Annotated in this window: 36 protein-coding genes (1 of these 36 cut by a window edge); 9 read left to right on the top strand and 27 right to left on the bottom strand. The window is 54.9% G+C overall.

The window, feature by feature from the left end; genetic code table 11:
• Positions 1-193: 193 nt before the first annotated feature.
• The 8 genes from IM700_RS17560 to hemE all read right to left on the bottom strand — a co-directional run bounded on the left by IM700_RS17560 (position 194) and on the right by hemE (position 9,601).
• Positions 194-2,164 (bottom strand): ABC-F family ATP-binding cassette domain-containing protein, encoded by a 1,971-nt coding sequence (locus tag IM700_RS17560; protein WP_193418382.1) that lies wholly within the window; start codon positions 2,162-2,164, stop codon positions 194-196.
• 15 nt (positions 2,165-2,179) lie between these two features.
• Positions 2,180-3,013, bottom strand: coding sequence for a DUF92 domain-containing protein (locus IM700_RS17555; protein ID WP_193418384.1), 834 nt, complete (start codon positions 3,011-3,013; stop codon positions 2,180-2,182).
• Positions 3,010-3,651, bottom strand: a complete 642-nt coding sequence (locus tag IM700_RS17550; protein ID WP_155605013.1) for a fumarylacetoacetate hydrolase family protein — start codon at positions 3,649-3,651, stop codon at positions 3,010-3,012. Before IM700_RS17550 ends, IM700_RS17555 begins: the two co-directional genes overlap by 4 nt.
• Positions 3,632-4,432, bottom strand: a complete 801-nt coding sequence (locus tag IM700_RS17545; protein ID WP_239484005.1) for a glycerophosphodiester phosphodiesterase — start codon at positions 4,430-4,432, stop codon at positions 3,632-3,634. The genes IM700_RS17550 and IM700_RS17545 overlap by 20 nt, the downstream gene beginning before the upstream one ends.
• 36 nt (positions 4,433-4,468) lie before the next feature.
• On the bottom strand, positions 4,469-5,890 hold the full coding sequence (locus IM700_RS17540) for a CapA family protein (protein WP_193418386.1): 1,422 nt from the start codon (positions 5,888-5,890) through the stop codon (positions 4,469-4,471).
• A 220-nt stretch (positions 5,891-6,110) separates the two neighbouring features.
• A complete protein-coding gene (hemG, locus tag IM700_RS17535) occupies positions 6,111-7,535 on the bottom strand; it encodes a protoporphyrinogen oxidase (protein WP_193418388.1) in 1,425 nt (474 codons plus the stop codon).
• Between the two features lie 6 nt (positions 7,536-7,541).
• On the bottom strand, positions 7,542-8,483 hold the full coding sequence (gene hemH / locus IM700_RS17530; protein ID WP_193418390.1) for a ferrochelatase: 942 nt from the start codon (positions 8,481-8,483) through the stop codon (positions 7,542-7,544).
• Between the two features lie 56 nt (positions 8,484-8,539).
• Positions 8,540-9,601: a uroporphyrinogen decarboxylase gene (gene hemE / locus IM700_RS17525; protein WP_193418392.1), complete on the bottom strand. Its 1,062-nt coding sequence runs from the start codon at positions 9,599-9,601 to the stop codon at positions 8,540-8,542.
• Between the two features lie 258 nt (positions 9,602-9,859).
• Here hemE and IM700_RS17520 point away from each other — a divergent pair, with 258 nt between their 5' ends.
• Positions 9,860-11,077, top strand: a complete 1,218-nt coding sequence (locus IM700_RS17520; RefSeq protein WP_193418394.1) for an MFS transporter — start codon at positions 9,860-9,862, stop codon at positions 11,075-11,077.
• Positions 11,078-11,197: 120 nt separating this feature from the next.
• On the opposite strand, the gene IM700_RS17515 is transcribed toward IM700_RS17520, so the two are convergent.
• Complete coding sequence (locus IM700_RS17515; protein WP_193418396.1) at positions 11,198-12,364, bottom strand: alanyl-tRNA editing protein; 1,167 nt, start codon at positions 12,362-12,364, stop codon at positions 11,198-11,200.
• A 168-nt stretch (positions 12,365-12,532) separates the two neighbouring features.
• On the opposite strand from IM700_RS17515, the gene shc reads away from it, so the two are divergent.
• From shc to IM700_RS17500, 3 genes are all read left to right on the top strand, one after another.
• The gene (shc, locus tag IM700_RS17510; RefSeq protein ID WP_193418398.1) at positions 12,533-14,476 is read left to right on the top strand and encodes a squalene--hopene cyclase; all 1,944 of its coding nucleotides are present in this window, start codon (positions 12,533-12,535) and stop codon (positions 14,474-14,476) included.
• Positions 14,477-14,756: 280 nt separating this feature from the next.
• Positions 14,757-15,425: a DUF559 domain-containing protein gene (locus tag IM700_RS17505; RefSeq protein WP_193418474.1), complete on the top strand. Its 669-nt coding sequence runs from the start codon at positions 14,757-14,759 to the stop codon at positions 15,423-15,425.
• A gap of 330 nt (positions 15,426-15,755) precedes the next feature.
• Positions 15,756-16,256 (top strand): GNAT family N-acetyltransferase, encoded by a 501-nt coding sequence (locus IM700_RS17500; protein WP_193418400.1) that lies wholly within the window; start codon positions 15,756-15,758, stop codon positions 16,254-16,256.
• Positions 16,257-16,298: 42 nt separating this feature from the next.
• On the opposite strand, the gene IM700_RS17495 is transcribed toward IM700_RS17500, so the two are convergent.
• A complete protein-coding gene (locus IM700_RS17495) occupies positions 16,299-17,621 on the bottom strand; it encodes an APC family permease (protein WP_193418402.1) in 1,323 nt (440 codons plus the stop codon).
• 248 nt (positions 17,622-17,869) lie between these two features.
• Here IM700_RS17495 and IM700_RS17490 point away from each other — a divergent pair, with 248 nt between their 5' ends.
• Entirely contained in the window at positions 17,870-18,583 is a 714-nt protein-coding gene (locus IM700_RS17490) for a cupin domain-containing protein (protein WP_193418404.1), read from the top strand.
• Between the two features lie 66 nt (positions 18,584-18,649).
• Here the strand turns inward: IM700_RS17490 and pfkB are convergent, their stop codons facing one another.
• The 3 genes from pfkB to IM700_RS17475 form a co-directional block, all read right to left on the bottom strand.
• Positions 18,650-19,570 carry a 1-phosphofructokinase gene (pfkB, locus tag IM700_RS17485; protein ID WP_193418406.1) on the bottom strand — a complete coding sequence of 307 codons (921 nt, stop codon included), beginning with the start codon at positions 19,568-19,570 and terminating at the stop codon, positions 18,650-18,652.
• Between the two features lie 4 nt (positions 19,571-19,574).
• Entirely contained in the window at positions 19,575-20,324 is a 750-nt protein-coding gene (locus IM700_RS17480; RefSeq protein ID WP_193418477.1) for a DeoR/GlpR family DNA-binding transcription regulator, read from the bottom strand.
• Between the two features lie 150 nt (positions 20,325-20,474).
• Positions 20,475-21,071: a TetR/AcrR family transcriptional regulator gene (locus IM700_RS17475; RefSeq protein ID WP_193418408.1), complete on the bottom strand. Its 597-nt coding sequence runs from the start codon at positions 21,069-21,071 to the stop codon at positions 20,475-20,477.
• Positions 21,072-21,392: 321 nt separating this feature from the next.
• Here IM700_RS17475 and IM700_RS17470 point away from each other — a divergent pair, with 321 nt between their 5' ends.
• Together IM700_RS17470 and IM700_RS17465 are read left to right on the top strand one after the other, a co-directional pair.
• Positions 21,393-22,274: an ABC transporter ATP-binding protein gene (locus IM700_RS17470; RefSeq protein WP_193418410.1), complete on the top strand. Its 882-nt coding sequence runs from the start codon at positions 21,393-21,395 to the stop codon at positions 22,272-22,274.
• A 23-nt stretch (positions 22,275-22,297) separates the two neighbouring features.
• Positions 22,298-23,911 (top strand): ABC transporter permease, encoded by a 1,614-nt coding sequence (locus IM700_RS17465; RefSeq protein WP_193418412.1) that lies wholly within the window; start codon positions 22,298-22,300, stop codon positions 23,909-23,911.
• A 53-nt stretch (positions 23,912-23,964) separates the two neighbouring features.
• Here IM700_RS17465 and IM700_RS17460 read toward each other — a convergent pair whose 3' ends face one another.
• On the bottom strand, positions 23,965-24,594 hold the full coding sequence (locus IM700_RS17460; protein WP_193418414.1) for an O-methyltransferase: 630 nt from the start codon (positions 24,592-24,594) through the stop codon (positions 23,965-23,967).
• Positions 24,595-24,728: 134 nt separating this feature from the next.
• On the opposite strand from IM700_RS17460, the gene IM700_RS17455 reads away from it, so the two are divergent.
• A complete protein-coding gene (locus IM700_RS17455; protein WP_155604999.1) occupies positions 24,729-25,874 on the top strand; it encodes a THUMP domain-containing class I SAM-dependent RNA methyltransferase in 1,146 nt (381 codons plus the stop codon).
• A gap of 71 nt (positions 25,875-25,945) precedes the next feature.
• Complete coding sequence (locus IM700_RS17450) at positions 25,946-27,994, top strand: LTA synthase family protein (protein WP_193418416.1); 2,049 nt, start codon at positions 25,946-25,948, stop codon at positions 27,992-27,994.
• On the opposite strand, the gene IM700_RS17445 is transcribed toward IM700_RS17450, so the two are convergent.
• The 13 genes from IM700_RS17445 to IM700_RS17385 all read right to left on the bottom strand — a co-directional run.
• Positions 27,976-28,998: a LacI family DNA-binding transcriptional regulator gene (locus tag IM700_RS17445; protein ID WP_193418417.1), complete on the bottom strand. Its 1,023-nt coding sequence runs from the start codon at positions 28,996-28,998 to the stop codon at positions 27,976-27,978. The genes IM700_RS17450 and IM700_RS17445 overlap by 19 nt on opposite strands.
• Positions 28,999-29,120: 122 nt before the next feature.
• The gene (locus IM700_RS17440) at positions 29,121-30,230 is read right to left on the bottom strand and encodes a glycoside hydrolase family 172 protein (RefSeq protein WP_193418419.1); all 1,110 of its coding nucleotides are present in this window, start codon (positions 30,228-30,230) and stop codon (positions 29,121-29,123) included.
• 54 nt (positions 30,231-30,284) lie between these two features.
• Positions 30,285-31,202 (bottom strand): ribokinase, encoded by a 918-nt coding sequence (rbsK, locus tag IM700_RS17435; RefSeq protein ID WP_193418421.1) that lies wholly within the window; start codon positions 31,200-31,202, stop codon positions 30,285-30,287.
• Between the two features lie 14 nt (positions 31,203-31,216).
• Complete coding sequence (locus tag IM700_RS17430; RefSeq protein ID WP_193418423.1) at positions 31,217-31,828, bottom strand: KpsF/GutQ family sugar-phosphate isomerase; 612 nt, start codon at positions 31,826-31,828, stop codon at positions 31,217-31,219.
• A gap of 289 nt (positions 31,829-32,117) precedes the next feature.
• Complete coding sequence (locus IM700_RS23280; RefSeq protein ID WP_204801178.1) at positions 32,118-32,930, bottom strand: ABC transporter permease subunit; 813 nt, start codon at positions 32,928-32,930, stop codon at positions 32,118-32,120.
• A gap of 13 nt (positions 32,931-32,943) precedes the next feature.
• On the bottom strand, positions 32,944-33,831 hold the full coding sequence (locus IM700_RS17420) for an ABC transporter permease subunit (RefSeq protein ID WP_204801177.1): 888 nt from the start codon (positions 33,829-33,831) through the stop codon (positions 32,944-32,946).
• A 91-nt stretch (positions 33,832-33,922) separates the two neighbouring features.
• A complete protein-coding gene (locus IM700_RS17415) occupies positions 33,923-35,239 on the bottom strand; it encodes an ABC transporter substrate-binding protein (RefSeq protein ID WP_193418426.1) in 1,317 nt (438 codons plus the stop codon).
• Between the two features lie 89 nt (positions 35,240-35,328).
• Positions 35,329-36,657 carry an ABC transporter substrate-binding protein gene (locus IM700_RS17410; protein ID WP_193418427.1) on the bottom strand — a complete coding sequence of 443 codons (1,329 nt, stop codon included), beginning with the start codon at positions 36,655-36,657 and terminating at the stop codon, positions 35,329-35,331.
• Positions 36,647-38,233, bottom strand: a complete 1,587-nt coding sequence (locus IM700_RS17405) for a response regulator (protein WP_193418428.1) — start codon at positions 38,231-38,233, stop codon at positions 36,647-36,649. The genes IM700_RS17410 and IM700_RS17405 overlap by 11 nt, the downstream gene beginning before the upstream one ends.
• Before the next feature lie 39 nt (positions 38,234-38,272).
• Positions 38,273-40,045 (bottom strand): cache domain-containing sensor histidine kinase, encoded by a 1,773-nt coding sequence (locus IM700_RS17400; RefSeq protein WP_193418429.1) that lies wholly within the window; start codon positions 40,043-40,045, stop codon positions 38,273-38,275.
• Between the two features lie 163 nt (positions 40,046-40,208).
• Positions 40,209-42,215 carry a glycoside hydrolase family protein gene (locus IM700_RS17395; RefSeq protein ID WP_193418430.1) on the bottom strand — a complete coding sequence of 669 codons (2,007 nt, stop codon included), beginning with the start codon at positions 42,213-42,215 and terminating at the stop codon, positions 40,209-40,211.
• A 22-nt stretch (positions 42,216-42,237) separates the two neighbouring features.
• On the bottom strand, positions 42,238-43,320 hold the full coding sequence (locus IM700_RS17390; protein WP_193418431.1) for a glycoside hydrolase family 172 protein: 1,083 nt from the start codon (positions 43,318-43,320) through the stop codon (positions 42,238-42,240).
• 446 nt (positions 43,321-43,766) lie between these two features.
• Positions 43,767-44,716, bottom strand: partial view of a DUF6259 domain-containing protein gene (locus IM700_RS17385; RefSeq protein ID WP_193418433.1) — the end only. Its footprint extends 1,300 nt past the window's final position; only the last 950 of its 2,250 coding nucleotides appear in the window; its start codon lies beyond the right edge, outside the window; the stop codon is at positions 43,767-43,769.

Below are 44,716 nucleotides of genomic sequence, written 5' to 3'. Positions count from 1 at the left end.
AAAGAAAGACTCTTCGCCAGGCGAAGAGTTTGCAGGTCTCGATTATATCATAGATTCATAGATTGGAGCGCTAAACCCCAAAAGGTTGCATTTTGAGATTACAACATTTCATCCGACCAGCGGTTGTATTTGGTTCATTCAGGCTGCGGCTGAAAAAAACAGGCCTCGGACTCATCCTCACCTCAGCCGTGCTTCACAAGTTCCGCTGGGCTTCGATCTTCTCCGCCAGCTCGTTCAGATACGTCCAGCGCTCCATCAGGCGTTCCAGCTCGGCTTCCGCTTCCTGCTGCTGCTGCATTAGCTCCTGCAGACGGACGGCGTCGCTCGCGGCGGACTCCATTCCCTCGGAAATCGTCGCAAGACGCAGCTCGGCCGCTTCGATGGTCGCATCGATCGTCTCGTACTCGCGCTGTTCGTTATAGCTAAACTTCAGCTTCTCTCCGCGACCCGGACCCCGGCTGCCGGATGGAGTTTGGGCTCCGCCGTCGCTCTGGTCAGTCCGGTCGTTGCCTTGTTTCCGGGAATCCGAGGCGGTTTGTCCACTTACATTCCCTTTCCCGACGCCACCCGCCTGCAACCGCTCCTCATATTCGCTGTAGTCGCCCACGTGCACGGCGACCACCCCGCCTCCCTCAAACGCCATGATCTTGTCTACGGTCCGGTCGAGGAAATAGCGGTCATGGGAGACGACAAACACCGCGCCGGGGAATTCATCCAAATACGCTTCCAGTACCGTCAGCGTCTGGATGTCGAGGTCGTTCGTCGGTTCGTCCAGCAGCAACACGTTTGGAGAGCCCATCAGCACGCGCAGCAGATATAACCGCCGCTTCTCTCCCCCCGACAGTTTACCGATCGGCGTCCACTGCATGTCCGGCGAGAACAGGAACCGCTCCAGCATTTGCGCCGCGGTAATCCGTGAGCCGTCCGCCGTCGTGACAACCTCCGCCTCATCCTTGATATATTCGATTACTCGCTGCTGGCTGTCCATTTCCTGATGTTCCTGGGTAAAATAACCCAGCTTCACCGTCTGCCCAAGCACGATTTCGCCGCGATCCGGCTCAATCCGTCCGGCAATCATGTTCAGCAGCGTCGATTTCCCGCTGCCGTTAGGTCCCACGATGCCGACGCGGTCCCCCGGCACCGCCGTATACGTCAGCTCCCCGATCAGCACCCGGCCTTCGATCGACTTGCGCAGCCCGTCGATTTCCAGGATTTTGCGGCCCAGCCGCGTGGAGGCAACCGAGATTTCGAGATTGTCGTTCTTATATTCCGTCTTCGCCGACTGCAGTTGCTCGAACCTTTCGATCCGCGCTTTTTGCTTCGTCGAGCGGGCTTTGGCTCCGCGGCGGATCCAGGCGAGCTCAGTCCGCAGCAGATTTTGCCGCTTCTGTTCGGACGCGGCTTCACGCTCCTCGCGTTCGCTCTTCAGCTCCAGGAAACGGCTGTAATTCGCCTCATAACGGAACAGCCGGCCGTGATCCAGCTCCAGCATGACGTTGCAGACGCGATCCAGAAAATAACGGTCATGCGTAATAAGCAGCAGCGCCCCGCGCCGTTTCTGCAAATACGTCTCCAACCAGGCGACGGAATCATTGTCGATATGGTTGGTGGGCTCGTCCATGATCAGCAGCTCAGAGGGAAGGATTAACGCTGAAGCCAACGCCACGCGCTTGCGTTGGCCCCCGGACAAGCTGCCCATATTCTGGGCGAAGTCGGTGATGCCTAGCTTGGACAGAACGCTCTTGGCCTCGCTGACCAGGGTCCACGTTTGCAGTCGGTCCATCTCCTGGGACAGACGCGCCAACTCCGCTTGACGTCCGGCATCTCCCGGCTCTCGTTCCAATGCTTCCTCGGCCTCCATATAAGCCGACACGACCTGCAGCTCGGACCCGCCGCCCTGGAAGACGCCGCGCAGCACGGAAATGTCCGGGGCAAACTCCGGATTTTGCGTCAGAAACGTCACCCGTACGTCCCGATTGATCGCAACCTTGCCGGAATCGGCTTGTTCCATGCCGGCAATCACCTTCAGAAACGTAGATTTCCCTGTTCCGTTGACGCCGATCACGCCGATTTTATCGTTTTCATCCATGCCGAAGGAAGCGTCCTGAAACAGCACTTTCTCCCCATAGGTTTTCGTCAGATGTTCCACCGTCAGTATGTTCATTCGCTAACCCCTACTTTATCCTATCATCCCGATTCCCCACGCCACGAACCCGGCTGCCAGAGAACTGAGTAAATTCACCATATCATTATCCATCCAACGGTAACCCCGCAAATGGACGGTAGCTTGGTCACAATGTACCGCCACCTCGACCTCTTTGCCGCACACGGTACAGCGCTGCATGTCCTGGATGGTCGCGCCTAGCCAGGAATCGGCGAAAGCCCCAACCAATCCGGAAACCCCGCCGATCAACCCCCATTTCACCAGCGCGAACAGCGCGGGAACAACTTCGTTATACGCATCGTCTCCGGTCCACAGTCGGAGCAGCCAAGCGGCGCCGCCGATGCACGCCGCACCGGCCAGCGCTGCGGTACTCCCCAGCAGCGTCACCCCGCCCGACGTTCCCGGAGGAACCCGGCGGCCGTTTAAGATGGAACGCGGCTCGCGTTTGCTGAGCCCGCCCCATTCCGTCGCCCATGTATCCGCGGTCACCGCGGCCATCGTCCCGACGAAAAAATACGCCCACGCCGGATCTGGCCAGAACAGGTTGCCGAGACAGGCCAACATGCCCAGACCGCCGTTCGCCAACACCTGGCCGGCGTCCCGACGTCCGCTTTTGGCATAGGATTTCTCCAGCTCGGCCTTACGGTCCCCGCGAAAATGCGAGAAAGCCGAAGAGCTGACGAAAAACAACAGCAAAATACCAAACCAGAACAAATTGCCGGCCCCGTAATATACGGTCCCCATGACGAATGCGGCCAGCATGCCGGAGAGGGATAACGATTTCTTCTTGTAAGCCGCTCCAGACACGATTAGGGCGCCAAGCGCCCCAATGATCCAATCGAAATTCATTTTGCCGCCGGGCCGGAAGCTACCGTGCAGCTTCCCAGCACCTGGGAGCCATAGGACAACTCCAGCTTATCTCCTTGAACAACCGGGCCCACCCCTTCAGGCGTTCCGGTAAAAATCAAATCCCCTTCGCCCAGACCGTAATGCTCGGCGATATAATCGACGATTTGCTGCAGCGGGAAGATCATCCGACTGATGTTGCCGCGTTGCACAACCTCTCCGTTCTTGCGCAGCACAAAATCTTCGTTTGCCGTTTCCGCCGCGCCAGGGAAGGCAAGATAAGGCGTGATTGGCGCCGACTGGAGGAAACCTTTGGCCGGTGTCCACGGATTGCCCTTGTCTTTGACGATGTTCTGCACGTCGCGAAGCGTGAAGTCGATTCCAAACGCGATCACGTCCACCAATTCGTCGACCGTTATCCCCGGCTTATAATCACGGGCGATACGCAGCACTAACTCGGCTTCATAATGCACCGAACCGCGGTCCGCCGGAAGCTCAAGGCCCCGGCCGTCCATCGTCGTCACCGCATGCGACGGTTTCAGGAAGATCATCGGCTCAGTTGGCACCTCGTTGCCGAGCTCCTCGGCATGTGCCCGATAATTCCGCCCAACACAATACACATTAGCGATCAATTTGTTCATCGTCATCTTCTCCTCCTGGGGATTGTGGTTTCACAATCACATGATTCGTTTTCCCGCTGCCGATCGCCTCACGCCATACATCCGGCCGGTTTGTGCAAAGCAGAATGTCGGGGTGCAGCGCCGCCGTTTTCCGCAGAGACCTCACATCGTCCATCGTCCATGCCATCACGTCGATGCCGTGCTTGAATGCTTTCTCGGCTAGCTCTGCGGTTAATGCGCGATAATGTATCGATAAAAAAGAACAATGCAACAGCTTCAGCCGCAGCAGCAAATCCTTCGGCTGCCGGTCAATAATCAGACCCGTGCGGATGCCGCGGCCAATCTCCTTGATTTTCGCCAGGATCCGCGGCTCAAACGAAGTCAGCACGACCTCGTGTTCCATATGCCGACGCTTGACGGCGGAGATCACCTTTTCCTCCAAGCCGGGGTACCTATTCCCTTCCGTCTTGATTTCCAGATTGGCGCGCAGCCGTCCGGCGATCGTGTCCAGAAACTCATCCAGGCTAGGCAAACGTTCCCCACGGTAAGCCTTAGCTTTCCAACTGCCGGCATCCAGCGCCTGCAGCTCCGCCAACGTCTTGTCCTTGACCGGCCCCCGACCGTTTGTCGTACGGTTTAAGGTAAAATCATGAATCAACAAAGGCACGCCGTCCTTTGAACATTGTACATCAACTTCGATCCAACGGACATCCTTCTGCTCCATAGCCAGTTGGACCGCGGCCATCGTGTTCTCCGGGGCGATCCCGGAGAAACCGCGATGGGCGACACATGGGTTACGCAATCCCTCGCCTCCCTCCTAACGGAAACGATCCTTTCCTTACGCGCGATGATCCGCCAGCAGCGTTAATCCGGGCTCTTTCGTCCTGCCGATCCGGGAAGTGCTCACTTCGCCATCCTCAGAAATCCGCACTCCCGGCGAGAAGCTCTGGATCTCCTTCAGCAACTGGCTTCCGTCTTGAGGGCTCATCGGCACGGGCTGGCCCAACTCGGTAAGATAAGGGATCAGCTTGAGCTTACAATCCCCGCTGCGTGTACAGGAAGCCGCAAATACCGCGGTCTCCCACGTCTTCGGGTCCTTCGATTTCGTAAAAATAAAGTTGCCCGTGCTATAGGCAATCCACTTGCCTTTGTATTGCTCCAGCCCCTGCATTACATGAGGATGGCCGCCAATGACCAGGTCAGCACCGGCATCGATAAACGCGTGGGCCAAACCCTGCTGATGTTCTTCCAGCTTGGTGGTCCGCTCTTTGCCCCAATGGGTCATGACAAGCACCAGATCGGCATTCTTGCGCGCCGCCTTAATGGCGTTCACTGCAGCTTCCGGCGCGTACGCCGAGGCGACTCCCGGTTTGTTCTTTCCGGCAACCCATCCCGGCTCCGGCACTACCCGGCTGAATCCGAACAAGGCGATCTTGATGCCTTTGCGTTCGAGATAGACCGGGGCGTAAGCTTCTTTGCTGTTCTTGCCCGCGCCGACATACAACACGTTGTGTTGCCGCAGGGCTTTCATCGTATCCTGAAGACCGGACACGCCTTGGTCCAATACATGGTTGTTCGCCAAATTGACCGCGTCCACGCCGGCCTGGGCCATCGGTCCAATCGCCTTCGGCGGCGACTTGAAGACAAAGGTCTTATCAACCGCAGGGTTTCCGCCGGAAGTCACCGGCGTCTCCAGATTCAATACGCTTAAATCGTCGTTCTGGAACAACCCCCGCACGTATTTGTACGGAGAATCGTATCCTGCTTTCTCCAGCCGCTCCTCAACCTTCCCGGAAAAAATCGTGTCCCCCGCAAAATGAATCAGCAGCTGCTCCGCATCGCCGCCATTCTCCTTGCCCGAACCAGTGCCGGATGGCGGATTGGCTATGCCAACCTCGCCTCCGTCGGGTGCATCTCCATCCCCTTCTCCGGGCGTGGTGTCCCCCGCTTCGGAGTGATCCGTACCGTTCCCTTTCTCCGTCCCCGTTGGTGCAGCACTGTCGTCCTCCGACTGTGGAATTGGCGTTTCCTCGGCTCTTGAATCGCCGTCGTCCGGTACAGTTTCACCCGAAACGCCGGGCAACTGCCCCGTTCCCGCCTCCGGAACGGCCTGCCCGGTTCGTTCTTCCAAATAAAAGTAAGCTCCCAGCACGAAAATTAAAGTGATGAGAGTCATGTTAAGCAGGAGCCAGAGCCGGTTTTGACGCCGTCTTTTTTCCTGCTGCTTCTTTTTGTTTTTTTCCGACCTCGGTGGATACATGACGGACTCCTTTTTACTTCGATCTATCTTTTCAGTGAACCTTCGATGTCAGGTTTTGAGCACCGCCGAATCCACCTCTCTGAATACGCTTCGTGATCAAAAGCTGACCGTTTGATTTTATTATATCAGGTATCCGAAAATAAATAGAACCCCTCACCTATTTTGCGGGCAAGGGGTCAAGAAGTCCTAAGTTGGGTTGGGTCACACAGTCGGCTCCACTTTAAGCCTGGGCGACCTTCAAGTGATCGGCCATCTGCTCCGCCAGCTCCTTCGCCTGCTTGATGCAGTCAGGCAGGCCAACGCCGTAAAACGCCGCTCCGGTTGCATATACGCCAGGGAGCGATCCCTTCAGTTGGCGGGTTAACTCCGCAACCTGCTGCAGATGTCCAACCGGATACTGCGGCATCGATTTCGGCAACCGAGTAATTTCCGTGAACAACGGCCGGGCCGTGATATTCATTAACCGTTTCAGATCCTCTAACACGAGCTCCGTCAGCTCCTCCTCGGGCAGAAACGCCTTCTCCTCATCGCCGGAACGGCCAACGTAGCAGCGCAACAGCATTTTGTCGTCCGGGCTCGTATGCAGCCACTTGATGCCGGTCCACGTGCAGGCGGTAATATTCAGGCCTTCCTTGCGTGGTACCAAGAAACCCGATCCATCAAACAAGCCAGTAACATCTTTGCGATCAAAAGCCATAACGACGTTAGCAACGGACACGTAGTTGATCGTATCCAGCGCGGTCACATCGACATGTGGACGTAGCAACTCCGCGGCGGTGAACGCTGGAACGGTGACGATCACATCGTCTGCCGCCAGCCCTTCGCCTGACGCAAGCACAACTTCGTACGCTTCCGGTCCCGTACGGCGGATTTCCACCGCTTCGGTCTCCAAGCGGCAATCTACATCCGACAACGATGACACCAGTCCGTTCACCAACGACTGCAAGCCTTTGCGGAACGTCAGGAACGCACTGCGCTTCGTGCCTGTGTGCGTTTCCACCGGCTTCTTGCCGGTCATCATGCCCTTGATCAAACTTCCGTAAGCCCGCTCCACCTCTCCGAATTGCGGGAAGGTCGACTGCAAGCTGAGCTTGTAGGTATCGCCCGCATAGATCCCCGCGAGCAACGGCTCGGTTACGTTCTGCAGCACCTCGGAACCCAGCCGGCGTTCGATGAACATACCAAGCGATTCGTCCTCCTCGCTTTGCCGCGGCGGCATCACCAGGTCCAGCATCGCCCGGGCTTTGCCACTCCAGGAAACGAGTCCGCTGCGCAGGAAGGGGCCAAGCTCTGTCGGGATGCCTAACACCAGCCCCGAAGGCATCGGATGCAGCTTGCCTTCACTGACGATGTACGTCTTCTTGGCGTCCGGGTTCATTGAGACAAGCTCGTCTTCCAGCCCCAGCTCCTTCGCCAGATCGGTCATGGCCGTCTTGCGGGCCAGGAAAGAATCCGGACCTTTCTCAATGACGAAATTGTCCTTCTCGAGCGTTTCGATTTTGCCGCCAAGGGTGTTGCCTTTCTCCAGCAGCGTAATTTGCGGGGTTAAGCCCCTCTCCGAATAGAACTTGCGAACGTAAAAGGCTGCGGACAGCCCGGTTAGCCCCCCGCCGATAATGACAACCTGACGTGAAGAATCACGCATGTCCTCTCATCTCATTTCCCAAGATTTGATAATGACGTCGCCGAGCGCCTCCATGTATAAAGGTTCGGTGTTCAGCGATTCGATCCGTTCCAGTCGCATATCCAATTCTTTCGCGATCGTTTTGGCTTCGATGTCTAGATCGTACAGCACTTCCAGATGGTCCGATACGAACCCGACGGGAGCGACCAGCACATCCTCCACTTGTTCTTCGCTCAAGTCTTTTAACGTATCTAAAATATCCGGCCCCAGCCACGGATCCGCCGTACGGCCCGCGCTTTGCCAAGTGAACTGCCAGTTGGTCACGCCAACTTTGTCCGCCACGGCCTGGGACGTCTCCAGCAATTGGTCGCGATAGGGATCGCCCATTTGCAGGATTTTTTCCGGCAAGCTGTGGGCGCTGAACAGCACTCGAACCTGATCGCGCAGTGCGCCGGCTTCCTCAAATTGGTCGAGCTTGGCGGACACCCGAGCGGCAAAAGCCTCGATCAGCTTTGGATGTAAATGATAGCTCTCCACGAAGCGCATCGAAACTCCTAGCTCTTGCGCCTTCGCCTCCGCTCGCTTGACGTAACCGCCGATGCTCATGACGGAATAATGCGGCGCAAGCACGATTCCAACCGCTTCTCGGATGCCGTCCTTCGCCATTTGTGCCACGCCGTCCTCTATAAACGGATGGGCATGCTTAAGCCCTTGATAACAAACGAACTCCGTATCTTTGCCCGCGGCCATGCGGTTCAGCGTTTCCTGCAATGCGGCGACTTGCTTGTCCGTATTGGCGCGCAGCGGAAACACTCCCCCTACGATCGCCTCATATCGGCCGACCAGCTCCTGGAGCTGTTCCGCAGTTGGGGGATGGCCACGCCGGATATGCGTATAATACGCTTCAACCTGGTCCAAGCTTTGCGGCGTCCCGTAAGACATCACCAACACTCCGATTTTCGATTTCACGATTCCAGTTCACCTCTAGTCGATAATTGAGTTGCACTCATGTATGTGGTTTAGCATTACGTACGCGGCGTTGATTGATGCAGGATCGCTTCGGCGGAATACGCATGTACGAATTCCGTTAGCTCGCGCAGCTTGTCGATGGAAGCCTCAGGAAACAAGCCGTGACCCAAGTTAAACACAAATCCCGGGGCCGTTAAGCCGTCGTCGATAATTGCTTTGGCCTGCTGCTTAATGACCTCCATCGGCGCGGTCAAAATGTAGGGATCCAAGTTGCCCTGCATCGCGAACTTTCCATTCGTCCGACGTCGTCCTTCCGCGATGGATACGCGCCAATCGAGCCCTACCGCGTCGGCAGCGATATCGGTCAACGTTGGAAGCAGCTCTCCTGAGCTTACGCCGGGAAAATAAATTTTCGGTACATCCAAATCGCGAAGTTCGGTAAAAATACGGGTGATCGTCGGGAGTACATACCGCTGAAAATCGTTTGGAGCAAGTGCGCCCACCCAACTGTCAAACAGTTGGAGCGCTTTGCCTCCACTTTCTACATGGGCTCGCAGATAAGCGATGACCATATCGCCCAGCTTGTCCATCAGCTTAAACCAGGTTACCGGTTCGCCGTACATCAACGCTTTCGTGTGGATATAGCTCTTGGACGGCCGTCCTTCGATCAAATAGCTAGCGATCGTAAACGGCGCGCCGGCAAAAGTAATGAGCGGAACGTCAAGCTCCTTGTCCAGAATCGCAATCGTCTCCAAAATATGCGATAAATCCTTATGGACGTCGATTGGCTTCAGTCGCTCTACATCCGTCAGCGTCCGAATCGGTTGTTCGATAACCGGCCCGATATTTTTGACAATATCAAACTCCACGCCAAGGGAAGCAACCGGATTCATAATGTCGGAATACAAAATAGCCGCATCCACACCAAGCTTACGGACGGGCATCATGGTGATTTCTGCCGCCAGCTCCGGCCGCCGGCATATCTCTAATAAGCTGTACTTTTCTTTAATTTTCCGGTAATCAGGATCATATCTGCCCGCCTGGCGCATGTACCAAACCGGAAGACGATCCACCTCTTGCTTTCGCAGAGCCCGGATCAAACGATCGTTGTAAACCAAGCTGCACGCCTCCAATACTCGTAGAAACCATTTTTATGAAAAATCATAGCTACACTATAAACATTCTAATGTACATTATGCCCTACTTAAAAGTAAGTAACAACTATCACAACGGCCAAACGCATGGCGAACCTATGACAATCGGATGAAGATGCCATGAAGAATGACTCAGACCAAGCATTTCCAATAGTGATATACTAGGATCACTTTGTGAAGTGAGAAGCATCCTTAGACCCTGCGAAAGGAAGTGAAAGCACATTGAACACCTGGAAGGTCAATCTCATTGTGCTTTGGTTCGGACAATTTCTGGTCAATGCCGGGATGACGATGATCACGCCGTTTCTCTCGCTGTATCTAGCGCGGGATTTGAACGTGCAGGGAGAGCATGCGATCGGAATGTGGGCCGGGATGATTTTTGCTGCCAATTTCGCGACTTCGTTTATTTTTCAGCCCATCTGGGGAAAGCTTGCCGACAAATACGGTCGTAAAATCATGTTGCTTCGCTCCGGCTTCGGCATGGCCATCGTCATTACGCTGATGGGCTTCGCTACGCAACCTTGGCATCTGCTCGGCTTACGATTGCTGAACGGGACCATCTCCGGCTTTAATCCGGCCTCCGTGGCGCTGATCTCAGGCACGGCGCCGAAGGAGCGAATGGGCTTCGCGATGGGTACGATTCAGTCCGGCACCGTGGCCGGTACAATTCTGGGGCCCTTGATCGGCGGATTGATGGCGGAGTGGATTGGGTTTCGGCCGATTTTTTACATTACCGGGGTGCTGTTATTTATCGCCTCCTTGCTGGCGCTTCTGTTCGTGCGCGAGAAGTTCGACCGCGAGGAAGCGTCGCATACGCCGCAGCCTTCCGTGCTGCAGGGCTTCCTGGAGCTGAACAAAACGCCTCAGCTGACCGCGTTGTTCGCCGTGACGTTCCTGCTGCAATTCGCGATGCTGAGCCCGATGTCGCTGCTGCCTTTATACGTGGAGAAGCTGCACGGACAGACCGCCGACGTGGCGTTCTGGGCCGGTTTTGTCAGCGCCGTGACGGGGATTTCGAATATGATTACCTCGCCGGTTCTCGGCAAGGTCAGCGATAAGCTGGGGGCTCACCGCATCCTGACCTTTTGTCTCATTGGAGCAGCGGCCACGCTGATCCCGCAAGCGTTCGTGCAAACGGTGTGGCAGCTGATCGCCGTTCGGTTTTTGATGGGCGTATTCATGGGGGGGCTGTTGCCAAGTGTCAATGCGCTGATCCGGTACTACACCCCGGACGGCATGGAGAGCCGGGCGTTCGGTTTTAACAGCAGCACACTGGCTCTCGGCAACATGATGGGCTCGCTGATCGGCGGGTTCCTCGCCGGGTATATCGGCATCGAAGGCCTGTTCGTCATCTCCGGCATACTGCTGCTGATCAATACGATGTGGGTCCGGCTGAAGTTGTATGCGAGACCGAAGCCGCGAATGACGGCGCCGAGGTAGCAGGAATCCCTCCAGTTCTTTTCAAGCATTCGTACGCGGAAAAATGAACCGCTGTCTCCAGCGGCTCATCGTTTTATCGGACTAATACGAGAGTTCCCGCACTGACAGCGGCAATTCTCCCTATAACAACGCTTGTCTGGCAAACTCGTAAAAAGCCAGCGCCTCGGGCCGACTACCGAAGCCGGCCTGCGCCAGCTTGTCGCTGCCGCCGCCTTTTCCGCCATATGCGGCCAGATGCTCCTTGAAGAATGCGCCACAGGACACCGAATGGCTGCCGTTCTGAGCCAGCACCACCTTGTGCTCGGATTCGGTCGCCAGCAACACTGCCGCGTCACATTGCGCGGTGAGCTTCTGCGCCAGGTTCTGCAGCTCTCTTAACGTCTTGTCTGCAAAAATGTGAGCGATCCGCCCGACTTCCTGCTTGGCCAACAGCTGGCCTACCGTAATCTCGTCCATGGCTTCTTGTAATGCGTCCAATTCGGATTGCAGCCCCTTCTGCTCGTCCTCCCATTTGTCCAGACGCTCCAGGATGCCGTCCCGGCCTGTTTTCAATCGGGAGGTCACCGCCCCAAGCACTTGTTGCTGCTCCCGAAACTCGTTTAAAGCCCGGTACCCGCATTTGAAAAAGATCCGTACATGGCCCTTCTGCTTCTCGGTCTTCAGCAGCTTAATCATCCCGATCGCGCCGGTCGCCGCGACGTGCGTTCCTCCGCAACCGTTGTATTCCACGCCCTCCATCTCGACGATACGGACGCGGTCTACCGCCTTCGGCGGTTTTACCAGAGGCAGACGCGAGGCTTCTTCTTCAGTGACAAAGTAGCCGGAAATCTTATGATTCATATAGATATGACGGTTCGCCTCGTGTTCGATGGCAGCAAGCTGCTCTGTCGATACCTCCGTCCGATCTACGTCAATCGTGCAGTAGTCCTCGCCGAGATGGAAGCTTAGCGTCATCGCCCCATGCTCTAAGCATACGGCCGACAACAGGTGTTGCCCGCTATGCTGCTGCATGTGATCAAACCGGCGGTCCCAGTCGATTTCACAGCGGACCTCCCCCTCTCCCGGGAATCGCTCTACCTTATGCAGCACTTCATCGCCTTCACTGATCACGTCCAGTACGGGAATGCCTTCAATTCGCCCCGTATCGTTCGGCTGCCCTCCCCCGTGCGGATAAAAGGCGCTTTCCTCCAACACGACGTAAACGCCGTCCTCCCGTTCCAGCTTGCCTTTGACGCGGGTCGTCCAACAGGTCAAATAAGCATCGTCAAAATAGAGTCTTGTCGTCATTGCTAACTTCCCTCTCTTTGTATCGTTCCTTGATCTCAGTAGAAGTCCATTCTTCCCTTTACTATACCTGAACTCGGGGGTACTTCGCACCATCGTTACTGAGTTGCCGCACATGGCTCTCTTCCTCCTCTCATATAATGGGATGACGATGACAAGGAGGGAGCAAGGATGGCGCACAACATCGCCGATATAAGGAGGGAGATTCACCGATTATCCGGGGAATTGATTCAGCGGCAGGAAGCGGATGGCGCTTGGCGGTTTTGCTTCGAAAACGGCATTACCCTTGATGCATGCACGATTATCCTCTTTCGCACGTTAAATGCGGACCGGGAGGAGCTGATCCGGCAGTTGCATGACCGCATCTTGGCCGCCCAGCAGCCGGAAGGTTGCTGGCGATGGTACCGAGACGACGGCGATGGCCATCTGTCCGCCACGGTTGAGTCGTATTACGCCCTGCTATTCTCCGGGTACAGCCGACCGGAAGACGAAGCGCTGCAAAGGGCGAAGCGGTACATCCTGGAACGCGGCGGCATCGGACAGGCGAAGAGCCTGCTTACAAAAGCGATCCTGGCAGCCACCGGACAGAGGGCCTGGCCCTCGTCCTTGTCGCTGATTCCGATTGAAATCCTGCTGTTACCCGAGGCGTTTCCGCTGAACTTCTATGATTTCTCCGGTTACTCGCGGGTTCATCTTGTTCCGCTATTGATCATGGCCGAGCGGAATTTCCGCGCCAGGTCCGTGCGGACGCCCGATTTGAGCGAGCTGTTCTCGGACGACCGCGGTCCGGAAGAAGAGGCGCTGACGCAGTCCCGCGAGAGCCGGGAACCGCTTGAGCAGTTCCAATCGGCGTTAGGCCATTTGGTCGGAACGCCGCGGCGCATTCGTCAGGCCTCGATCCATAAAGCCGAGCAATATTTGCTCGAAAGGATCGAAAGCGACGGGACGCTTTACACCTATGCCAGCTGCACGGTGCTGATGGTCTTCGCTTTTCTGGCGCTTGGTTATGAAACACAGCATCCGGTCATCCAGCGTGCCGTCGAAGGTTTAGCTAACATGAAGTTTACGGTGGACGGCGGCGGCCTTGGCGAAAGCGGCTACGTCACGATCCAGAACTCCCCTTCCACGGTCTGGGATACCGCGCTGATCTCCCATGCCTTGCAGGAAGCCGGCGGCCCGCCTTCCCATCCGGCCGTTCGACGGGCTGCCGATTATTTAAGGGAACGTCAGCATCGTAAACCGGGGGATTGGCAGATTCATAATCCAGGTACCGTGCCCGGGGGTTGGGGGTTCTCGGAGACGAATACATTCGTCCCCGACGTCGACGACACCACGGCCGTCCTGCGCGCCCTCCACGCCTTGCACGCTGACGATCCCGCTACCCTCGACGCGTGGAACCGCGGGCTGAATTGGGTCTGGTCGATGCAAAACGCCGACGGCGGCTGGCCGGCTTTCGAAAAAAATACCGATAAGGTCATGCTTACCTGGCTGGCCATCGAAGGGGCGAAATCGGCGGCCACCGATCCATCGGAAGCGGACCTGACCGGCCGGACGCTGGAGTACCTGGGGAATTTCGCCAAGTTGGGCGTACGTCACGATTGGGTCGCGCGTGGGGCAGACTGGCTGCTAAGCCATCAACAGGAGGACGGGTCCTGGTACGGTCGATGGGGGATCTGCTACATTTACGGTACCTGGGCGGCATTAACGGGATTAATGGCGGTAGGCATGCCCGCCGACCATCCGTCCATCGCGAATAGCGCCGAATGGCTGCGAAATATCCAAAACGCCGACGGCGGCTGGGGGGAATCCTGCCGCAGCGATCGAGCGAAGCGGTACGTGCCGCTCCGCGCCAGCACGCCCTCACAGACGGCGTGGGCGCTGGACGCGCTGATCGCGGTGCACGACCGGCCAACGCCCGAAATCGAACGCGGCTCCGCCCGTCTGATCGAACTGCTGCACGAAGACGGCTGGCCCGCCTCCTATCCGACCGGGGCCGGGCTGCCGGGGTATTTTTACGTTCACTATCATAGTTACCGGTATATCTGGCCGCTTCTGGCGCTCTCGCATTATGCGAAAAAATATGGGGACGAATCGGCGGATGATCCGATCGGCTGACGTCCGCCCGCTCCTGTTATTTTGCGGAGCACCGGGACGTTCAGGCCGCGATCCGCGGGGGATCCGGTGTCGTCCCCCCGACCTTACGACCGCATGGTCCACGACGTCGATCGGGGAGACTTCTAGTTTTGCCAATAGTTTCCTGGTAGCTGTTCTGCGATATGTTCAAACCGCATCACGCGATGTATAATGGACCTAAGACGAAGAACGTCCCGATCCATGCATTTGGAACCGGGGCGTTTTCTTATTTTTCGGGAGGGATGGGTCCATGGTTTCAGAGATGGCGTTTGAACAAGCTCATGCCACATTTATGCAGGCGCATCTACAGTCGAGGACGGGAGAGCGCAGAGGGCGTCTGGAGCGCGGTCACCGGGAGGCGGAGAAGTTATTCTGCCGGAAAGTTTGGTGGGAGGTGCAAGGGAATTTCGATCGCCTGCATCCGGAGTATGAGGTTGTAGATTGGCGAGGGCACTCTTATTTTTGCGATTTCGTATGGTTGGCTGGACCCGTGAAGCTGGTCATCGAGATCAAAGGGTTTGGTCCGCACGTCAGGGACATGGACAGGCAAAAATACTGCAACGAGCTAAATCGGGAAACTTTTCTGACCGCGATGGGGTTTCAGGTGATTTGTTTCGCCTACGATGACGTCGCGAACCGGCCGGAATTGTGCATCACCTTGCTGCGCATGGTGCTCAATCGGTATTTGCCGGCGAATTCCCCAGCGGATGCTCAATCGATCCAAGAACGGGAGATCTTGCGACTTGCATGCATGCTGGCCCGGCCGCTGCGTCCCGTGGACGTAGAGACCCACCTGTCCCTTAACCATCGGACCGCCGTCCGTACTCTGCAATCGTTAAAGGCTAAGGGAGTTTTGACCGCAGTTTCAGGTGCGGAAGGCAAACACGTCGTAAAATACGAGTTGCATAACGACGCCGTTTATTGGTTTTGAGGGGGGAAGGGCCTACACCAGCAAAGAAAAACCTGCATAAATACAGTTTTTTGAACGCCTTTTCTTCAAATCGAGCAAATGTCTGCAAATATACAGTTTTTTGTGGTGATTACCGCGATATTAGCCTTTCCGAGGTAAAATTCCTGCACTTTTGCAGGTTTTCGCCCTAAATCGGTAATTCCGATGAAAAAGCCTGCACTTTTGCTGCTTTTTTGGGAGTTATCCTAATGAGTACATATACATAGGCACCCCCTCATCATAGTGATATGATGATTGTGACGATAAAGGGTTGCCTTACACTTATCTTTAGGGAAGGAAGAGGAAAACATCGTGACCGAAATCAGAGAGGCTGTACTGGAGGATTTGCCGGACCTACTGGCCATTTATAACGAGTCGGTGCTGAACTCCGCGGCCACGTTTGACTTGGAAGCACAGACGCTAAAGCAACGGAGGGTCTGGTTCGACAACCACGGCGGGCGGTTTCCGCTGATCGTGGCGACGGTGCAAGGGAAAGTGGCCGGTTATTGCTGCCTGAGCCCGTTCCGGGCGAAACCGGCATATGCCCATTCAGCCGAGCTTTCGGTGTATCTCGCCGCCGAGTTCCGCGGCCAAGGCATCGGCTCCGCCCTAACCGCCGACATTTTGCAACGCGCAGCAGCGCTTGGCTATCACACCGTCATCAGCGGGGTGGTCGGCGGCAACGAAGCCAGCCGCAAGCTGCACGAGAAGTTCGGCTTTGAATACATCGGTTGTTTCAAAGAAGTGGGACGCAAATTCGGGAAATGGTGGGACGTCCATTTCTATCAATACATAACGGGCGCCGGCCATTAAGCCGGCGCCCATCGGCAAGCCTGTTTTCGTCTAGCGAACCGCCTATTTCCGCTTCATATAGGAGTAGATCGGCAGTCCGATCAGCGTGATCCCAATCCCGATCAAGGATTGGAGCGGGCTGCTAATGATCGTGCTCCCCAGGATATATATCCCGCCTACGATCCCAACTAGCGGCGTCACAGGGAACAGCGGCACGCGATACTGCCCTTTCGGGGAGGATACATTCCTCCGCAGCAGAAACACGCCAAACACGCCCATCGTAAAGAAAATCCACAACACGAAGATCAGCAGGTCGGTTAACGTATCAAACGTCCCAGAGAAGATATAAACGACTGCCAGCACTCCTTGAAAAATCAACGCATTGGACGGCGTCTGAAACTTCGGATGGATTTTGCGGAACACCGCCGAAAACGGAATTTCTCCTTTCTCGCCCATAGCCTGCGGAACCCGCGCCGCCGTCATCAGGTATCCGTTTAGTGCGCCAAGCACGGAGACGATGATCCCTGCGGTAATGAACATTCCCCCGCCGCTGCCGAACAACGCTTCGGCCGCATCCGCGCCGGGAGCTTTGGAACTGACGATCGCATCGTAAGGCAAGATTTGAAATATCGCCAGGTTAACCAACACATACACGCAGATAACGAAAATCACGCCGATGGAGATCGCTTTGGGCAGCGTTTTTGCCGGATTTTTGATTTCTCCCGCCATGTTGGTCACGCCGATCCAGCCGTCGTATGCCCACAACGTCCCCAATACTGCTACGCCAAAGCCCGCGCCGGTAGCAGCCCCATGCACCCCCGAGAATCCCGGCGACGAGCCGGTGAACAGGCCAAAGCCGATGATGCCGACGATCGGGATCAATTTGCCAACCGTAGCCAGCGTTTGAATGACGCCGCCATATTTGGTGGAGACCACGTTCATCGCTAGGATAAAAGCAAGGATCGCCACGGCAAGCAGCTTTTGCTCGAACCCGTTCATCGGGATAAAATACCCGGAATACGAGGCGAACGCGATGGCTAAGGCCGCCACGGACGCAGGATAGGAAATCACCGTTTGCACCCACCCCAGCAAGAAGCCCACCATATTACCGTATAGCTCGCCAAGATACGTATACAAACCGCCGGATTTGGGAATCGCGGAGGCGATTTCGGCAACGGATAAAGCCGAAGCCAACGTGATGATGCCCCCCGTCACCCAAGCCAACAGACTCATCCATGGAGATCCGGCATGGGTTAACACGATCCCCGGTTTCAGGAAGATCCCAGATCCGATAATGACGCCGACAACGATGGCAAGGGCTTCGACGAAATTCACCGTTTTACGGATAGGCCGGTGTTCTTGCCGTTCTTGTTCGATTGATTTCATAGGTCGTTCTCAATTCCTTTTGGTTGTCGTATTTTCGTAAATGGGAAGCTGGTCCGCAAATTACCGCATCATTATACTGTACCGGCCTTTCCTTAAGCAATCGATTTTTGTGAAAAAAGGAACACATTCGCTCTATCTCGTGAACCTGTGCTAATCCCCTGCTCCATCCCGTACATATAATTTCAAAGCCGAACATAAATATCAGTAGAAGTGATAGCGCCTATACGTAGGAAAGGCAGGGAACAACCATGGCGGTTTCTTACATGGATTTCACATCACCCAACGCACAGTTCTCGTTCGACGTCAACCGGAACACGACGGTCAGAAAGGACCAACGCAACTTCATCAACGAATTGTCCATCCATCAGTTAAATACGCTCGGCAATATGTCGTTTCTGGACACATACCTGGACAAAGGCAATGTCATCGAAATGCATATTCACCAAAACGCCTCCGAGCTTGTGTACTGCCTGTCGGGGGAAGTCGTCGTCTCGATCATCAACCCGTTCACCAAAGAGCTGCGGCATTATCCGAACCGTCCCGGTCAGGCGACAAGCATCCCGCAGGGGTGGTGGCACTACGATACCGCGACCATGGACGGAACGCGTTTTCTGGCGATTTTCGATCAGCCGATTCCTGAAATTATCCCCGCGTCCGATATGCTGCGGCTGACTCCGCCCGAAGCGTTCGCGCATACCTATTGCCTGGATGTCGACAAGGTCCGGGAAGCGTTCGCTCCGCTTAATCAAACGGTGATCATCGGCCCGCCGCGGGGCTGTCATCAGGAAAACCAACCAGCCCCTTTCCCTAATCCGCAACAGCAGGCTTATCCGCCGCATCCCCCTCATCCTCCCTATAACCAAGGTTATGGGCTTCGGCCATATCAACAGAGCGATGGCAATCCCCGCCGCCCGCAGGTCATCGGAAACGGTTGGGCCCATTTATACCACGATGGACCTTGAAGATAAGAAGTAGCTGAGGAAATCGAAAGAACCCCAAGCTCGGATTGGGGTTCTTGATTTTTTTCCTTATTCGACTTTAACAATGCTCACCCTCGCCCGCAATTCATCAATCAGCACACGCTCAGCCAAATCGTCGGAGAAGGCAGTTGCGCTTCCCGAAGCGACGCCGGCGCGGAACGCCTCCATCAAGTCTCCTCCCATGGCAAGCGTTCCCGAGAAACCGGCGATCATCGAATCGCCGGCGCCCACAGAGTTGCGCACCTTCCCCGGCGGAACATTCGCATGATAAACCTCGTTTCCGGTGATTAACAAAGCCCCTTCACCAGCCATCGAAATTAATACATGCTGCGCCCCTTCTTCAAGCAACCGGCGACCGTAAGTAATTAACTGTTCTCGTGTTTCTATAACCACGCCAAACAGCTCGGCTAGTTCATGATGGTTCGGCTTTGCGAGCAGCGGCTGGTACGCCAGTGCCCGGCGCAGCGGTTCGCCCGTGGTGTCGATGACGAATTCGGCTCCTTGCATCCGGCATCTACGGATCAACTGCTCATAGAAATCGCCGGGAAGCGACGGAGGCAGGCTGCCGGCCAAGATAACGAGGTCGCCTTTCCTGAGGAGGGACAGCTTCTCCACCAAGGCATTGGCTTCTTCTCCCGTAATGGCCGGGCCCCCGCCGTTAATCTCCGTTTCCTCACCATGCTTGAGCTTGATATTTATCCGGGTATCTCCGTCGTCGATGCGTACAAAATCGGCGTTAATCGCCTCATCCCGCAGAAATCCCTCAATGAAATCACCGGTGAATCCGCCGAGAAACCCCATGGCGGTCGTGTCCGCCCCAAGTCGCTTCAGAACGCGCGAGACATTAATGCCTTTCCCGCCGGGTAACTTCAGGTCTCGAGTCATGCGATTCAATCCGCCAAGCTGCAGGCCGTCTACTTCCACGATATAGTCGATGGAAGGATTTAGGGTGACGGTATATATCCTCATGTGTTTACCCTCCAATAAGGTTTGTCATTTCCGCGATCGGCTTGCGCCAACGTTCCGGAACTTGCTCCGCGATGAGTGCCGCCTTATCCAGTTCCATGATCTTGGAGAAGGCGACGTGCCCGATTTTACTGGAATCGGCAAGCACATAGGTTAGCGAGGAGAGCTCACTCGCACGGCGTTTCAAAGCTGCTTCCTCCGGGTCCGGCGTCGTGTAACCCGCATCAGGATGAACTCCGTTCGCCCCGAGAAAACACCGGTCAAAACGGAACCCTCCCAGGTTATCCAAGGCCAAGCTGCCGACCAGCGCTTTCGTGCGTTTCTTGGCTAAACCGCCGAGCAAATAGCTTGGAATAACGGCCTCCAGCAGCGCATCTGCCTGTGGCAAGCCGTTCGTCACGACGGTGATAGATTTCCCTTTCAGATAAGGGATCATTGCCAATGTCGTCGTTCCGGCATCTAAATAAATCGCCTCTCCACTTCGTACTAAACCGGACGCCATCTCGGCAATCTTTTGCTTTTGGGGGAGGTTTACGGCTGATTTCTCCGCCATTCCCGGCTCAAGCCCCCCGGACAATGCTGGCAACGCCGCGCCGCCATGGACTCTCCGGAGCTGGCCTCGCTCCTCCAGATCCTGCAGATCGCGCCTCACGGTAGATTCGGACGCCTCAAGCATCGTGCAAAGCTCCTGGAGCTTGACGATGCCCTTCTCCTGCAGCAGCCGCAGAATCCGGCGATATCTCTCTTCGTTTAGCATCATTCCCCCTCCTAACTAAAAACATCGTATCATAATTTCCACAAATATCAATCAAATACATTCACAATCGATCATTTTCAATCATTCAACTTGTCATAACATGAAAAAAAGAACCCTGTTCAATTCAGAACAGAGTCATCTTCTTCAATTCTATTGACTTGGCGCAATGCCTTTGACCAGCAGTTCCGTCCATTGGGCGGTATAAGGGAGAATCTTCGAGTAGATATGCGGGCTGGATATCCCTTCAACCAAAGCTTGGAAGTAAATCAGCAAAAATTCATCCGAATATTTCAGATCCACCTTGCCTTCTTTACGCCCGCGATGGAATAAATCCAACATCATGCTATAGCTCTCCTTGACATATTGCTGCATGATCAACGATAAGCCGTCATCATCCTTCTTCGTAAAATAATCCATTAAATCCACATAAAATTGCTTATTGATTTTATCTAAATAATTGATTTTGTTCAGGCTCATAGCAATGATTGTTTCTTCGAAGGGCTTGTTTTCGGCCATAATGGCTCGGGCCGCCTCCCCCATTCGGGTTAAAAAATACGTAAAAACCTCGTGGATCAAGTTTTCTTTGCTTCCAAAATACTTGAAAACTGTCGTTTTACCGACATTGGATTGTTTCGCGATCTCATCCATCGTTAGATTTTCAATCCCGTCATCGGAGTTCATTAAGTTAAACGCCGCTTCCAAAACTTGCTTTTTCTTCTTTTGGGTCCTCTTTTCAAAACCGTTCATTTCTCATTCCTGCTTTCCAACCGTGTTGAATTAAAAATATTTATGGTCTTCTTAGTTCATAATTTTTCTACTTATTAAGTATATACCGAATATTATGAATCATCAAACAAACTATAGTTCTAAATTTCGTTTTTTTAAATTGACTGGGTAGATAAAAAGGCTTATAACTGAATCTGTAAATGAACTTTGGTTTAAAACAAGGGGATTATCGCAAATATATGAACTATTATAACATTATTAGTTCTTTATTATCCGAAGTTATCCTTGGTATTTAAACTGGAAAGCACGTTACTAAAACTGAGTAGAAGGAGTTTTAGTGCTATGACGGAAATTGTAAAAGTGCAGGGGTTGCAAAAAAAATTCGGGAAATTCAAAGCTTTGCGTGACGTGTCGTTCACGGTAAACGCCGGGGAGGTCGTTGGTTTTATCGGGCCAAACGGTGCGGGGAAATCAACCACGATTCGCACTTTGCTTGGCATCATTAATCGTGACGCCGGAGAGGCTAGCATCTTTGGCAAAGATGTTTGGAACGATAGCCTCGAGATTCATAAACGAATTTCTTATGTTCCGGGAGATGTGGCTCTTTGGGGCAGCCTCACCGGCGGCGAAATCATCGATTTATTTATTAAATTGCACGGCGGCGGAGACAAAAATAAGCGCGATTATTTGATTAAGCGTTTTGAGTTGGATCCTAAGAAGAAGGCAAAGGGCTATTCCAAAGGGAACCGACAAAAAGTTGGCTTGATTGCGGCTTTGTCCGTCGATTCCGATTTGTATATTTTCGATGAACCGACTTCCGGTTTGGATCCGTTGATGGAAGCAGTCTTCCAAGAAGAAGTCGAGAAAATCAAACAAGCAGGAAAAGCCATCTTGCTGTCCTCTCATATATTGAGCGAAGTGGAACGACTAGCCGATAAAGTCGTGATCATCCGCCAAGGCAAAGTGGTTGAAACCGGAACATTGGACGAATTGCGTCACTTAACCCGTTCTACGGTCACGATGGTAACCGAAGGCGATGTGGCCCGGATGGCTTCCATTAACGGGGTCCATGATTTCAAGCAAACCGGGAATCAAGCGACCTTCTCTGCGGATAATGCATTTATCAATGATATTTTGTCCGAAGCGGCAAAATTGGGCGTCAAGAAGTTCGAATCGGTGCCGCCTACGCTTGAAGACTTATTCATGCGTCATTACGAAGTCTAAGAGCGGGAACGGAGGATACGATCATGCAGGAGAAATTTGCACGTTGGGACACCTTATTTATTCAATATTTGAAACGGGATTGGAAAAAAATCGGGGTTTGGATTATGGGGTTAGGCTTGTTTTCGGCTGCTTATATCCCGGCTTTTGAAGAAATCGGAAAAGGGCAAGGCTTGCAGGGAATGTACGAGACCTTACAAAATCCGGCGATGATTTCTATGGTTGGTCCGACACCGGTTGAGACCGCGGCGGATTACACTTTAGGTGCCATGTATGCGCACGAAATGTTGTTATTCTGCGGTTTGTTCGCGATGATTATCGCCGCTTTGCATGTGGTAAGCCACACGCGCAAAGAGGAGGATTTGGGACTCACGGAGCTTGTCCGCTCCTTCCGAGTAGGTCGACAAGCCAATTCTTTTGCGGTGATTTCCGAAGTCGTCATTATTAATATGATACTAGCTCTCGTCATTGGCGGAATCATGACCAGCTTTGGCGTAGACACCATTTCGGCCGGAGGATCCTTTTTGTTTGGCGCATCCATCGGGATGGCAGGGATCCTAGGGGCGGTGATTGCCTTGGTTATGGCGCAAATTATGCCGACCTCATCCGCCGCAACGGGAGCATCGCTCGGGATTGTAGGCTTGCTTTATATTTTTCGAGCCGGAACGGATGTGTCGAACGCCGACTTCTCTATGATCAATCCGATGGGTTGGACTTATCTGACTTATCCATTTACGGAGAACAATTGGGTACCTCTCATTTTGGCCGTGGCCTTCAGCATCATTGTCGTGATCATCGCTTTTGTCCTTGAAGGCCGTCGGGATATGGGGGCCGGTTTTTTACCCGAACGTGAAGGTCGGGAGTCGGCAAAAAAATCATTGCTGTCCGTCCCTGGCTTGTTTACCAAGCTGAACAAAGGCGTAATGATCAGTTGGCTGATTGCTTTCGTCGTCATGGGCGCAGCTTATGGTTCGATTTACGGAGATATGCAGACCTTCCTTGAAAGCAATGAAATCATGAGCCAAATGTTTACGATTTCCGGCGTTTCCATCGAAGAAGCCTTCACCGGGACCATTATGATGGTCATGATCGGATTGGTTTCCATTTTGCCGATCGCCATCGTGAACAAACTTTTCGCGGAGGAATCGCGGCTGCATTTAAGCCAACTTTATGCGACAAAAGTGACGCGGGCTAAGCTCTATTGGACGAATGTCATTTTGGCCATCGTTGCCGGAATCATTGGCATTTTGCTGGCTACAAGCGGACTTGGCGGAACGGCCATTTCTGCCATGGGCGACAGCTCAACGATGGATATGGGAGATTTCTTTGCCTCAGGCTATAATTTCCTGCCATCCGTGTTGTTCTTTACCGGACTTGCCGCTTTGGCTTTAGGTTGGGCGCCAAGACTTGGCAAAGCCGTTTATGCTTATCTTGGTTATTCCTTTGCTTTAAACTACTTTGGCGGCATTTTGGATTTGCCGGAATGGTTCTCGAAAACCGCGGTCCAAAGCTGGATCCCTCGGATGCCGGTAGATCCGTTCGATGCGGCAACCTTTATTTCGCTCTCGGCAATCAGCATTGCCATGATGGGAGTTGGCTATTTGGGATACCGTAAGCGGGATATGGTTGAAGGAGCTTAGACGTCAAAAAATAAGACGGGTCACTTGATTCTTGTCAAATGACCCGTCTTTCTTTATTTCACCATCGCCAGCGCCAGTCCGTCATACGCCGGCAGCAGCGTGCTAATCAGCCGCTCGTCCCGGGCGATCGTCTCGTTGAACCTGCGCATCGCCTGCACCGACGGCCCGTTTTTGTCCTCGTTCAGGGTCCGTCCGCGCAGCAGGATATTGTCGCCGGCAATCAGCGCTCCCGGATTCGCCAGTTTGATGGCGTATTCGAGATAGTTCGGGTAATTTTCCTTGTCTGCATCGATAAAAAAGAAATCAAACCGTTCCCCCCGCTGCTCCAGGGTCTGCAAACTATCGAGCGCAGGTCCAACCATGTACCCCGCAACCTGCTCAAATCCGGCTTCGTGCAAGTTGGCCCGAGCCAGCTCGGCGTTCTCCTCCTTCAACTCCAGCGACAGGAGCCGCCCGTCCGCAGGCAATCCCCGCGCCAGACAAATGCCGCTATACCCGCCCAACGCACCGATTTCCAGCACGGCTTTGGCACCGGCCAGCTTGACCAGCAGCGTCAGCAGCCGACCGTACCCCGGTGCGATCGACACGTCCCGCATCCCGCTGTCCGCGATGGATTGGGTCACCCGCTCCAGCACCTCGTCCTTGGCATATAGTTCATCACCGTATTGTTCCGGTGTCAGCATCTCGATCTTCCTTTCATCCGTTCATTCCTTGATAAGAACCGTTTGTAACTTACAGAACATTGGCCTATACTGAATTGTATGGTTTTTCCGTTATTCTCACAAGTCTATGCGAAGCTGGAGTGATTGACGTAATTATGGCTGGACCTTTGCAATTGATCGCAACCGCCCCAATGGGCCTGGAAGCCGTGGTGGCGCGCGAATTAAAAGAATTGGGTTATGAAGACACGGTCGTGGAAAACGGGAGGGTTCATTTTACCGGGGATCTGATCGACATCTGCCGATGCAACTTGTGGCTGAGAACTTCCGACCGGGTGCTCATCAAAATGGGTGAGTTTACCGCTGTTACGTTTGATGAGCTGTTCGAGGGCACCAAAGCGCTGCCTTGGCAGGACTTTATTCCGGTTGACGGGGAATTCCCCGTGGAAGGCCGTTCCCACAAATCGCAACTCAGCAGCGTACCGGCTTGCCAGGGGATCGTCAAGAAGGCGATCGTCGACAAGCTGCAGCAAGCGTATCATACGGAGTGGTTTGAAGAAACCGGACCGCGTTACGTAATTGAAGTGATTTTGCTGAACGACAAAGCGTTGTTGACGCTCGACACCACCGGCCCGGCGCTGCATAAACGCGGCTACCGCAAGCACGCGACGGAAGCGCCGCTGAAGGAGACGATGGCGGCGGCGATGATCCTGCTGAGCCGTTGGAACCAAAACCCGGCGCGTCCGTTCTACGATCCCTGCTGTGGATCGGGCACGCTGCCGATCGAGGCGGCGATGATCGCCTGGAACATCGCGCCGGGCCTGCGGCGCACGTTTAACTCTGAGCGCTGGCCTGTCGTGCCGGAGGAGCTGTGGCAGCAGGCGCGCGACGAGGCGATCGACGCGGTGCGGGACGACGTGCCGCTGAACATTACCGGCAGCGATATCGATCCGGAGGCGATCGAGATCGCCAAAGCCGCTGCTAAGAGCGCCGGGTTAGCGAACGAAATCAAGTTCGCTTGTCTGCCTGCGGTGAGGGTCCAGCCGGAAGGCGATTACGGCGTGATGATGACGAATCCGCCCTACGGGGAGCGGATTGGCGAAGAGAAGGAAGTGCGCAAGCTGATCGCCCAACTTGGGAGAGTTATGGCCGGGTTACCGACATGGTCCTTCTTCGCGCTCACTCCGACTAAGCAGTTCGAGCACGATTTCCAGCGCAAAGCGGACAAGCGCCGCAAGCTGTTTAACGGGCGTATCGAATGCCAATATTTGCAGTACCTCGGGCCCCTTCCTCCGCGCCATTAAACGTGGAGGGAGGGTCTCTCCCTTTTTTTATACATGCAACCGCAAGCAAGGAAAGGAGCTGACACTACGTCATGCTGCGTCTGACCTCGAATCGCGGCCTCGGCAGCCGCTTTTTCGTCTATATTTGGTTTATCGCCGCGGTCTTCATGAAACTCTACGTTCTTCATGGTAACCTGCACGCCCGTTATATTGACATGAACCTGCTGGACGATCTGATAGCCATCGGTTCGATTATGCTCGTATCGTTCTGGACTTTATGGCTCCCCCCACGTGGAAGAGGGATCGCTTTAGGAATATTGAACGTGCTGCTCACCGCGCTAATCTTTGCCGATTTGGTCTACTATCGGTATTTCGGCGATTTTTTGACGGTACCCGTGCTGCTGCAAGCCGGACAAGTCGGGGAACTCGGCGGCAGCATCCGAGAGTTGATCCATCTCGCTGATCTGTGGCTCATCGTCGATTGGGCCGCTTGGGCCGCAGTGAAAATTATGCTACGGTTCACGCGAGGGGGCAGTAGCCGCCGCCAGGGTCAGCTTCACAACTCGTTTGGAGGTCGGTCCTCCAGCCTCAACTTTGGCGGAGCCTCCTTCTCCCCCGTTTCCTTCGGTTCGGGAAGCCGGAGAAGCGGCGGACGCCGGTTCGGACGCCTTTTTTCCGGGATTGGCGTCTTTCTGCTTGGTTTTGTTTTGACGATGGGACCGATTCGTTTCTATACTCAGACCTGGGCCGTTGGGTTGTTCGAAAACAACTGGTGGAACGTCTCCTTATACAACGTGACCGGCTTGCTTGGATTTCACTATTATGACGCCAGCCGCTACCTCAAGGAACATCTCGGAAGCGGACAACAGGTCAACGCCGAGGAGCGGGACGAAATCCGTCAGTGGTTTAACGAGGCCAGCCAACGCCGCCAATCGGACAATGACCTGTTTGGGGCATATGCTGGGAGCAATGTCATTGTCATTCAGGCCGAGGCCTTCATGAATTTCACGATCGGTAAAACAATCGGCGGCCAAGAAATCACGCCGAATTTCAACAAACTGATGGACGAAAGTTTATATTTCTCGAACTACTATCATCAAACGGGTCAAGGACGAACTTCGGATGCAGACTTCTCCTCGAATAGCTCGCTGCACCCCCTGCCGACGGGGTCGGTCGCGGTCCGTTACCCGAATCATGCGTTCGACATGCTCCCGCAGATTCTGAAGTCGCAAGCCGGTTATACGGCTGAGGCTTATCATGCGTATGAAGGCAGCTTCTGGAATCGCAACAATATGTATCAAGCGATGGGGTATGATCGGTTCTACAGTAAAAAAGACTTCCAGCTGGACGAACCCCTGGGCTGGTCGTTGGGGGACAAATCTTTTTTTCGGCAGTCGTTAGAGGTGATGTCTCAGGAGAAGCAGCCCTTTTATTCCTTCCTGATCACATTATCCAGCCATCATCCGTATTCGCTGCCGGCCTCCATACAGGAGCTGGACACTGGCGAGTTTGAAGGCACGATCTTCGGTGATTATTTGCAAGCCGTGCATTACGTGGACGCGGCGCTTGGAGAGTTCGTAGAGGGCTTGAAGCGGGAAGGACTGTGGGATCGTACGATTTTGGCATTTTACGGGGACCATGACAATTCGATCACCGACAAAGCGGGGTATGAGCAGTTCCTTGGCAAAACGCTGAGCGATTTAGACATGCACCAGATCATGAGTCAGGTGCCATTGCTCATTCATCTGCCTGACGGTGGACATGCCGGCGTCTATCCGGAACCCGCCGGACAGCTTGATCTGACGCCGTCGCTGCTGCATTTGCTGGGCATTGCCACGGATTCCTACTACATGATGGGCAATAACCTGTTTGCCTCCACCGGGCCCGACCGCCCAGCGGACCGTCTGGTCGTTCTGCGTTCCGGCGCCTTTACGGACGGCAAGCTGTACTACATTCCGTCCGCCGACAACCTGTTCACGAACGGCACCTGTTACGATTTGTCCAGCCGTACGCCTGCCGAGATCGAACCGTGCCGGGCTCCCCACGAGGAAGCCATGAAGCGCCTGCGGATCTCCGACGAAGTGATCGCTACCAATCTGATTGCGGACTTCCGCAAGGAAGATCAAGGGGTGAGGCGGTGAGAAACACTTGAATCGCGGACAACCAGCTCAGGGAGCAGTTTGACATTTTCGATGGGCTGGTTGTACCCGTTCATGCGGCGAACTAGCATTTCTGCCGCCGTCCGTCCGATTTCCTCTGCCTGGAGGGATACCGAAGTTAATTTAGGATAAGTGCGGGACGATAGGCTCAAATTATCCATTCCGGCGAGTAGCAAGTCTTCGGGGACGCGAATCTGTTTCTCTTCACAGGCCCGCAGGAAGCCGTATGCCATCAGGTCATTGGCGCAGATAATAGCCTCTGGCAGCAAATGGCTGCCGTCGAACAGGGATAGGCCAGCCAAATATCCACCTTGCTCGGTATAGTCGCTTTCTCGAATCCATTCGGCGCGCAGCGAAAGCTTTGCCTCCTGCAGTCCATCACGGTAGCCTTCGTAGCGTTCACGGCCGGTTTGTTCTTGCAAACGGCCTCCTACATACCCGATGCGGCGAATGCCTTGACTCGCGAAGTGGCGTACCACTTCTTTGATCCCCTCCTGCGTATCGACCCAGACATAATGGAAGTGATCCTTTCCAACCGGCGAAATATATTTGTTCGTTAGCACGACCGGCGCTTGGAGGCGATTCAGCAGATCGATATTTTCCTCGCAAAAATGGAAAGAGACCATGATCATGCCGTCGGCGTATTTTTCCCGCAGTAGTTGGATCGCCCGTTTCTCTTCGTCAAGCCGATTCTTCGTATCCATCAGAATCAGCAAATAACCGTACGGGTCCAGCACATCGTTGATCCCCTGGATCATATCGAAATAAAAAGGATTGCACATATCCGGAACTGTAAACAATACTTTGTTGGACACCCGCGTTTTCAGCATTTTTGCCGATTGGTCAGGGGCGTAATCCATCTCTTCTGCCGCCTGCATGACCCGCTTCCGGGTTTCTTCCTTACAGTACCCTCGGCCAGACAAGGCGCGCGATACAGTTGACGGGGAGATGCCCAGTTTTTCCGCGATATCGTAAATTGTCGCCAAATGATCATCCCATTCTATGAAATCGCTATCAACACTTACTCCTATTCTAGAATAGAACCCCTCATTGAATCAATCGACGGGTTACACAAACAAGCGGCCATCCCTACGGATGGCCGCGATGTTTATGGATTTGGGTGGGCAAATTGCTGTCGATTTGATTCCTCGTCGAACGGCAGGATGTCCGGCAGTGGCATGCGGTCTTTAACCTTCGGCATAGGCGCAAACGGCAAATGCGGCTCGGATTGGTACCAATAGGCCGTGGACGAGAGATCGTCGCTGCGGTGGTTGTTGTGCCCGTGTTCGATGGTTACTTTGATGCTTTCGTCGAACATGACCGGGTCTTGAATATGGTAACGATACACGGAAATTTTCCCGCTCCAGTTAGGTCCTCCGCCAAGAATGATGCCGTGATACGGCGTGCATACCTCCTGCTGCGGGCACCAGGCCGTATTGAAGTAATCCTCCGTTCCCGTTCCGTGCAGGGAAGGCGGCCACGACTCGCCGTCGATAAAGATCATGTCGTCGCCTTCGCCGTACCAGTTCCACTCCCGGGTCTCCCGCAGGTTGTGGATGTTCAAATTGCAGCCGACGTAATGGCCTTTGCCTTGAGCCTCCAAGATGATGTAGTTGCCGTCCCCGGTCGTGTTTTTGCCGCCGAATTCAAATAACGCGTTGTCAATATCCTTGTCGGGAATCCCTTCCGTTGGACAATCGCGATGCCATTTGGCATGAAAGCGCAGTTCATCTGCCGGCAAGCTTTCATACTCTTCGTAATCGACATAAAAATAAAACTTGATCGTCTGCTCTGCTTCACTTTCCACGGTGATCCGCGCTCCGGAAGCAAAAGGCATCGGAAAATAGCTGATGAATGCCTTCCCGTCCTCCGGGCTCATCATCAGGCAGGCGGAGGTATAGTTTCTTGTAATCCCATGGCCGAGGCCAAAGAAATCGCCGATCGGCGCTTCCACGCTAGGTTCGGTTTCGTCGTCCCAATACATGCGCAACACGATTTTGCGCGGCAGGAACGTTTCTTCCACCGGAGCATCGGTCGCCATCGTCATCCAGACATGCTTGATGCAACCCGCACCGGGGATCCTGCAAATTTCGACGTTGTCCCCGGGTTTAATGCTGAAGTAGTCCTTGTTGCCTCCCGAGCGGTCGTAGCTGGACGCACGCTTGCTTTTGCCTTGACGCTTGCGGGAGAGACTTGACAAATTTTGCACGATCTCCATGTTGTGATCCCTGCCTTTATAAGTTTGGTCAGCCGATATCGGCTATGCAAGTTGCTAGATTCTGCTTTTGAGAAAAGCCTCCACTTCCTCACGGCGGGGCAGCGAAGGAATCGCCCCTCGCTGGGTGACGGTCAATGCGCCTACCGCGTTAGCGAACCGCACGGCTTGCGGGACCGAAGCACCGCGCAGCAACTCTACAGCCAGGGCTCCGTTAAACGAGTCGCCGGCCGCCACCGTATCGACCGGCTTCACCGGGAAGCCTTCCACGCTCGTAAAGCCATCGCGGCCGGCGATCAACGCGCCTTTTTCCGCGAGCGTCACGATGACATAGCTTACTCCGCGATCCAACAGCATTTGCGCGCCTCGCCGGACGTTCTCGAGCGAATCGGCAGGTATGCCTGTCAGTAAACTCAGTTCGCTTTCGTTCGGCGTCAAATACGTAACCTTGCGCAACAGCTCATCACTCAGCGTCCGCGCCGGGGCTGGGTTCAGGATGCAAGGCACGCCATACTTCCGGGCCAGCTCCGCGGCTTGCTCGATGACGGAAATATCCATTTCCAGCTGCATTACGAGCATTTGCGCATTTCGAATGAGCGGCTCCAGCCCCCGAGTCTCCTCCGGCGTAAACTGAAGGTTGGCTCCTGGGACGACGATAATGCGATTTTGTCCGTTGCCGTCCAGAACGATCGAACCGACGCCGGTTGGCGCATGCGCATCGGTCAAGATATGACCGATATCGATCCCCTCTCGCTCCAGCACCGTTCTCATCTCTTCGCCGAACGGGTCGTTGCCGAGCTTGCCCGCCATCGCCACTGAAGCACCGAGCCGGGCGGCCGCGACCGCCTGGTTGGCTCCTTTGCCTCCCGGGAACCGATCGAAGCTGTTGCCGATAATCGTTTCCCCGCTTTCCGGAGCCCGGTTGGCCCCGATGACGAGATCCATCATGAAGCTGCCGATCACCATAATGCCCATGCTTGCGCTCCTCCTTACGAATGGACGTCCGAACCTGTGTTTTTCCGGGACAGTTGGTCACCCAGGCTACCTCCGGGGTGAAACAGATGGAAACTTTCCTGAGTGAAGCCTTTCACTTTGCATAATGTAACGACCAAGGCGTCGCCGACGGCCAGTTGCAGGAGGGCGCTCGTGGTCGGCGCCAGTCCGAGATGATCGGCTTCCCGCTCGTAGTTGTAGGACAAAACGGCGTTACAACGACGGCCTAGCGTGGAATTATGGTTTTTGGTGATCGCGATGCAAGGCGAGCCGATTTTTTCAATGATGCCGAGTACGTTCAACACCTCGGCCGTTTCGCCGCTATTGGACAGCAGGATCACCACGTCTTTCTTTTCGATCATCCCGCTGTCGCCGTGTACCGCTTCGGCGGAATGGACGAAAAATGCTGGCGTGCCCGTACTGGAAAAGGAAGCCGCAATTTTTTTGCCAATATGGCCCGACTTGCCGATCCCTGTGACGACGACCTTGCCTCTGCAGTCTTTCAGCATTTCGACGGCCTTCACATATTCTTCGTTGACGTTTTGGCTGGTCAGATAAAGCGCGTGGGCTTCGTTCTCCAGCGCCTCTCGCACCCATTGATCGATCATAGTATCTTTGCTCCTTTCATCTAACAGAATCGAAAACCTTCTCCTGCCGGTTATGGAAGGTCCATCCCCGTAATCCGGTGCTTTGCAGCATTATCCCGTTTGTTCAGGCCTTGAAGCCGCGAATAGCACAACCCCGGGAACGAAACGATCGGGCGGAGAAATTTATTCCCTCGTGTTCCCTCGCTCCGCTTGATCTCCCTTACTCAAAGGGATAATCGTGCAAAGGAACTTACAGCGATTTGCATGGTCTCTTTAATCAAGGTTCAAAAGCCGGGTTATCAGCACTGTCTTACTTAATACCGGTCATTTTAATGCCTTCGACGAGATAGCGCTGAGCCATAAAGAACAACAGCAGCGTCGGCAACGCGGCGATCACCGCGGCGGCCAGCACCACGTTCCACGGCGTGTAATACCCGCCACCGACGAGGTTGGCAAGCTGTTGCTGCACCACCCACAGCGATTCGTGCTGCGTGATGATCAGCGGCCACAAATACGCGTTCCAGTTGGCGACGAAGAACCCAATCGTCAGCGGGATAATGATCGAACGCGACAGCGGCAGCGCGATCCGGAAAAACGTTCCGGCCACCGATAAGCCTTCGATATAAGCCGCTTCCTCCAGTTCTTTCGGAAAATCGCGGTAAAACTGCCGGAACAGGAAAATTCCGTAGGCATTAAAAATCGACGGTATGATCAATCCGGCATAAGAGTCCAGCATGCCGAAGCTTTTCGTAATCAGGTAGAGCGGGATCGTAATCACCGCAAACGGCACCATCAGCGTGCTTAACATCCAGGCGAAAATATACTTCCGCCCGGGAAAACGCAAGCGGGCTAAAGCATATCCCGACATCGCGTGAAACAGCATGGCGACGACGGTAACGGTGATGCTGACGACCAGCGAGTTGCCGATCGAACGCAGCAGATGCGTCGTTTGGATCGCTTCGGTAAAATTGCTCCACGCCAGTTCCATGGGAACCCACGTCACGTCGAGCACGTTCTCCTCCGACCGCAAGGAGCTGATCACGAGCAGGTAAATCGGAAACACCATCACTAGTCCCAACAGGACGGCGATCACATTCTGCGGCATTCGCTTCCATGTTCTCACTTGGGTCACCTCCTTAATCTTTGGCGGAAAACAGCTTCATTTGGACGAGGGACAAACAAAAGATAAGCAGGAACAGGACGAATGCCAGCGCCGACGAGTATCCCATGTTCAATAGCTGGAACCCCTGCTTGAAAATATAGACGACGCTCACCTCCGTGCTGCTCGCCGGCCCGCCTTTGGTCATGACCATGATTTGGTCGAAGACCTGGAACGAGCCGATCGTCGTCACGATAAGGATAAACGTATTGGTTTCTTTGAGCAGCGGAAACGTAATCCTCCGGAAAATCTGCCAGCGCGAAGCCCCGTCGATCGTGGCGGCTTCGTAATAATCCCTGGGGATTTCCTTAATCGCCGACAGGAAAATAATCATGTTATAACCGACGTTGATCCACAGCAGGATCGCAACAATGCTGTACAGCGCCTGCCCAGGAGAGCCGAGGAATTGCTGCGGCTGACCGCCAAAGAACTTGATCACCTCATTAACGATACCGTTGCGCGGATCGAGCATGTACATGCCAATGATCGCGGAAATGACCGAAGTAATGGCATAAGGAATCAAAAACAACGTCCGAGCCGTCGAGACGGTTTTGCCTCTGAGCGCGTTCAGCATCACCGCCGAACCAAGCGATAGACAAAACAGCAGCGGAACGTAGACGACGGTAAACTGCAGCGTTTTTCCGACGGAGTGCCACCAGTCCGCATCCTTGGACAAGCTGACGTAGTTATCAAAGCCGATGAACTTCATCGGGTTCAACGCGTCCCAATCATGCAAGCTGACGTAGAACGCGTAAACGATCGGTAAAAAGACGAAGATGAACAAGCCCAACAGATCGGGCAACAAAAAACAGTAGGCCGTGATTCTTTCCTGCCATAATCTAGTACGCCATTTGCGCGGAATCACTTCAACCCCTCCTCCAAAGAAGATTCGGGGGAGGCGAGCAACCGGTAAGCGACACCCGCCCAGCCCCCAATCCGACATATGCCTAGTTTCTTTATTTCATTGCTTCGTTGATTTTGGCGTCGGCGTCTTTGGCGGCTTCCGCCCCTGTTTTGTTGCCGAACATGACTTGCGTCATCGCATCGCCGATCGCTTCGACGACGTCCGGGTTATACACCGGCTCCGGAATGGCCGATTCATAAATTTCGTTCGTGTACACTTGGCGCAAGCCTTTGTTGTAGATTTCCTTACCGGCTTCCACTACCGATTGGCGGGCAGGGTAAGCGAACTTCGTTTCCGTCGCCCATTTCAGCGGACGGGACGTGTCGGCGTCGGCAAAGGCCCACATGACGAACTTAGCGGCTTCCTCCAAGTTTTTGCTCTTAGCGTTCACGGCGAATTTCCAGCCTCCAGCCGTCGTTACTGATTTGCCCCCGTCAGGAATCGGCAATGGAGCGAGCTTGATCGGAACATCGCCATAGACATCCTCGATCCGGCTGACTGCCCAGGTTCCGCAAATTTGCATGGCTGCCGTCAGCTTGCCCAAATTATCGATCTCCCAAGGGCCGTACTGCAGCTTGGAAGGCGATAGTTTCTCCTGGAAGAACGTGCCCCAGAAATCGAGCGCTTTCGCCGTCTCCGGCGAATTGAACGCCGACGTCTTCCCGTCGTCCGCCAGCACCTTGCCTCCAGCTTGCCATAGGAACGGATAGAAGTTGAAGTTGAAGTAGGCGCCCTTGTCCGGAGGCAGCACGAGACCGGCCACTTTGTCCGTCGTCAGCTTACGGGCGGCTTCCAGCAGCTCATCCCACGTTTTGGGCACTTCGACGCCGGCTTGCTTCAGCATGTCTTCGTTGTAATAAAGGCCCAGAAGCTCCATCTCGTAAGGCAAAGCCAAAATTTTGCCGTCCACCGTTACCGCATCCAGCGCGGAAGGAAGGAAGTCCTCTTTGATCCCTTCCGGGAAGTACGGCGACAAATCGGCCAGATACCCGGAATTGGAGAATTTCATGAAGTCGCCGGGGCTGATCATGTAAATGTCGGGACCATTGCCGCCGGAAAAGGCGATCGGCAGTTTCGTCGAGGTATAATCAGCTTGATTGTAGGTGGAGTATTCGATTTCCACGTTCGATTGTGAAGCGTTGTACGCTTTGACGAGATCTTGAAAATACTTCTGCTCGGCTTCGGTGTGCATATCCCAGAATTGCAGCTTGACCTTTTCCTTCGTCCCTCCGCCATTTGCGGCTGGAGCTCCGTTCGAACCGGCATTTTCCGCCTGATTGTTCGATCCGCCCGAGCCGCAGCCGGCCAGGAGAAGGAGTAAAAGCGCCATGAGAGCGGGCAAAACGATCTTCCAACGAGTCTTCTTCATCTCTTATGAATCCCCTTTCATTTGTGGTCGACTTCAGTATAGTCGCCGGGGATTCATGCTCGTAACGGGAAATAATTTCGGAGGGTGGATTATTTTTCGCTGTCCGTCAGGTAGTCGGTAATTTGCCGATAGGTGCTGGCAGCAAGATCATCGGGCAGCGCTCCACCGTACAGCAGACGCTGGAGCGAATCCGTGAAAATGCCGCTGATTTCCGCTGGATACTGTGGCTCCTGCCGCTCCGTACCGTAAATCTGCTCCGTGAACACCTGGCGCAAGCCTTTTTGGTACAATTCACCGCCCGCTTCCATAACCGATTTGCGTGGGGAATAGGCAAACTTGACCTCACTGACCCACTTCAGCGGAAGTTCCGGTTCGCCGGCAAACGCCCACATCACGAATTTCTTGGCCTCGTCCGCGTTTTTGCTGAAATGGTTCACGCCAATCTTCCACCCTCCGGCGATCGTGACCGGCTGTCCTCCGTCAGGCACGGGAAGCGGAACGACGCCGATCGGTTTGTCGGCGTAAATCGTCTCCAGCATGCGGATATTCCAGGTGCCGCTGACCTGCATCGCCGTTTCGCCGCTGGCTAGGATGCCGATGTCCGTCGTTGGGCGGGACGGGTGCATATTCAGCAGTCCCCGATCCGCCATGTCGCGGAAGAACCGGAACATCTTGTCGGCGCCGGGAGCATCCAATCCCGAGGTCCGACCGTCTTCCGACACCAAATCCGCCCCGATCTGCCACAAAAAAGGGAGCCAGGCGAAATTTTGATACACGCTTTGGAACGTCTCCATCGTCAGCCCGCTGACGCCCGGCGACTTCAACGCCTGAGCCGCTGCTTCCAATTCCGCCCAAGTCGCCGGCGGTCGAATCCCTTTCTCGCGGAACATCGCTTCGTTGTAGTACAAGCCCAGCAGCTCCGTTTCGAACGGCACCGCGTAAATTTGCCCGCCCAGCGTTACCGATTCCAGCGCCGCATCGTTGAAATCCTGCCGGATCTCCGGCGAGAATTCCGCGGTAAGCGGCTCCAGAATCCCAGCATTCTCGAACCGCCGGATCGTTCCCGGGGATACGAAAAACACGTCCGGCCCATGCCCCGAAGCAAACGAAGCCAGCAGCTTGCTATCAGTAAAGTAGTCGTCGCTCGAGATGAAATCGACCTGGATTTCCACGTTTGGATGCTCTCGCGTATATTGCTCGCCCAGCCATTTCCAGAACTCGAACTCTTGGCCGGTATGAAAGCTCAGCAGATGCAGGACGATCCGGTCCGGGTCGGCCTGCGTGACTTCCGGATGATCCAGCAAAATATCAAGGTCCCCGCGTTCCGCCGCAGGCTGCGGCGACGTCCGGCAAGCGGTAAGCAGCAGCGTTACGGCCATGATCGGCAGCAGCCAACGCCAAATCACCCTACTTTTCATCGTCCTCGTCCTTCCGGTAGAAAAATTGCCGATACTCTCCCGGCGTCACGCCCTCCGTTTTTTTGAACAGCCGCGAGAAGTATTTCACGTCCTGATACCCGACCATTTCCGAAATGTTATACAGCTTCAGATCAGGGTCCATCATCAGGTTTTTCGCCTTATCCATCCGAAACTGGGTCAAATACTCGATTAACGACATCCCCATCTCCTGCTTGAAAAAGGAGCTGAAATAACTGCTGCTCATGCCTGCCTTGCCGGCCACGTCGTTCAGCGAAATATCCTGCATGTAGTGGCGATGGATAAAGCCGACCGCCGTTTCCAGCGTCCGGTTGTGCTTCTGCTGCTTTTTCCATTCCGCCTTGTCGATCGCAGCCGCCGTCAGCTCATCGACGAACCGGATGAACTCGTCGGCGGAGAAATTCACCTGAAACCATTCGTAAGGCTTAAGCTCATCTTGGAAGACCAGCGCGGTGATTCTCTGCTCGTGCACATAGCGAACGACGGAGGATAACAACTGAAGGCAATACCCGTGAAAGACCGGGTAAACGACGTTTTGCTCCAGTACCGTGCCGACGAAGCGGCGCAGCGTTTCCCGCGCCCGCGCGCCGTCTCCTTCGCGAAGCGCTAACACGAGCGCCTCGTCCAGTTCGCTCGGATAGCCGGGGGCGTTCCCGTTTCCTTCCGTGTTCGCCAATTCCCCATGCTCATGCACGAGACCGCTCCCGTAAATCCAACGGTTCAACAACGCTTCGCGCGCTTCAGCAAAGGCGTGGGGCAGCTCGGCGAATTCGCCCGCGCGGCCGCTGATCCCCACCGAAATGGAGATCCGCACCCAACGGCGAACCTCATAAATCATCGATTCATAAACGTCCCTTGGATAAGGCCCGCCGAGCAGCAGAAAATAGATTTGCGACGCGCTCGCAAACAAAAACCGGCTGCCCAGACCCTCCCGGTTTTGCAGAATTTCGTACGCGACATTCCGTACGGCAAACACCACCAGCTGACGGTCTCCCCATTGGTCTTCGGTCACCAGCTCGTCGAAATCCTCAATATCGATCGCGATGACGCAATAATTCTTGACGCCTTCGGGTAGTTGGCCGCGCAGCCGGTCCAGATGGTCGGCGGAGTCCTCGATGCCTAGCAGCCAATCCTTCCACAACTTGGCGTAGTGGAAGTCGGCGGAAATCGCCGAAGCGCCGGTTACTGGCTTGCTGATTTCTTTTTTCAAACGACCGAGCAGATCACGAACTTCATCCGGTTTCAGCGGCTTGAGCAAATAGTCGAATGCCCCGAACCGGATGGCGGTTTTGGCGTATTCGAAGTAACCGTACCCCGACAAAATGACGACCTGAACCGGATATTCCCGCAGCACGTTCAGCAAGTCCAAACCATTCATGTTCGGCATACGGATATCAGTAATCACGAGATCGGGCATATCCCTGCGCACGAGCTCCAGCGCTTCGTTTCCGTTCTTGGCTTGGCCCACGACCTTCCATTCGGCGTCCAGGGCGGGAATCAGCTTGGTGAGTCCGCTGCGGACCTTCGGCTCATCGTCGACGATCAATGCTTTATACATGTCATATCCCCCTGTTTGATTGATCTAGGTTTCGCCTTATCAAGCGATTGCCGGAATGACGATCGTAATCGTCGTTCCTTGCCCGTAAACGGAATTGACCTGAACGCCGAACTCCGGCCCGTATTCCAGCTTCAGACGGTCGTTCAGGTTATACATCCCGATGCCGTGCACCAACCGATCGCGAATCATCTGCAGCTTTTCCTCGGAAATCCCGATGCCGTTATCCTGGATGCGGATCAAGATGGCCCGGCCGTCCTCTTGCAGCGCCATCGACACATCAATGCGCCCGCCCGATTCCATCTCCTCCATCCCGTGTAAAATGGAGTTTTCCAGGTAGGGCTGTAGCAGCAGGCGTGGCACTTTATAGCCGTAAATGGACGGATCGACGTCAAACCCGATTTCGAACCGTTCCTCAAACCGCATCTCTTGCAAATAGGCGTAATTCCTTGCCCATTTCAGTTCCTCTTCGATCGTGACCAGCGGAGCGCCCGGCCGGATCGCGTAACGCATGATATCGCTCAGCGACGTAATCATGCCGCTGATCTCCGGCTGTTCCTTTTCGATCGCGATCCAGTTCATCGCGTCCAGCGTGTTGTAGACGAAGTGGGGATTGATCTGCGCTTGCAGCGCTTTGACCTCCGCTTCTTTTTCCTGTTCGGAGATGACCTTCACTTCGTGGATCAAGTCGTTGATCCGGCTGCTCATGCTGTTGAAAGAGCTTTGCAGCAACCCGATTTCGTCCTCCGACTGCGCCTGTAGTCGATATTCGAAATTGTCTTTCTGGATCCGTTTCATCGCCACCGCCATCTGGCGGATCGGTTTGGTGATGTAGTGGGTCGTCAGCCAGGCCAGCAGCACGAATAACAACGCGAAGACGCATAACGTAACGATAAAAAAACGCTTCAGCGAACCTGATTCTTGCCCAACGTCCGACTGTGGGATTAACGAAAAATAGTACCAGCCATTGTAGTCGGAGCGCTCCATGCCGATGCGGTAAGGCTTCCCGTTCAAGTCCTGCCGGGATAACGCGTCCCCGCTTGCGACCATCTCCTTGAAAAAGGCCTGATCCGCAAGCTTTAGCCGGTAGGCCTCGTCGTTGCCGTGCCATACGATGTTCCCGTCGCCGTCCGCGATCAAAATGACGCCCTGCGGACTCACGCTGACGCCTTTCACGATGCGATCCAGCGCGGAAATTTTGACGTTCATCATCAGCACGCCGATATTTTGCAAGGAATCCGTCACGTCTTTTACCAGCATGCCTGCCGGGATGTAGTAGGTCGAGTAGTTGAAATAGTTATTCGCGGGCATTTCGTACGTCGGCAGCCACGTAATTTGCCCCGCCCTCGCCTCGACAGCCCCCGTCCATTCGGGATGCCGCTCCAGGATCGGCCGGAACACGCCGGAGCCCTTGATGTCGGCAAAATACATCGCCCCATTCCTCGCGAGCAGGTAAATCGAGTCGATGTCCTCCTTGCCGCGCAGCGAATCGCGCAGAAACCGATTGACCTTGTCTTCGGCGTTCGGCTGGACCCCTTTCGAATTTCGGCCGTCCATCCGGCTAAGCTGCTCGATGAGCGGCCCGTTGTCGTAAATCGCGAGCATGCGGTTTTCAATCTCCGACAGCAGCTGGTCAACGTTGCTCCGGACCAGATGAAGCGACTGCAGCGCTTCGCGGTCGGCCCGCTCGGCAGCGAAATTGCTGGAGCTCCGGTAGAAAATAAATCCGGCAAACACCAGCGGCGTCAAAATAAACAGCACAAGCATCAGCATCAGCTTGTTCCGGAGTTTGGCGTTTTTGAGCCTAGTCCACATCAGGGCGTTTCTCCTCCAGTCATAAAGCGCTTACATGATGGGAATTCCAAATTGTGGGATCGATTGCAGATCTCTAACCAAAGTATACGACCCCGTTTCCGTTTCGGCAAAAGAAATCGGATTCATCCCTGAAATTCCCGGTTTCAGCCGCCCCATTCCAGCCTCAAATGTCCAATTCCGGATGATGCGCTTTGATTCGCAAGTAACTTTCCGCCGCTGCCCCGTTGCCCCAATCGAAAATCGTAAACTCGCCCATCCCGACTCCCTGCTCGTTCACCTCCCCTCCATGCCCGTAGTTTTCCATCATAAAACCGTAATCCCGTTCCCCGAAAAAAGGAAACGCTTCCTCCCATTGCGCTTTCGTCTTCGGATTTTCCGGGCAATACATCATGACGAAGGAGGCCTTAAGCGCGGCCAGCCCGCGTTCGAGATATTCGGTTCTGCCCAGCTCGCGGCCATACTCCAGAATCAGCTCGGCGAACAGGCTTTGCCGGGAATCGTTCCATTCGCCGTCGGCGTTCATGACCCCGAATCCTCCCAATACATCGACATGCAGGTACGGGGGCTGCCAAGAGGCTTGCGTCATCAGCATTTCGTCCAGACATCGCTCCCCTGTCGCTAAATAATGCGGTTCCCCGGTACGTCGGAAGCATTCGAGAAACGCCTCCGCCGCCCAAAACATCGATAAATTGCACTGCTTATACATATTGTTGCGCGCATACTTCCGGCCGACATGATCCTTGCCGCCAAACCCCGAGCAGGACCAGTACGTTTCGAAATCTTCCCAGCGCCCCTCGGGCACCACCTGCTCCGCGACCGTCTTCGCTGCCTGCAGCGCGGTTTGAGTATAGCGGGCCTGGCCGGTCATTTCGCCAAGCTGGAGCAAAAACGTGACGGTAACCGCCGTTTCCGGCGAATCACGCAACGCTTCAAGCGGTTCCAGGGTATGCCAATCCAGCCAAGCGGAAAAAAAACCAAGCGCATCCTGAAGCGCGATCAACGCGTCCCCGTAACGAACGGCATAGGCCAACAACCGCGGGTCCCGCTCCAGCTCCCCGTACCACCGGAGCATCCATAGCGCCGTCCAGCTCATATCAGCGATATGATAAGGCGCCTCTTTGATCCGTCTGTCCGACAGCGGATTGCGGTCGGAATTTCCCCAATACGCAGTGTCCCAACCTTTGGAGCGGCGGACAAGCGCGCCTCCGAGTTGGACCTGCTCCATCTCCGTGGCGATCACCGACGGAAAAAAACCACCGCGCTGCGGGGCGGACAACGCCAGCTCCTTCGTCAATCTGGCCCGCCGGATCAGGTCCGAGTCATTCTGTTCCCGGCCATAACGGAACACGCCCGCTGCTGAGCGAAGCGAACTGAACCACGCCTGATTCCAGATGGAGCGGGTTTCCCGTTCGCTTGCCGGTCCGGGGAAGTTCGGGCTTTGCGTAACGTTGACGATGAACGCCGGGGCCCCTACCCGGGTCCCGTTCAGCTCGAACTCCTGCCACACCTGCCGTTCCCAATGCTCGAACGCCCAACGGTACGCGTGACACACGAACGATTCCAGCGGCGCGGTTAAGGGAGCCCCAGTCCGGTAAAGCGGCGCCCCCCACCGCTCCCAAAGGAACCGCAAGACCGTTCGCCACGGGTTGGTCAGCGCCTCCGGCGCATCGCTGACCATCAGGTAAAAGCCAACCTTCACGCTGCCTGCGGCGTAACTAGCTCCGGGCTTTCTTTCGTAAAGCACGTGTTCCTTTACCCGGCTTTCGCCCATGCCCAGCACAAGCTCGTTTCGGGAAGCGTCATTATCCATGTACCAGCGGACCTGCGTCCCTTCTCCCAGCACGTCGAGGTCGGGAATCAGCGCCAGCATCCGCCGGTTATCCCGGACGATCAACGCCGGAGAGCGGAAGCTGTGCTGATCGATCACATGGCAGTCGGTCGGGGTCAAATGGGGCGCCCAATGGAAAGAGGGGGCAAAGGCCGGTATGACCTTTACCCTCCAATCATCCTGCCGGACCGGACGATCCAGGCGAAACGTCAGCCCAAATCGGTACACGCCGGGTTCCGGCTCGCTGCCATTTACCTCCGGCTCCTTACCCCCGATGAAATCGTACGCGATTGACGCTACGAATTCCGACAGGTCCGGGCCGAGCGAGATGTTGCCTAGCATGTCATTCCCTCCTTGGATTCGCTTAAATGACTTCCAGCCCGTCGTTATCCGGTAGCTGCGGATAAGCCGCATGTGGCTCCGATTGATACCAATAGCTAACGGAGGCGATGTCGTCCTGCAGCGGTAAATACCGGCCGCCGGAACGCCAACCGAGCGCCTGAATCGTGACGCGCAGATCGCTTTCGAACCGGATCGGGTCCATCACGTGCCAGCGATACATGCCGAAGCGCTGCTGGCTCCGGTACAAGCCGTCCGGCTTAATGATCTGATGGAGACCTAAGTAAGCCGTAGAAAAGGAGGCGTATTCTCCTTTCGGCTGCTCGAAATTCCATGCACCGCCGAAGTAATCTTCCGTGCCCGTGCCGCAAATGGTCGGATACTCCTGATCCCCGTCCATGTAGAACTTGATCTCCCCTTCGCCCCACCAACCGTTGTTGTTCACCTGCCAAGCCAGATAAGTGCCCACGTAGTGGCCTTTTCCGCGGACGCCGTCCAACAGCACGTGCACGTCCTTATAGCGAAGCGGATTACTTCTACTCCATTGGGCATGGAAATAAGCGGCATCGTCCGGGACCTCAGTCAAGGTGTAATCGATTTGATAATACAAGACGACCGACGACCCCATCCGGTTTTCGACCGTGATTTTGGCTTTTTGTCGGAACGGCATCACCCAATAGCTGTTCATCCCGCCGGCTGGGTTCACCGCTACCGGCAGCGAGTTGACGTTGCTGCGCTCGCACCAGCCGTTGCAGAAGAAATCGCCCAGTGGCGTTTCCACGCTCGGCTCGCTCTCGCCGTCCCAGTATATCCGTAAAATCAGATGTCGCCAGCTGTCCGGGAAGCAGGTCAGCCAAATATGCTGAATCGCTCCCGGCCCGTCGATGTCCGCTACCGTAAAGGTCTGCCCCGGCGCGATGTTCACCGACGGCGATATTTTCCAGCCCTGGCCGAGGTCGCGGGCGCATTCCGCCCCCGTGCCTTCGGTGGCCATGCCGCCTTGGCCTTTGGTGCCGGTAAAATTCTCCGCGCTGATCGAGCGCGTCTTCGCCGGCGACATCCGGTACAAGTTGCCTAATCCTAGATCTAGTCCGTTAAATGGGTTCATGGTCATCTCTCTCCTTGTTAGATGTTGTTCAATCGAAAATAGCGGAACTTTAGGGTCTTAATTCCCGAAGTTGCCCCTTCTCATTACCAATAGGGGAACTTTTGGGCCTTATTTTTCAATTCTCCCTATACTTTTCACTTGCCGCCGTCTCTACCAGTAAGCTAACGGACCCCAGAAACGCTATCGGACCGCATTTGGGCAGCTTCCAATTCTAACGGAACTAGGTAACCTTATTTCGTTCAATACCGGCGTACGGGTCACCAAAAGGAGCCAATAAGGTCTCTGGAGTCCGTTACAGCGGGAAATAGCCGGGAAATACGAAAATAAGGTTAATACGTTCCGTTACATTCGTTTCGATCCGTTGCGCCGTTGCAATTTGGTACGCTCCGTTGCGACCGTTACGATCCGCACTTACTCGCGCCACGGATGTCTTGGCTACTTACGGTTCAGGGATGCATCAACGCTTCCAACAAAACGACGCTACGCGGCGGGATCGTCAATTTGAGCTCCCGTGCAATCGTCTGGACGGTTTCGGATTTCCGATGCTCCGGTCCCGGCGAATACACATGGCAACGCATCTCCGTGACAAGTTCGGACACGGGAAGATCGCCCGGGCATACCGCCACCTCCCGAACTTCCTCGCCTACATTGGCGAAGAATAACCCGACGCTTTCGTCGCGGTATTTCCATACCGCATGAACGATCCTCTCCACGCTTAAGCTCCCCGCATCGTTATACTCCGGGGAACCGATCCCGTGGTTGTAGTGGAACCAATCCAACGTCACCCGGCCGGAATCTAGGGGAAGCGGCGGCAGCATTTCGCCGTAAGCGAGATACTTATTGCCCGCGCCGGTTCGCAAAGCCGCAAATAAGCCCAGGTAGCCGGCGCGTTCCTCCGCAAAAGCATACCCCCGCGGCTCGAATACAGCGTAATGTTCGTCGCTCCCGTTCTCCACGCCGTCCAGCGCTTCCATCGGGCTGTATTCGTAATTAAGCTCGTACAGCCCACCCCACAAATACGTTCGCGCCACCGTGAAATAAAACAGGTCGCCGATTTCCGCCGTCAGCTTGCCCCAGCCGTCCAGCCTGACGGGACCGTACTCGTGGTACACGTAGGCAAACAGCGGAACCAGCTCCGCGTCCCCCGATTTCAGCAGGTCCCGGAACGGGTAACCCTCCAATGGAGCGGCCGGTTGACCGCCGGCGCGGGCCTGGTAGAAGTCGAGCACGTCCAGAACCGTCTCGTTCATCATCTCCGTGCCCATCGGCACATATCGTCCTGCCACTTGCCCCATCGCCGCTTTCGTCTCCGCATAATTGGTCCGGTAAGCCTCGTTAATCGCTTTGCCCCCGCCGACCGGGTGCCCGTGACTTTCGTCAAGGCACGTCTTCAGGA

This window comes from Paenibacillus rhizolycopersici, from assembly GCF_014947195.2.
GTDB classification, from domain to species: domain Bacteria; phylum Bacillota; class Bacilli; order Paenibacillales; family Paenibacillaceae; genus Fontibacillus; species Fontibacillus rhizolycopersici.
Note: the sequence above shows the minus strand (reverse complement) of the source record. Positions and strands in the feature narration are given on the sequence as shown.

Coding starts and splice junctions, on each gene's coding strand:
- IM700_RS17505 (WP_193418474.1), top strand. CDS start 14,757: ATGGCGTTTGAACAAGCTCATGCCACATTTATGCAGGCGCATCTACAG.
- IM700_RS17465 (WP_193418412.1), top strand. CDS start 22,298: ATGCAGGAGAAATTTGCACGTTGGGACACCTTATTTATTCAATATTTG.
- IM700_RS17560 (WP_193418382.1), bottom strand. CDS start 2,164: ATGAACATACTGACGGTGGAACATCTGACGAAAACCTATGGGGAGAAA.
- IM700_RS17440 (WP_193418419.1), bottom strand. CDS start 30,230: ATGGAGATCGTGCAAAATTTGTCAAGTCTCTCCCGCAAGCGTCAAGGC.
- shc (WP_193418398.1), top strand. CDS start 12,533: ATGGCGCACAACATCGCCGATATAAGGAGGGAGATTCACCGATTATCC.
- IM700_RS17495 (WP_193418402.1), bottom strand. CDS start 17,621: ATGAAATCAATCGAACAAGAACGGCAAGAACACCGGCCTATCCGTAAA.
- IM700_RS17470 (WP_193418410.1), top strand. CDS start 21,393: ATGACGGAAATTGTAAAAGTGCAGGGGTTGCAAAAAAAATTCGGGAAA.
- IM700_RS17515 (WP_193418396.1), bottom strand. CDS start 12,364: ATGACGACAAGACTCTATTTTGACGATGCTTATTTGACCTGTTGGACG.
- IM700_RS17410 (WP_193418427.1), bottom strand. CDS start 36,657: ATGAAAAGTAGGGTGATTTGGCGTTGGCTGCTGCCGATCATGGCCGTA.
- IM700_RS17405 (WP_193418428.1), bottom strand. CDS start 38,233: ATGTATAAAGCATTGATCGTCGACGATGAGCCGAAGGTCCGCAGCGGA.
- IM700_RS17390 (WP_193418431.1), bottom strand. CDS start 43,320: ATGAACCCATTTAACGGACTAGATCTAGGATTAGGCAACTTGTACCGG.
- IM700_RS17480 (WP_193418477.1), bottom strand. CDS start 20,324: ATGCTAAACGAAGAGAGATATCGCCGGATTCTGCGGCTGCTGCAGGAG.
- IM700_RS17395 (WP_193418430.1), bottom strand. CDS start 42,215: ATGCTAGGCAACATCTCGCTCGGCCCGGACCTGTCGGAATTCGTAGCG.
- IM700_RS17400 (WP_193418429.1), bottom strand. CDS start 40,045: ATGTGGACTAGGCTCAAAAACGCCAAACTCCGGAACAAGCTGATGCTG.
- pfkB (WP_193418406.1), bottom strand. CDS start 19,570: ATGAGGATATATACCGTCACCCTAAATCCTTCCATCGACTATATCGTG.
- IM700_RS17455 (WP_155604999.1), top strand. CDS start 24,729: ATGGCTGGACCTTTGCAATTGATCGCAACCGCCCCAATGGGCCTGGAA.
- IM700_RS17415 (WP_193418426.1), bottom strand. CDS start 35,239: ATGAAGAAGACTCGTTGGAAGATCGTTTTGCCCGCTCTCATGGCGCTT.
- IM700_RS17460 (WP_193418414.1), bottom strand. CDS start 24,594: ATGCTGACACCGGAACAATACGGTGATGAACTATATGCCAAGGACGAG.
- IM700_RS17490 (WP_193418404.1), top strand. CDS start 17,870: ATGGCGGTTTCTTACATGGATTTCACATCACCCAACGCACAGTTCTCG.
- IM700_RS17540 (WP_193418386.1), bottom strand. CDS start 5,890: ATGTATCCACCGAGGTCGGAAAAAAACAAAAAGAAGCAGCAGGAAAAA.
- IM700_RS17550 (WP_155605013.1), bottom strand. CDS start 3,651: ATGAACAAATTGATCGCTAATGTGTATTGTGTTGGGCGGAATTATCGG.
- IM700_RS17450 (WP_193418416.1), top strand. CDS start 25,946: ATGCTGCGTCTGACCTCGAATCGCGGCCTCGGCAGCCGCTTTTTCGTC.
- IM700_RS17475 (WP_193418408.1), bottom strand. CDS start 21,071: ATGAACGGTTTTGAAAAGAGGACCCAAAAGAAGAAAAAGCAAGTTTTG.
- IM700_RS17555 (WP_193418384.1), bottom strand. CDS start 3,013: ATGAATTTCGATTGGATCATTGGGGCGCTTGGCGCCCTAATCGTGTCT.
- hemG (WP_193418388.1), bottom strand. CDS start 7,535: ATGCGTGATTCTTCACGTCAGGTTGTCATTATCGGCGGGGGGCTAACC.
- rbsK (WP_193418421.1), bottom strand. CDS start 31,202: ATGGGCATTATGGTGATCGGCAGCTTCATGATGGATCTCGTCATCGGG.
- IM700_RS17430 (WP_193418423.1), bottom strand. CDS start 31,828: ATGATCGATCAATGGGTGCGAGAGGCGCTGGAGAACGAAGCCCACGCG.